Origin of the sequence: Paenibacillus sp. USDA918EY (assembly GCF_009870825.1) — a bacterium.
GTDB classification, from domain to species: Bacteria; Bacillota; Bacilli; order Paenibacillales; family Paenibacillaceae; genus Paenibacillus_AQ; species Paenibacillus_AQ albilobatus.
The window spans coordinates 1-51,968 of sequence record NZ_WTWY01000027.1; the positions used below are offsets into that span (position 1 = coordinate 1).

50 protein-coding genes, 1 tRNA gene, 1 other RNA gene and 2 riboswitches are annotated in these 51,968 nt (G+C 51.5%); of the genes, 38 read left to right on the forward strand and 14 right to left on the reverse strand.

What is annotated here, in order from left to right; genetic code table 11:
• The first annotated feature begins 535 nt into the window (after positions 1–535).
• The 10 genes from guaB (at position 536) to GQY55_RS29425 (ending at position 9,171) form a co-directional block, all read left to right on the forward strand.
• Positions 536–1,993 carry an IMP dehydrogenase gene (guaB, locus tag GQY55_RS29385; protein ID WP_160045473.1) on the forward strand — a complete coding sequence of 486 codons (1,458 nt, stop codon included), beginning with the start codon at positions 536–538 and terminating at the stop codon, positions 1,991–1,993.
• A 225-nt stretch (positions 1,994–2,218) separates the two neighbouring features.
• Positions 2,219–3,535 carry a D-alanyl-D-alanine carboxypeptidase family protein gene (locus GQY55_RS29390; protein ID WP_236575950.1) on the forward strand — a complete coding sequence of 439 codons (1,317 nt, stop codon included), beginning with the start codon at positions 2,219–2,221 and terminating at the stop codon, positions 3,533–3,535.
• Between the two features lie 60 nt (positions 3,536–3,595).
• Positions 3,596–4,477 (forward strand): pyridoxal 5'-phosphate synthase lyase subunit PdxS, encoded by an 882-nt coding sequence (gene pdxS, locus GQY55_RS29395; RefSeq protein ID WP_160045475.1) that lies wholly within the window; start codon positions 3,596–3,598, stop codon positions 4,475–4,477.
• A gap of 19 nt (positions 4,478–4,496) precedes the next feature.
• Complete coding sequence (gene pdxT / locus GQY55_RS29400; RefSeq protein WP_160045476.1) at positions 4,497–5,075, forward strand: pyridoxal 5'-phosphate synthase glutaminase subunit PdxT; 579 nt, start codon at positions 4,497–4,499, stop codon at positions 5,073–5,075.
• Between the two features lie 381 nt (positions 5,076–5,456).
• On the forward strand, positions 5,457–6,743 hold the full coding sequence (serS, locus tag GQY55_RS29405) for a serine--tRNA ligase (RefSeq protein WP_160045477.1): 1,287 nt from the start codon (positions 5,457–5,459) through the stop codon (positions 6,741–6,743).
• Between the two features lie 74 nt (positions 6,744–6,817).
• Positions 6,818–6,906, forward strand: a tRNA-Ser gene (locus GQY55_RS29410).
• A gap of 180 nt (positions 6,907–7,086) precedes the next feature.
• Positions 7,087–7,431 carry a hypothetical protein gene (locus GQY55_RS29415; RefSeq protein ID WP_160045478.1) on the forward strand — a complete coding sequence of 115 codons (345 nt, stop codon included), beginning with the start codon at positions 7,087–7,089 and terminating at the stop codon, positions 7,429–7,431.
• Between the two features lie 20 nt (positions 7,432–7,451).
• A complete protein-coding gene (locus GQY55_RS31135) occupies positions 7,452–7,628 on the forward strand; it encodes a hypothetical protein (RefSeq protein WP_201452269.1) in 177 nt (58 codons plus the stop codon).
• A 22-nt stretch (positions 7,629–7,650) separates the two neighbouring features.
• Entirely contained in the window at positions 7,651–7,806 is a 156-nt protein-coding gene (locus tag GQY55_RS29420; RefSeq protein ID WP_160045479.1) for a small acid-soluble spore protein P, read from the forward strand.
• 285 nt (positions 7,807–8,091) lie between these two features.
• Complete coding sequence (locus GQY55_RS29425; RefSeq protein WP_160045480.1) at positions 8,092–9,171, forward strand: DUF6612 family protein; 1,080 nt, start codon at positions 8,092–8,094, stop codon at positions 9,169–9,171.
• 131 nt (positions 9,172–9,302) lie between these two features.
• Here the strand turns inward: GQY55_RS29425 and tadA are convergent, their stop codons facing one another.
• On the reverse strand, positions 9,303–9,779 hold the full coding sequence (tadA, locus tag GQY55_RS29430) for a tRNA adenosine(34) deaminase TadA (RefSeq protein WP_268895086.1): 477 nt from the start codon (positions 9,777–9,779) through the stop codon (positions 9,303–9,305).
• A 452-nt stretch (positions 9,780–10,231) separates the two neighbouring features.
• Between tadA and GQY55_RS29435 the strand changes: the two genes are divergently transcribed.
• Positions 10,232–12,553, forward strand: a complete 2,322-nt coding sequence (locus tag GQY55_RS29435; protein WP_160045481.1) for a PAS domain S-box protein — start codon at positions 10,232–10,234, stop codon at positions 12,551–12,553.
• Positions 12,543–13,247 (forward strand): 23S rRNA pseudouridine(2604) synthase RluF, encoded by a 705-nt coding sequence (gene rluF, locus GQY55_RS29440; RefSeq protein ID WP_160045482.1) that lies wholly within the window; start codon positions 12,543–12,545, stop codon positions 13,245–13,247. Before GQY55_RS29435 ends, rluF begins: the two co-directional genes overlap by 11 nt.
• 81 nt (positions 13,248–13,328) lie before the next feature.
• Here the strand turns inward: rluF and motB are convergent, their stop codons facing one another.
• Entirely contained in the window at positions 13,329–14,138 is an 810-nt protein-coding gene (gene motB / locus GQY55_RS29445; protein WP_160045483.1) for a flagellar motor protein MotB, read from the reverse strand.
• Complete coding sequence (motA, locus tag GQY55_RS29450; protein ID WP_160045484.1) at positions 14,122–14,922, reverse strand: flagellar motor stator protein MotA; 801 nt, start codon at positions 14,920–14,922, stop codon at positions 14,122–14,124. Before motA ends, motB begins: the two co-directional genes overlap by 17 nt.
• Before the next feature lie 332 nt (positions 14,923–15,254).
• Between motA and GQY55_RS29455 the strand changes: the two genes are divergently transcribed.
• Complete coding sequence (locus GQY55_RS29455) at positions 15,255–15,548, forward strand: hypothetical protein (protein ID WP_160045485.1); 294 nt, start codon at positions 15,255–15,257, stop codon at positions 15,546–15,548.
• Positions 15,549–15,741: 193 nt separating this feature from the next.
• Positions 15,742–16,047, forward strand: a complete 306-nt coding sequence (locus GQY55_RS29460) for a 4a-hydroxytetrahydrobiopterin dehydratase (RefSeq protein WP_160045486.1) — start codon at positions 15,742–15,744, stop codon at positions 16,045–16,047.
• A 96-nt stretch (positions 16,048–16,143) separates the two neighbouring features.
• On the opposite strand, the gene GQY55_RS29465 is transcribed toward GQY55_RS29460, so the two are convergent.
• The 6 genes from GQY55_RS29465 to GQY55_RS29490 all read right to left on the reverse strand — a co-directional run bounded on the left by GQY55_RS29465 (position 16,144) and on the right by GQY55_RS29490 (position 22,146).
• Positions 16,144–16,503, reverse strand: coding sequence for a c-type cytochrome (locus GQY55_RS29465; RefSeq protein ID WP_160045487.1), 360 nt, complete (start codon positions 16,501–16,503; stop codon positions 16,144–16,146).
• A gap of 215 nt (positions 16,504–16,718) precedes the next feature.
• The gene (locus GQY55_RS29470) at positions 16,719–17,189 is read right to left on the reverse strand and encodes a GNAT family N-acetyltransferase (RefSeq protein WP_236575952.1); all 471 of its coding nucleotides are present in this window, start codon (positions 17,187–17,189) and stop codon (positions 16,719–16,721) included.
• Positions 17,190–17,397: 208 nt separating this feature from the next.
• Positions 17,398–17,889 carry a C40 family peptidase gene (locus GQY55_RS29475; RefSeq protein ID WP_160045488.1) on the reverse strand — a complete coding sequence of 164 codons (492 nt, stop codon included), beginning with the start codon at positions 17,887–17,889 and terminating at the stop codon, positions 17,398–17,400.
• Between the two features lie 3 nt (positions 17,890–17,892).
• Positions 17,893–18,032: riboswitch (cyclic di-AMP (ydaO/yuaA leader) on the reverse strand.
• 416 nt (positions 18,033–18,448) lie between these two features.
• Positions 18,449–18,913: a C40 family peptidase gene (locus GQY55_RS29480; protein ID WP_160045489.1), complete on the reverse strand. Its 465-nt coding sequence runs from the start codon at positions 18,911–18,913 to the stop codon at positions 18,449–18,451.
• A gap of 5 nt (positions 18,914–18,918) precedes the next feature.
• A riboswitch (cyclic di-AMP (ydaO/yuaA leader) is annotated at positions 18,919–19,058 on the reverse strand.
• A 260-nt stretch (positions 19,059–19,318) separates the two neighbouring features.
• Positions 19,319–20,152, reverse strand: a complete 834-nt coding sequence (locus GQY55_RS29485; RefSeq protein ID WP_160045490.1) for a hypothetical protein — start codon at positions 20,150–20,152, stop codon at positions 19,319–19,321.
• 11 nt (positions 20,153–20,163) lie between these two features.
• Entirely contained in the window at positions 20,164–22,146 is a 1,983-nt protein-coding gene (locus tag GQY55_RS29490) for a M1 family metallopeptidase (protein WP_160045491.1), read from the reverse strand.
• A gap of 163 nt (positions 22,147–22,309) precedes the next feature.
• Between GQY55_RS29490 and GQY55_RS29495 the strand changes: the two genes are divergently transcribed.
• Positions 22,310–22,819 carry a YwhD family protein gene (locus tag GQY55_RS29495; RefSeq protein WP_236575947.1) on the forward strand — a complete coding sequence of 170 codons (510 nt, stop codon included), beginning with the start codon at positions 22,310–22,312 and terminating at the stop codon, positions 22,817–22,819.
• A 174-nt stretch (positions 22,820–22,993) separates the two neighbouring features.
• Here GQY55_RS29495 and GQY55_RS29500 read toward each other — a convergent pair whose 3' ends face one another.
• The 3 genes from GQY55_RS29500 to GQY55_RS29510 all read right to left on the reverse strand — a co-directional run bounded on the left by GQY55_RS29500 (position 22,994) and on the right by GQY55_RS29510 (position 26,945).
• Positions 22,994–23,641, reverse strand: a complete 648-nt coding sequence (locus GQY55_RS29500) for a DNA-3-methyladenine glycosylase (protein ID WP_160045493.1) — start codon at positions 23,639–23,641, stop codon at positions 22,994–22,996.
• 22 nt (positions 23,642–23,663) lie between these two features.
• Positions 23,664–24,725, reverse strand: coding sequence for an endonuclease/exonuclease/phosphatase family protein (locus tag GQY55_RS29505; protein ID WP_160045494.1), 1,062 nt, complete (start codon positions 24,723–24,725; stop codon positions 23,664–23,666).
• 165 nt (positions 24,726–24,890) lie between these two features.
• Positions 24,891–26,945 (reverse strand): transglycosylase domain-containing protein, encoded by a 2,055-nt coding sequence (locus tag GQY55_RS29510; RefSeq protein WP_160045495.1) that lies wholly within the window; start codon positions 26,943–26,945, stop codon positions 24,891–24,893.
• 329 nt (positions 26,946–27,274) lie between these two features.
• Here GQY55_RS29510 and speE point away from each other — a divergent pair, with 329 nt between their 5' ends.
• The 3 genes from speE (at position 27,275) to GQY55_RS29525 (ending at position 30,401) form a co-directional block, all read left to right on the forward strand.
• A complete protein-coding gene (gene speE, locus GQY55_RS29515; protein WP_160045496.1) occupies positions 27,275–28,102 on the forward strand; it encodes a polyamine aminopropyltransferase in 828 nt (275 codons plus the stop codon).
• Positions 28,103–28,120: 18 nt separating this feature from the next.
• Positions 28,121–28,990 (forward strand): agmatinase, encoded by an 870-nt coding sequence (speB, locus tag GQY55_RS29520; protein ID WP_160045497.1) that lies wholly within the window; start codon positions 28,121–28,123, stop codon positions 28,988–28,990.
• A 217-nt stretch (positions 28,991–29,207) separates the two neighbouring features.
• Positions 29,208–30,401 carry a WD40/YVTN/BNR-like repeat-containing protein gene (locus GQY55_RS29525; RefSeq protein WP_160045498.1) on the forward strand — a complete coding sequence of 398 codons (1,194 nt, stop codon included), beginning with the start codon at positions 29,208–29,210 and terminating at the stop codon, positions 30,399–30,401.
• A 31-nt stretch (positions 30,402–30,432) separates the two neighbouring features.
• Here the strand turns inward: GQY55_RS29525 and GQY55_RS29530 are convergent, their stop codons facing one another.
• Entirely contained in the window at positions 30,433–30,984 is a 552-nt protein-coding gene (locus tag GQY55_RS29530; RefSeq protein WP_160045519.1) for a GNAT family N-acetyltransferase, read from the reverse strand.
• A 320-nt stretch (positions 30,985–31,304) separates the two neighbouring features.
• Here GQY55_RS29530 and GQY55_RS29535 point away from each other — a divergent pair, with 320 nt between their 5' ends.
• From GQY55_RS29535 to GQY55_RS29555, 5 genes are all read left to right on the forward strand, one after another.
• Positions 31,305–31,730 (forward strand): DUF1934 domain-containing protein, encoded by a 426-nt coding sequence (locus GQY55_RS29535; protein ID WP_160045499.1) that lies wholly within the window; start codon positions 31,305–31,307, stop codon positions 31,728–31,730.
• On the forward strand, positions 31,727–33,406 hold the full coding sequence (gene argS, locus GQY55_RS29540) for an arginine--tRNA ligase (RefSeq protein WP_160045500.1): 1,680 nt from the start codon (positions 31,727–31,729) through the stop codon (positions 33,404–33,406). The genes GQY55_RS29535 and argS overlap by 4 nt, the downstream gene beginning before the upstream one ends.
• Positions 33,407–33,645: 239 nt before the next feature.
• On the forward strand, positions 33,646–34,311 hold the full coding sequence (locus tag GQY55_RS29545; protein ID WP_160045501.1) for a response regulator transcription factor: 666 nt from the start codon (positions 33,646–33,648) through the stop codon (positions 34,309–34,311).
• The gene (locus GQY55_RS29550; protein WP_160045502.1) at positions 34,308–35,708 is read left to right on the forward strand and encodes a sensor histidine kinase; all 1,401 of its coding nucleotides are present in this window, start codon (positions 34,308–34,310) and stop codon (positions 35,706–35,708) included. The genes GQY55_RS29545 and GQY55_RS29550 overlap by 4 nt, the downstream gene beginning before the upstream one ends.
• 256 nt (positions 35,709–35,964) lie before the next feature.
• A complete protein-coding gene (locus GQY55_RS29555) occupies positions 35,965–36,873 on the forward strand; it encodes a replication initiator protein A (RefSeq protein WP_236575948.1) in 909 nt (302 codons plus the stop codon).
• A gap of 154 nt (positions 36,874–37,027) precedes the next feature.
• On the opposite strand, the gene GQY55_RS29560 is transcribed toward GQY55_RS29555, so the two are convergent.
• Positions 37,028–38,188 (reverse strand): S8 family peptidase, encoded by a 1,161-nt coding sequence (locus GQY55_RS29560; RefSeq protein ID WP_160045504.1) that lies wholly within the window; start codon positions 38,186–38,188, stop codon positions 37,028–37,030.
• A gap of 518 nt (positions 38,189–38,706) precedes the next feature.
• On the opposite strand from GQY55_RS29560, the gene rpoE reads away from it, so the two are divergent.
• The 15 genes from rpoE (at position 38,707) to GQY55_RS29630 (ending at position 51,743) form a co-directional block, all read left to right on the forward strand.
• Positions 38,707–39,267, forward strand: coding sequence for a DNA-directed RNA polymerase subunit delta (gene rpoE, locus GQY55_RS29565; RefSeq protein WP_160045505.1), 561 nt, complete (start codon positions 38,707–38,709; stop codon positions 39,265–39,267).
• A gap of 211 nt (positions 39,268–39,478) precedes the next feature.
• Positions 39,479–39,655, forward strand: a complete 177-nt coding sequence (locus GQY55_RS31690) for a hypothetical protein (protein WP_236575949.1) — start codon at positions 39,479–39,481, stop codon at positions 39,653–39,655.
• Positions 39,655–41,259: a CTP synthase gene (locus GQY55_RS29570; RefSeq protein ID WP_160045506.1), complete on the forward strand. Its 1,605-nt coding sequence runs from the start codon at positions 39,655–39,657 to the stop codon at positions 41,257–41,259. The genes GQY55_RS31690 and GQY55_RS29570 overlap by 1 nt, the downstream gene beginning before the upstream one ends.
• A 174-nt stretch (positions 41,260–41,433) precedes the next feature.
• Complete coding sequence (locus GQY55_RS29575; protein ID WP_268895087.1) at positions 41,434–41,817, forward strand: response regulator; 384 nt, start codon at positions 41,434–41,436, stop codon at positions 41,815–41,817.
• A gap of 174 nt (positions 41,818–41,991) precedes the next feature.
• Positions 41,992–42,846, forward strand: coding sequence for a class II fructose-1,6-bisphosphate aldolase (gene fba / locus GQY55_RS29580; protein WP_160045508.1), 855 nt, complete (start codon positions 41,992–41,994; stop codon positions 42,844–42,846).
• A gap of 210 nt (positions 42,847–43,056) precedes the next feature.
• Positions 43,057–44,310, forward strand: a complete 1,254-nt coding sequence (locus GQY55_RS29585; protein WP_160045509.1) for a UDP-N-acetylglucosamine 1-carboxyvinyltransferase — start codon at positions 43,057–43,059, stop codon at positions 44,308–44,310.
• A gap of 178 nt (positions 44,311–44,488) precedes the next feature.
• The gene (gene rho / locus GQY55_RS29590; protein WP_160045510.1) at positions 44,489–45,826 is read left to right on the forward strand and encodes a transcription termination factor Rho; all 1,338 of its coding nucleotides are present in this window, start codon (positions 44,489–44,491) and stop codon (positions 45,824–45,826) included.
• A gap of 29 nt (positions 45,827–45,855) precedes the next feature.
• Positions 45,856–47,136 carry a radical SAM protein gene (locus GQY55_RS29595; protein ID WP_160045511.1) on the forward strand — a complete coding sequence of 427 codons (1,281 nt, stop codon included), beginning with the start codon at positions 45,856–45,858 and terminating at the stop codon, positions 47,134–47,136.
• 110 nt (positions 47,137–47,246) lie between these two features.
• A complete protein-coding gene (gene rpmE, locus GQY55_RS29600) occupies positions 47,247–47,444 on the forward strand; it encodes a 50S ribosomal protein L31 (protein ID WP_036714885.1) in 198 nt (65 codons plus the stop codon).
• Positions 47,445–47,649: 205 nt separating this feature from the next.
• Positions 47,650–47,917, forward strand: an RNA gene (ffs, locus tag GQY55_RS29605) — signal recognition particle sRNA large type.
• Between the two features lie 321 nt (positions 47,918–48,238).
• On the forward strand, positions 48,239–49,984 hold the full coding sequence (gene dnaX, locus GQY55_RS29610; protein WP_160045512.1) for a DNA polymerase III subunit gamma/tau: 1,746 nt from the start codon (positions 48,239–48,241) through the stop codon (positions 49,982–49,984).
• A 51-nt stretch (positions 49,985–50,035) separates the two neighbouring features.
• On the forward strand, positions 50,036–50,347 hold the full coding sequence (locus tag GQY55_RS29615; protein WP_160045513.1) for a YbaB/EbfC family nucleoid-associated protein: 312 nt from the start codon (positions 50,036–50,038) through the stop codon (positions 50,345–50,347).
• Positions 50,348–50,375: 28 nt separating this feature from the next.
• Positions 50,376–50,972 (forward strand): recombination mediator RecR, encoded by a 597-nt coding sequence (gene recR / locus GQY55_RS29620; RefSeq protein ID WP_160045514.1) that lies wholly within the window; start codon positions 50,376–50,378, stop codon positions 50,970–50,972.
• A 165-nt stretch (positions 50,973–51,137) separates the two neighbouring features.
• The gene (locus GQY55_RS29625; RefSeq protein WP_160045515.1) at positions 51,138–51,416 is read left to right on the forward strand and encodes a DUF2508 family protein; all 279 of its coding nucleotides are present in this window, start codon (positions 51,138–51,140) and stop codon (positions 51,414–51,416) included.
• A 60-nt stretch (positions 51,417–51,476) separates the two neighbouring features.
• Positions 51,477–51,743 (forward strand): pro-sigmaK processing inhibitor BofA family protein, encoded by a 267-nt coding sequence (locus tag GQY55_RS29630; RefSeq protein WP_160045516.1) that lies wholly within the window; start codon positions 51,477–51,479, stop codon positions 51,741–51,743.
• The last annotated feature ends 225 nt before the right edge of the window (positions 51,744–51,968 follow it).

The following is a 51,968-nucleotide window of genomic DNA, read 5'->3' on the forward strand; positions in this document are numbered from 1 at the left end:
TCCTGGGAGAGTAGGACGTTGCCAAGCGAAGGACCACTGTTGATGTATAATCGACAGTGGTTTTTGTTTTATTCAGGTGTTGTAACCATGCTTCATGGATAACGAAGGAATGAATCGCGCCATAATAAGAATCCATGGATACTTGTCCGTTGGGTGCTTCTCATTTGAAGCCAATATTTATAATCCCGCTGGGCATGGGGGGGCGCACAGGCATTGCTCGTAAGTGTGATGGAAGCCAGCAGCGGAATAGCTAAACAAAATAACATCTGAAGTAACGCTGACGAATTTTGGACATCCAGCCAAGAGATGTCTTTTTATAAGCCGTTGTCTTTTACCAGTGGACATATATGTTCAGACATTAGACAAGTGCATTTTCTGTTTGTTTTACCATGTTCAATTCCTTGACAGCTTTGCGGCGCCTTTGCTAAGATGGCAATAATATATTTTCAGAAAACGATTTTCAAGCGATTTTAAAGCCTTGTAGTATAAGGGTTTTGACGAAAACAATACATGACAATGAGGGGGAAGTTCCAAGGTGTGGGAAGACAAATTCAGTAAAGAAGGATTTACTTTTGACGATGTGTTGCTGGTGCCGCGTAAGTCTGAGGTGCTGCCGAAGGAAGTGGACGTGTCCACGAGATTAAGCAAACATGTGAAGCTCAACATTCCGCTGATCAGCGCCGGCATGGATACCGTAACCGAATCCGCAATGGCCATCGCGATCGCAAGAGAAGGCGGGATCGGGGTCATCCACAAAAACATGCCCGTTGAGCAGCAAGCTGAAGAAGTAGACCGCGTAAAACGCTCCGAAAGCGGCGTCATTACAAATCCATTTTCCTTGACTCCCGACCACCTTGTTTCCGATGCCGAGCAAGTGATGGCCAAGTTCCGGATCTCCGGCGTTCCGATTGTGGACGAGCAGCACAAGCTTGTGGGGATTTTGACAAACCGCGACCTGCGTTTTGTACACGACTATAGCATCCAAATCAAAGAAGTGATGACGAGAGAAAACCTCGTAACGGCTCCGGTCGGCACGACGCTGCAAGAAGCCGAAATCATTTTGCAAAAGCATAAAATCGAAAAGCTTCCTTTGGTTGACGATAACAACGTCCTGAAAGGGCTTATTACGATCAAGGACATCGAAAAAGCGATCCAGTTCCCGAATGCGGCGAAGGATGCGCAAGGACGCCTTTTGGTCGGCGCAGCGATCGGTATTTCCAAGGACGGCCTTGACCGCGCCGAAGCGCTGGTAAAAGCGGGCGTCGACATGATTGTGGTCGATTCCGCGCACGGACATCATATTAACATTCTTGATTTTGTCCGCAAGCTTCGCGGCTTGTATCCGGAACTTACCATCGTAGCCGGCAACGTTGCAACCGGTGAAGCAACACGCGACCTGATTGAAGCCGGCGCTTCCGTCGTTAAAGTCGGCATCGGACCTGGTTCCATCTGTACGACGCGTGTCATTGCCGGTATCGGCGTACCGCAAATCACGGCGATTTACGACTGCGCGCAGGTCGCCCGCGAATACGGCATTCCGTTGATCGCCGACGGCGGCATCAAATACTCCGGTGAAATTACGAAGGCATTGGCCGCAGGCGGACACGCGGTCATGCTCGGAAGCATGTTTGCCGGCACGGAAGAAAGCCCCGGCGAATCGGAAATTTACCAAGGACGCCGCTACAAGGTATACCGCGGCATGGGCTCCATGGCTGCAATGAAACAGGGCAGCAAGGACCGTTACTTCCAGGACGACGACAAGAAGCTCGTACCGGAAGGCATCGAAGGACGAGTGGCCTATAAAGGCCCGCTGAAGGACACGATCCATCAACTGATCGGCGGTCTGCGCTCCGGCATGGGATATTGCGGCACGAAAAACCTGGAGGAGCTCCGCGAGGATACCCAATTCGTCCGCATCACGGGCGCAGGCCTTCGCGAAAGCCATCCGCATGACGTACAAATCACGAAGGAAGCTCCAAACTACTCCGTATAAATTCGAAGATGGTTTGCACTTAACCAACATCTTCTTGTACAGACAGGCCGAATTTAGGCCTGTCTGTCTTTTTTTGCTTAATTCCCTGTGATAGAATAGAACAAGCGAGATTTTATGGGCAAGAGGGGAGTTAACAATTCATTGAGTAAGAAATGGAAATTATCCGGCCGTCATGGCCACAAAAAGAACAAACGTCACTTCGTTAAAAAGAGCGTAGCTTCGGTTATGCTTTTGAATATGCTTTGCTTAACCGCTTTACCTGCCACGATGGTGTTTGCGGAAAAGGCGCAGACGACTACGAATGCGCAAGCGAACAGTTCGACTTCGGTGGCAGGCAGCATTCAGAAACCGGATTTGAACTTGAAGTCCGCAGTTTTGATTGAACCTACAACCGGTCAGGTGCTTTTGTCGATGAATGCCGATGAGCCGCTTCCGCCGGCCAGCATGACCAAAATGATGACCGAGTATATCGTCGCTGAGCAGGTCAAGCAGGGGAAACTGAAATGGACGGATAAGGTCACGGTTGGGGAAAATGCGGCCAAAACGATCGGTTCGCGTATTTTTTTGGCCCAGGGAGACGTGCATACGGTTAAGGAGCTGTATATTGCCATGGCTGTAGGCTCGGCGAATGACGCAACGGTAGCCCTTGCCGAACGCGTAGCCGGCTCCGAACAGGAATTCGTGAAGCTGATGAACGAAACGGCCAAGCAAATGGGCATGAAGACCGCGTATTTCATTAATGCGACCGGCCTTGATAAAAAGGACATGCCTGCCAAATTCCAGCCGGACACCGACAAGGAAGACGTCATGTCGGCAATGGACGCTGCCATTCTCGGCTTGCATATCGTGAAGGACCATCCGGACTACGCCCAATTCACGGCGATTCAATCGTACAAATTCCGGGAGCGCGATAAAGCACCCATCGTGAACTACAACTGGATGCTGGAAGCGAATAAGAACATCCCGAACTTCAAAGCTTATGCATATCCGGGTCTGGACGGCCTGAAAACCGGGCACACCCAAAATGCGGGCAACTGCTTTACGGGCACGGCCGTACGCAACGGCATGCGCTTGATCAGCGTCGTCATGGGGGCTGATTCCGAAGCTCACCGTTTTACGGAAACGAAAAAGGTTTTGGACTTCGGTTTCGACAATTTCGAAGTTAAACAGGTCGTACCCGGCAAGTCCAAAGTTCAAGGCTTGGACAGCGTGCCCGTGAAGAAAGGCGTAGAAACGAGCGTTGGCGTCGTAACCGACGGAGACGTCAGCTTCGTCGTGCCGAAGGGCAGCGACGTCAAAGGCGTTCAGTTCAAAACGCAACTCGAGCCGGCCGATAAGCTGGTAGCGCCGATCGAGAAGGGAACGAAGGTCGGGACTATAACCTATACGTACAAAGCTGCGGGAATGGACCAAGCCCAAACCAAGACGGTGAATCTGGTAACTTCCGAAGAAGTCGAAAAAGGCAGCTGGATTCGTTTATTCTTCCGGGCTATCGGAGAAATGTTTTCCGATTTGTTTGACGGAATAAAAAATCTTTTTTAAGATATTCAAAAAGCATTCGCTTATAGAATAAGAAGACACACATTTTCGGGAGGCGTGGACATGGAAACAGGGACTTCGAGAGTAAAAAGAGGCATGGCGGAAATGCAAAAAGGCGGCGTCATCATGGACGTCATGAATGCTGAGCAGGCAAAAATCGCCGAGGCGGCAGGCGCAACGGCCGTCATGGCATTGGAGCGTGTGCCATCCGATATTCGCGCAGCCGGAGGGGTAGCCCGTATGGCGGACCCGACGATTGTCGAGGAAGTAATGAAAGTGGTATCCATTCCGGTTATGGCGAAAGCCCGTATCGGCCATTACGTGGAAGCTAAAGTGCTGGAATCCCTGGGCGTCGATTATCTCGACGAGAGTGAAGTGTTGACTCCTGCCGATGAAGTGTTCCATATCGATAAATGGGACTTTACCGTTCCTTTCGTATGCGGCGCAAAGGATCTTGGTGAGGCGCTCCGCCGGATCGGCGAAGGCGCGTCGATGATCCGTACGAAAGGCGAGCCGGGAACAGGCAATATCGTGGAAGCCGTCCGTCATATGCGCCTCATTAACAGCCAAATTCGCAAGGTGCAAAGCATGTCGAAGGACGAGCTGTATGCGGAAGCGAAAAACCTGGGCGTGCCTTACGACCTTCTTCTTGGCGTACATGAGAACGGCAAACTTCCGGTCGTCAACTTTGCTGCAGGCGGTGTGGCAACACCGGCCGACGCCGCGCTGATGATGCATTTGGGCGCCGATGGGGTGTTCGTTGGTTCCGGCATTTTCAAATCGGACAACCCCGAGAAATTCGCGCGCGCGATCGTGGAAGCAACCACCCATTACAAAGATTACAAGCTGATCGCCGAAGTTTCGAAGAACCTCGGGGCTCCTATGAAAGGCATCGAGATTTCGAAGCTTAGTCCGGCTGAACGGATGTCGGATCGAGGCTGGTAAGAGAGAAGGCTGGACATAGATGAAAATCGGGGTGTTGGCACTTCAAGGTGCCGTAGCAGAACATATTCGCAGCATTGAGCTTGCAGGGGCGGAGGGCGTCGCCATCAAGAAAACGGAAGAGCTTCAGGATATACAAGGCCTGATCATTCCCGGCGGCGAAAGCACGACGATCGGTAAATTGATGCGAAAATACGATTTTATCGATGCGATACGCGAATTTTCCGCGGCAGGCAAGCCGATTTTTGGCACCTGCGCAGGCCTTATTGTGCTTGCCAAAACGATTGAGGGTCAGGAAGAAGCCCATCTGGGGCTGATGGACATAACCGTGGCCCGCAATGCGTTCGGACGCCAAAGGGAAAGCTTTGAGACCGATCTGGACGTCAAAGGCATTGACGAGCCGATTCGGGCCGTGTTTATTCGCGCGCCGCTCATCCGCAGCGTAGGGGACCAGGTGGACGTATTATCCTCTTACAACGAAGAAATCGTAGCGGCGAGACAAGGGCATTTGCTGGCCTCTTCGTTCCATCCGGAGCTGACGGACGACTACCGGCTCCATCAATATTTCGTGGATATGGTCAAAGCCGTACAAGCGTCATAAAACCCTGCGTTTGTGCCGATATATAACATGACAGACACCTTGACTCTTTTTATGATATCTAAAGCCCCCAAATAGGGTAAGCTTTGGATAAGCGGATTGTCAGCTTGCCGTTTGTTCCGGTATTCCCGGGGCCGGCCGGCTGGCCCATCTGCTACAAGGGTCGGGGTTCTTTTTTTGAAGATGCAAGAAGGATAAGAAGGATTCGTTGTTCAAAAATGAGCATCCTTATATCTCAAGAAAAACTTCGGTTGGACGTGGTCTGCTTCCTTTAAAAAGTATGTTGGTGGAAGTTTTTCTTCAGATGTACGAATGAAGGATTTAAATGAAAAAGATTAAGGAATTCGGCCGGATCTATGTAACCATTTTGGGAGGAATTTTGGAATGCTGGATGTAAAAATATTGCGGACCGATTTTGGGAAAGTCGAACAGGCGCTGAAAAACCGCAACAAATCGCTGGATTTGATCGCAGGTTTTCCGGAGCTTGACACACGCCGCAGAGAACTGCTGCAGGAAAGCGAAGCGTTGAAAAACCGCCGCAACGTCGTGTCGGGCGAAGTGGCAAAACGCAAGAAGAACAAAGAGGACGCGGAAGAGCTGATCCTGGAGATGCGCGAAGTATCGGACCGGATCAAAGCTTTGGACGAGGAAGTGCGCGAGCTTGAGGCTTCCATTTCCGAGCTGATGATGGCGATTCCGAATATTCCGCACGAGTCCGTTCCTGTAGGCGCTTCCGAAGAGGACAACATCGAAATCCGCCGCTGGTCCGAGCCAAGAAAGTTCGATTTCGAACCGAAGGCTCACTGGGACATCGCGCAGGGGCTTGATATTCTGGATTTTGAGGCGGCGGCTAAAGTAACGGGCTCGCGCTTTACTTTCTACAAAGGGCTTGGGGCCCGATTGGAGCGCGCTTTGATCAACTTCATGATGGACCTTCACAGCGGAGAGCATGGTTATGAGGAAATGCTGCCGCCGTACATCGTGAACGGGGACAGTTTGCGCGGAACGGGACAGCTGCCGAAGTTCGAGGAAGATTTGTTTAAAATACGCGATACCGACTATTATTTGATTCCTACGGCCGAGGTGCCTGTCACGAACTATTACCGCGACGAAATTTTGACGTCCGAGGACCTGCCGAAACATTTCGTGGCTTATAGCTCCTGCTTCCGTTCAGAAGCCGGTTCCGCGGGACGGGATACGCGCGGTCTTATTCGCCAGCACCAATTTAACAAAGTCGAGCTGGTGAAAATCGTGGATCCGGAAAAGTCGTACGAAGAGCTGGAAAAAATGACGGCCGACGCCGAGCATGTGCTGCAGCTGCTGAAGCTGCCATACCGCGTCATGACGCTGAGTACGGGCGATATGGGCTTTTCCGCGGCCAAAACGTATGACCTTGAAGTATGGCTGCCTGAAAGCGGTATGTACCGCGAAATTTCGTCGTGCTCGAATACGGAGGATTTTCAGGCTCGCCGTGCCAATATCCGGTATCGTCCGGAGCCGAAGGCGAAACCCGAGTTCGTGCATACGCTTAATGGTTCCGCGCTCGCCGTGGGACGTACGGTTGCGGCCATCTTGGAAAATTACCAGCAGGAAGACGGCAGCGTGATCGTGCCTGACGTTCTGCAGCCTTATATGGGGAACGTAAAGGTCATTGCTCCAAAACAGAAATAAGCTTGATCAATAAAATAAATTATGGTATAATATTTTTGTTACGCCTAACGTGACATTTGATATTTATACCATACGGAGAGGTACCGAAGCGGTCATAACGGGGCGGTCTTGAAAACCGTTAGGGTGCAAGCCCACATGGGTTCGAATCCCATCCTCTCCGCCAGAATAGCAAACGACAGAAGTCATCCGAACGCGGATTGGCTTCTTTTTTGTTTTATAGGATTTCTTCTCCATTAACTCTACAGAAAACCCGCAATCATAAGGAATGGTGAATACGCCGAGCCAAGAGCGAATAAATCCACCGTCTTCTCCACACATTAAAGTGCAGGGGAGGTGTGATGAAATGAACCGAGAATTTCAACTCGATCAGGATCAGCTTGTTCAAGCTTGGCAGTCGCAGTTGCCGCAAAACCTTGAGCCCTCGGATACCGCTCAAGTGTTCGCGGACGAGGCCAATCCGAATGCGCTCCGAATTCACATCGATTCCGCCGGACGCACGATGTACTCTTTTGATTTTCAGTGCTCCTACCTGGATACTCGGGAGGTCAAGGTGGATCTGGTCGACGTGGAACGCGACGGGCAAACGGTGGATGAGCGCACCGAGGTCATCCAGGATATGACCCAAGGATACACCCGCCAGATTCATGAATGCGCCCAGGCGCTTCACGATGTGACTCATCACGTTTAACAGGGAAAAGAGGGAAAGAGATGACGAAAGCGAAAAACGGTCTGGACAAGAACTTAAGCAACGTTGTGGATGATTTGAACCAAATGGCGGTCAACAGCCATCATGCCCAGCAAATCCAGCAGGATACGAACGACCGCAGGCATCAGGATGCGCTGAACCATGACAAGACGACCGACATGACCCATCAGCACTCTTAATCCGACATTGGGGTGAATTCAGATGAGCAAACCGAAAGCCATTCCCGTACCCGAAGCCCAGCGTCGGGAGCAGCGGCAGCATCGCCGGGAGGACGAAAATACGATGCAGGAACCTCTTTCCGGGTCGAAAAAGGTAAAAAACCGTAATCATGTGGATCATTTGAATAAAGAAGGATAACCTCAAACAACATAACTGGAAAAGGAAAAAGCATTTTGGCGGAGCCGAAGTGCTTTTTTGCCGTTTTCTATAGGTATAACAATACTCCAAATCAGCTGCCCGCCATTTTTGAAACCAAGGAATATATTTTCCGTATTATGCAATGTGAGCTCACAATGCAGGTAAAAAAGGAAATTTATTATTTTCCAATCATAAAATTTCCAAAAATCTGTTCCAGTTATCCTAAAAATGGTTTATGATGAAAAGGTGTGTTATTTGCCCTAGAGAAAGAGAGGAGAGAAGGTAATGAACAAGAAGTTTGCAATCCTGATTCTGACACTGATCTTATCCATGACAGTGGTACTTGCAGGATGCACGAGCAAGCAGGATCCGAAAGACGCCATGAAGAGCGCCACGGGGAATGCGATGAAAATGACTTCATACGAAATGAAGAGCAAGGTGGTTATCAAAGACCTGCAGGTATCCAGCAAGGAAACCGCGGACAACGAAGCTGCCAGCCAAGTCATGAGCATGCTCAAAAACGCTGAATTGACAATTGATGGGGTATATCAAAACGATCCGATGCAAACGGAGCTTACCATGGGAATTAACCTGAAGGGCGACATGTCCATGAGCTTCAACATCCCGATGGTCATGACGAAAGAGAAACTATACGTTAAAATTCCAAGCATCCCGATGCTGCCGCTTCCGGAAGATGTAGTCAACAAGTACCTGGTTCTGGACATGAAGGAACTTGCCGAACAAGGCGGTACGACGTTTAAACCGGATTCCTTAGATCAGAAAAAAGCGCAGCAGCTGTCGAACGAAGTCATGAATACGTTATTCGAAGAATACGACGGCAAAAAATATTTCAAAGACATCAACACCAAAGACGCAAACCTGCCGGAAGGCGTGGATGCCAAGCAAGTCGTGCAGTTTAACGTAACGAATGAAAACGTGAAAGAAGCAGCGGAAATTTTCGTCAACCAAGCACTGCCTAAAATTCTCGACATTCTTGCAAAAGACGAATATCGCGAAATGGTTGGCCTGACGAAGGAAGAAATCGATAACGCCAAAAAAGACCTGAGCTCCGCGAATAAAGACGAAGTGAGCAAAGGCCTGAACGAATTGAAGAACTACCTGAAAATCAACCAGTTCAGCATTAACACGGCCATCGACAAGAAGGACTTCCCATCTTACCAAAGCGCTGTGATCAACGTCGAAATGAACGATCCTGAAACGAAGGACAACATGAAGCTGGCGATGGAAGTAAACAACCAATACAGCAAGATCAACGAAAAACAAGAGTTCAAGATCGGTATTCCAAAAGAAGGCGACGTTATTACCATGGAGCAATTGCAGCAGAAAATGGGCGGAGCTTACTAAGTTTTACAAACAAAACCACCCGGTCGGGGTTTTCCCGAGCCGGGTGGTTTTGCTTTCTGTTTTAATGAAGGCTGCGCCTCATGGGGCGAGAAAGACTGATGCACAAAAGAAATTTTTTTTACAAACGTTTTTCACACCTTGCCGCGGAGCTTGCGGAAAAATTGAGTCAGCATGGACGCGCATTCTTCCTGCAAGATGCCGCTCACGACCTCCGTCCGGTGATTAAACCGCGGCTCCTGCAAAAGGTTCATCAGCGTGCCGGCGCAGCCTGCCTTAGGGTCCCCCGTCCCGAAAATCACCTGCGGAATCCGGGATTGGACGATCGCCCCGGCGCACATCGGACAAGGCTCCAGCGTGACATAAAGCCGGCAGTCCAGCAGACGCCATGCGCCGATCGCCTGGCTGGCCTCGCGGATGGCGACGATTTCCGCGTGCGCGGTGGCATCCTGGGACGTTTCGCGAAGATTGTACCCGCGGCCGATAATTTCGTCACCCCGGACGATCACGGCGCCGATCGGCACTTCTCCGATGGCTTCGGCCCGCTTCGCTTCAGCAATCGCTTCTTTCATCCACCGTTCATGCACAGCCTTATCCACAGATTCATCCACAGAAAGAGGATGAATTGGTTTCTCTTCCAAAATAAAAATCCCCCTTTTATAACGCTTGAGGTTTATTCAGCGAACAGGCATTCGAATGTTAACATGCTGTGCATATATTTGTGGATAACTTTTTACTTGCACACAGAATTGTCCACAATTTACTCCTAACAAAATGTGAATATGTGCATAACGTGCATAAGTTATTCCGGCCATGTGCATGTCCTTGTTCAAATGATGCGGTTCGCAAATATCCGTTTTTTTCAACTAAGTGTACAGCGGTGATACATTTTATCTATTGTAGAGAAGGATGACTCAAATATCAACGCAAGACAAGACGAAAAACCTGAGTGCAATAAAAAAATGCATATTTTATCTGTCTTTTCAAATATGTAGTTTTGGGGTTATGATGATAGAGTATTGTCATTTTTCGCCAAAGTTCTTTTTTGCCACGAGGTGATCCTTTGTCCATAAAGTATAAATTAACCTTGGTCATGTCTGGCTCCCTGCTGTTAATTTTGCTTTTATATATTCTTCTCAGTTTTTACACGACGCAAGCCAATCTGAAAAGGGATAGCGAAAGCAAAATGCTGGTTGCCGCCAGGCAGATTGCCGCCTCCATCGAGCAGAGCCAGTACAGCTCGAAATACGTGGAGGAGGAAGCGGGGGAGCTGCTTCGGATGGCTGCAATCCTTGCCGCCAAGGAGCTGCCTGCGGATTACCAAGATATTGATAATGAACAGCTTCGGAAATTAAGCAAGGAGGTCGGCGTTACCCACATCTCTTTGCTGGTAAGAACTGCGGACGACATTATCGTCGTCAGGTCCTCCGACCCAAGCGAGCTCGGGTTGTCCACGCGCGACTGGGGATTCTGGTTTACCGCATTCCAGCAGCTGTTCAACATGCAGAAAGTAACCGTTTCCCAGGGAATGTCCCTGGATCATTTCTGGACGGGCCCTTTCGAATATTCGACGTCAAATCCCGACTTTATCGACAAATGGGGCTACTATTATGACGGAAAACGCAACTACATGATCGATCCCTTCATTAGAAGCGACATCGTCAACAATTACGCGAAATTGGTCAGCCCTGAAGCGATTCTCGAAAAAACGAAGCTGGTTAACCAAAATATTCTCGAAATCACATGTATCAATCCCCGGACTTTTGGCAACAAGAATATGACAGCCACCGGTTTCGACGGGTATAATATAAAATTGCGCAACCGTCCCATTCAGTACGGGACCTATCGTTATGGAGATTTGGAAAAAGACAAAGAAGCGGTGTCCCGGGCCATCGGCACCGGTTCCAACGTTATTTTCGAACAAAAGATTAACGGCAAAAAGGTGCTCAAGAGCTTTATCCCGGTATTTAATCCGGACCAATCCGTTTACATTATCAGCATCGTGACGGACTACCAAACGATCTCGAAGGTGCTGAACGAGCAGCTGATCAATTATATCGCCATTTCGGCATCCCTGCTTGTTATTGTGCTGCTCGGAAGTTACGTGCTGGCAGGATATATTATCCGCCCGATGGAATCGATTCTAGCCAAGGTTAAGGACGTCACGGAGGGTCGGTTCGACACGCCGCTTACGATCGACAGCAAGGACGAGCTCGGGTTGTTGTCTTCCCGGATCAATGCCATGACGACCAGCCTTCATGATTATACCGATCAGCTGAAGCAGGCGGCCGAGGAAAACAAATCGGTGAAAGATCATTTGGAATCGATTATTCAGCAAATTGCGGATGCGATTCATACGGTGGACTGGTCGGGCCGGGTCATCCAGGTTAATAAAGCCTTTGAGGATCTGTACGGCTGGAGAAGCCATGAAGTCGTCGGGAAAAAGCTGCAGATCGTTCCCGATTTTTTGGAGGAAGAAGAGCGTAAGAACATCGAGTCCCTCAGAAAAGGGGAACAGCTGCCTCCTACCGAAACGCTGCGCGTTCGGAAGGACGGTTCCCTGGTCGAGGTCAGCATCAGCACTGCCCCCGTCAAAGACGAGGACGGGCAGATCACGTCCTTTATCAGCGTCTCCCGCGACATGACCGAACGGAACAAGATGGAGGAGCTGCTGCGGCGTTCGGAAAAGCTGACGACCGTCGGACAGCTTGCCGCGGGCGTGGCGCATGAAATACGGAACCCGCTGACGACGCTGCGCGGATTTCTGCAGCTTCAGCGCGAAACCAATCATGTGTCGCCGCAGCATAACGAGATCATGCTGTCGGAGCTTGACCGCATCAATTTGATCGTGAGCGAGTTTTTGATTTTGGCCAAGCCGCAGGCGACCCAGTTTCAGGTGAAAAGCATTCGGAGCATTCTGAGCGACGTCGTGAATCTTCTCGACAGCCAGGCGCATTTGTACGACATCGAGTTCCAATTCGAGTTTGAGCCTGAAGACTACAAAGTCCATTGCGAAGAAAACCAGATGAAGCAGGTGTTTATCAACATCATCAAAAATGCGATTGAAGCGATGGAAAACGGCGGCGTGATCCGGATCGAGCTCTTCAGGTTAAGCCGGGAGGAAATCGGAATCACGATTACGGACCAAGGGATCGGGATTCCGAGCCATATCCTGCCGAAACTCGGCGAGCCGTTTTTTACGAGCAAAGAGAACGGAACCGGTCTTGGCTTGATGATCAGCCAGGGTATTATTGAAGGCCATAAGGGCATGATGGAGATATTCAGCAAGCCGGGCAAAGGCACGAGGGTGGATATCGTTCTGCCTATTGCATGGGAGATGGAATCAGACAACAATCTTGAGGGGGAAGGACCCATTGCGAATTAATAAATTTATCAGCGAGACGGGGTTTTGCTCCCGGCGTGAGGCCGACAAGCTGGTAGAGAGCGGCAAAGTGACGATTAACGGCGTCGTTGCGGTGCTCGGAAGCCAGGCGGAGGAAGGGGACGATGTGCTGATCGACGGACAACCGCTGCAGGCCAAAAAGAAACATCATGTGTACATCGCCCTGCATAAACCCGTGGGCATCACAAGCACGACGGAGCAGCATATCAAAGGCAATATCGTCGATTTTGTCGGACACCCGGAGCGGATTTTTCCGATCGGAAGGTTGGACAAGGATTCGGAAGGGCTTATTCTGCTGACCAGCGACGGGGACGTCGTCAACAAAATATTGCGTTCCGAAGGCAAACATGAAAAAGAATACATCGTGACGGTGGACAAGCCGGTGACGACCTCGTTTCTCACGGGGATGGCCGGCGGGGTCAAAATTTTGGGGGAAATGACGCTTCCCTGCAAAGTAACGCGGATCTCCGACCGGGTATTCAAAATCGTTTTGACGGAGGGGAAAAACCGGCAAATCCGCCGGATGTGCAGCAGCTTCGGTTATTCCGTGCGCAAGCTTCAGCGTATCCGGATCATGAACATCCATCTCGGTTCGCTTCCGAAGGGCAAATGGCGCGATCTGACCGAAGCCGAAAAAAAAGAACTGGGCCGCTTGCTCCACTACGAGCTTCAATAGAATGCAGGCCTGCCGCAGAATACACAAAAAAGCTGTATGATCGTTTGTAAACGACAATACAGCTTTTATTATTATCCGGGATTAGGGATTTTGTACCTGCATTTGCTGCGCCGCGTCCGTATATTTGCGGATGATCGAAACTTCGACCCGGCGGTTCATCGCCCGGCCCTGGGTTGTATCGTTGGAAGCAACCGGATGGTATTCGCCGAACGCTTTCGACGTGAACATGGCCGGATTCAGCTTCGGATTCGCCAGCAGAATTTTCATGAAGTGAAGGGCCCGGTCGGAGCTCAAATCCCAGTTCGAAGCATATTCGCTGTTGGAGATCGGCATATTATCGGTATGTCCCGAGACGACGACGTTATAATCCGGGAACTTCTGCAGCATGTTGCTGATCGCTAAGGCCAACTGGCGCGATTCGGGTTTTACGGACGCGCTCCCCGAGGCGAATAGCGCATTGTCGCTGATCGTGATGGTCAGCTCGGATTGGTTCAGCTTCGTATTGAGCAGATTGGTCAACCCGTTGTTTTTAATATATTGATCCAGCTGCTTTTTCAGCTTTTCCAAATCTTCTTGTTCCTGCTTCGCAAGCTGGGCTTTTTGCCTTTTCCGTTCTTCGCTGTTCACCACGTCGTTTTGGCTGTCTTTCTTGCCTTTGTCGAGGTTCTTGTCCGAAGGCAGGGCGGAGCTGAAATTGAGCACCCCGGTGCCCGTGCTGAGCGCGGTATTAAACGCTTTGCTCATTTCCTCGAACTTTTTATTGTCCGTCGCGCTCATGGCGTACATTACGATAAACAGGGCGAGAAGCAGGGTCAGCAGGTCGGAATACGGAAGGAGCCACGATTCGTCCGCATGCTCCTCGTGAGATTCATGTTTAGTCTTTTTGCTCACCTGTTGAATCCTCCTTCTCATTCATTTGAGCACGCTCGGAAGGGGTCAGGAAGACGGAAAGCTTTTGGCTGATCGCAATCGTGGATACGCCGGATTGAATGGACAGAAGCCCTTCGATCATCATGAGTTTCAGCTCGATTTCCTTCTTGGACAAACGTTTCAGCTTATTGGAGATCGGGTGCCACAGCACGTAACCCGTGAAAATCCCCAGGAGCGTCGCAATAAAGGCTGCGCCGATGGCATGCGCGAGCTCGCCCATATTCTCCATTTTGGTCAGGGCCGCAATCAGGCCGACGACGGCGCCGAGAACCCCGAGAGACGGGGCGTACATACCGGCTTGGGAAAAAAGCAAAGCGCCTGCGCGATGCCGTTCTTCCGTCGCCGCAATATCTTCCATCAAAACGTCACGCACAAAATCCTGGTCGTTGCCGTCGATAATCATCCGCATGCCGTTGCGAAGGAAAGCATCGTCGATTTCCTCGACTTTGGTTTCGAGGGCAAGCAGCCCTTCGCGGCGGGTGATGGAGGCCCATTCCATGAACATCGCGATGAGCTCCCGGCGTTCCACCAGCTTTTGTTTGACGAAAACCATCTTCAGCAGCTTAGGAAACTTTTTAAGCTCTGACATCGGAAAACCAATAAATAACGTAGCAGCCGTACCCCCGATGATAATGACATAAGCGGCGGGGGTGAGGAGGGATACCAAAGGCGCACCTTTGAGTATCATGCCGACCAGGACTGCGACCAAGCCGAGTATTAGGCCGATAAGTGTTGAAATTTCCATTGCGCACCTCATCCATGAGAAATAGAATTGAATCCTTTCGTGCACCAAGCTTGCATCCTTGCAGCATGGTGTCTGCACCAAGAAACCTGATTATAATATTTATCGTCAGCAATGGCTTTTTTTTTAAGGGGGTTTTTCCGGTATAATGAAACATAGGGGTTCGTCGGCCCTATTAGCCGCATGGGAGAATCGTACAGCTTGAGCCGCCGTCCCTACATAAAATGAACCAGGAATAAGAAAAAAAAAGCGCTCCGTCATGCCTGCAAAGGGATGGAAATAGAGCTCGGCGTAAATTTCGTTCAGACGATATGTGACCAGATGGAGGTAAAGCCATGGGAGTAAAACATGGGCGTGAATATGACGAAATATTGAAGGATTTAACGGAAGCGGTGGGAGGGATTCCCGACAGCTACCTGTTTTTCGAAATGGACGGGGGCGAATGGGTGGGACTGAGTCCTGAAGAGCAACGGGAGGTACATGAGGCTCTTGCGGAGGATCTTTTTTATGCCTTGGGAACCGAACCGGTGATCGAAGTAGGCAGCGGCGTAGTCATGTACGACAAGGACAACCACCGGATCAACCTGCTGATCGGGGACGAGGGACTGACTGTAGTCCCACTCATCTAGTCCAAGGGCCGAATGGATTTTTGAATATCCGTCATGGTAAGATAAAACAAGTGCTTGGCCACGGAGGACGGCCATATTCATATTTATTCATCGATCGGAATACAATGGGAGAAGTTAACAAGGAGCCGGGCTAAGCGACATTCTTGTTAATTTCGATACTAGGGCGTTTTTGTTTCAGGGAGGAAATGAGAATATGGTTTACACGCAAGAAGAAGTGGAAGCGCATTTGGCGAAGCTGGAAGGCTGGCAGTTGGAGGAAGGGCGCTGGATCGTGCGCAAATTCATTTTTTCCAACTTCATGAAAGGGATTTCGTTCGTCGACGAGGTGGCGACGATTTCCGAAGCCTTCGATCACCATCCTTTCATTACGATTGATCATAAGAACGTAACGCTGCGGTTGACCTCCTGGGATGACGGAGGCATTACCGCCCTCGACATCAAAGAAGCGCATCAGTTTAACGAATTGTTCGAAAAAATGCGCTCAGGCGAGAAACGCTAGACGAACATGGCATAGCAAAGCAAAAAACACGCTCCGTACAGACCTTTCGGTCGCTGCGCGAAGCGTGTTTTTTTATTCCCTCGAAAGAAACGGCCATTATTTTTTGGCTGCAAGCCACTCGGCAACGTTGGCGATTTCCTCTTTTTTCAGTTTGTCCTTGAAAGAAGGCATGCCGCCTCTGCCCTTAGTAATGATCGTATAAAGTTCTTCAGCAGACATTTGGGCTCCGATCTTTTGCAGGTTCGGTCCCACGCCGCCCTGCAGCTGGTCTCCGTGGCAGCTGATGCAGCCTTGGGCTTTAATGGTTGCTTCAGCCGCTGCAGCGTCCATGGTCACTTCAGGCATGGTTGGTTTTTCTTCTTCGGCTACCTGCTCTTTACCTGGCAGCGTAAACATGAGCACAACGGCAAATACGCATGCGATCGTTATCAAACCGCTCATGATCCATTTTTGCATCCGTTTTCGTCCTTTCTATGTAAACTGCAGTCTTCTCATTTCTTCATTATAACGGAACAAGCCGGTACATCAAATACTTTGTGACAAAAAAGCAAACAAAAGCAAGCACAAATCCACTAAAAATACACAAATTCGTACCATTTTTCAAATGGACGGATGAAATGAAATTTTGCGAAACCGTCCGTTCGATGGTCCCCCAAAAAACTGACGCTAAATCAGGCCGTCGGCGCCTTCGTGCCCTCGTAAACCATGCAGTAGAAACGTTCGGTCCCCTCCGGCGCCGGTTTTTCATAGATGTCCGCAATTTCGAAGCCTGCTTTCAGGTAAGCCCGAATCGCCCGCAAGTTCCAGTCCTGTACCTCCAAGTCGATTTCCTGGCCGGGAAAGCGGGATTTGGCGGCTTCTACGACGGCCTGGATAAAGCTTGCCCCCAGCCCTTGGCCGCATAAATCGGGCCGCATGCCGATGCCGAGGCGAACGACGTTGACCATCGGAAAAAGCTGTGCGAAGCCGCACAGGCTGCCCTGCCCGTCCAGAACCGACACATACTGCTGCCTCCGCAAATCGGGATCGCCGAGCTCAATGCCAAGCGCTTCCATTTGCTCCCAAGGCAGCCAGGCATAGATCCGGTCGTAAGGCGGTTCATACGTCCAGCCGCAGCAGGCTTCGGCCTGCTCACGCGTCATTGGAGCTACGGTAAATGCCTCCTTCGAAACGTTCACCCAGAAAGCCTCCTTTCTTAAGAGACGTCCGCTACTATGTAGCATTTGACTATTCAAGAAAATCTATTCCTGACGGATGCCGCGGCAGGCGCAAAAAAATCCCGTACTGAGATTTCGGCAAAAATCTCAAAGTACGGGCTGGTCGTACATACCGTTCCAGTGCTGCGGAATGTTATTGAACGTCATCGTTATCTTCGGAATCAACGGCGGATGCCTGGTAGGTATCCGAGCTCATGACACGTTTCGCGCCAACGTAGCGGTTGACGTAATAGCTTTCGCTAAGCGAACTGACGACAACGCCGCGGGAAGTCGAAGCATGTGCGAATTTGCCGTCTCCGACGTAAATGCCGACATGAGATACACCGGAGCCGGATGTATTGAAGAATACGAGGTCTCCTGCTCTCAAGTCGCTGCGGGATACGGAAGTGCCCATGCTGAACTGCGATCCGGATTGATGGGGCAAGTTAATGCCGAGATGCTTGAATACGTACATCGTAAACCCGGAGCAGTCGAAACCGCTTGTCGTCGTACCTCCGGATCTGTATTTCGTACCGAGAACATCGTCGATGACTTTGTCCATTTTAGAATCGGCGAAAGCGCTTCCGGCGCCGACGGTAAATACGATGGCAAAACTCATGACTGCTGCTGCTAGCTTCTTTTTCAAGCCCAATACTCCTTCCGAGTGCCTGCGAGGTTAGCTTAAGGATTCGGTAGAAGGTCCCCTATGATCCCTCTGTTGCAAGATCAATTCACCCGTAAATGGTTCCCCCGCTTTCCTAGTGTGAGGAAATTCGGCATCTGACTTTTTACACTATATCCATCGGAAAAACATCTTCTAAATGCTGTCATACAGCAAAGATTACAAAGTTGTTACTAACACTGGACCTATTGTAACAAAGGAATGACGTTTTGGCAATTGTTTCTATCGTAAATATACGAAAAATTCAACAGCATTTCGGGATTTTTGCAAAATGATTGCCGATCTAGGGGCATTATAGAGCATTTTATAGGAAAAAAGGTTTATTTGTTGGACAAGAGGTTTATATTCATAGTAAACGGACGGAGAAATAGAATGAAGAAAGATCGAATAAAATTTTTTTTTGAAAGTTGTTACCTTTTAACGGTTTGGAGCGTCTAATTAGTAACAAGAAACCCGCGAGGGATTTCGGCAAAAATCTCCGCGCGGGCACCGTAAGCTTTTCGTATGTTTATGGGTAAGTTTCTTAGTTGTAGACGGCCGCTTTGTATTTAGCGGTACTCATGACACGTTTGGCGCCAATGTAGCGGTTGGCGAAATAGCTGTTGCTGAGCTTGCTGATGGTAACGCCCTTCGAAGAAGAGGAATGCGCAAAGCTTCCGTTTCCGATGTAAACGCCGACATGGGAAACGCCCGCGCCGGTCGTATTGAAGAATACCAGATCTCCGGCACGCAAATTGCTTTTGGAGACGGCGGTGCCGATTTTAAATTGGGCACTGGATTGGCGCGGGATGGAAACACCCAACTTTTGGTATACGTAACGCGTGAAACCGGAGCAATCAAATCCTTTGGTCGTCGTTCCGCCGGTTTTGTAGGAAACGCCGATCGTGCTGTTCACGACATGATTCAGAGAAGATTGCGCGAATACGCTGGTTCCCATGGAGAACATCAGCGTCAAACCAAGCACAGCAGCTGTCAACTTCTTTTTCAAAACATAATCCCCTTCCATGTTGCCTGCGAGGTTAGCTTAAGGATTCGGTTGAAGGTCGTCCCCTATGATCCCTTTACTGCGAGATCAATTCACCCAAAGTGGTTCCCCCGCTTCCCGGTGCCAAGGAATTCGGCCTTGATCGGGCACCCGAAAGTGACTGATGTCTATCATCGAACGGTATCTGACATTAAAAATTATCGTTACAGCACAAATTAAATAGTTACAGTAAAAATGACAAAGTTGTTACTAACTTCTTACTCGGATTATTTTAACAGACGATTGCGCCTTTGGCAAATCGTTCTAATACCTAAAAACGACAAAACCCCACCCTTTTTGGTTAAAAAGGGTGGGGTTTTTCTTATATCAGAGGGTTGAAGTGATGACAAAAATTTTACCTTTCGCAAATTATTTTTCGTCGTTCCGATGCGCTTGGGCGTACCACAGGTCAAACTTGGCCGAAATGCTCCATAATCTCATGATGCAGCTGACCAGATGGTAACCCTGCTGAAGGATCAGTGCGATGATGCCGGCCCAAATCAGGGAAACTCCCGTGCTGAGGCTGAACAGAAGCAGGCTGGTCGAGCCGAGGACAAGCGAAACGCCGATCAGCGGCAGCGCCCCGCGCAGGCAATGCCACAGGGGCATTAGGAAGCCGGCGCCTCCGGTCTTGCCGAACTGCATGAAGAGGATGAATTGATGCACGATATATCCGTACAGAAGCCATCCGAGAATCCAAGGAAGGAGAGACAGGCCGGACGTTTGCAGCTGCATGCCTGCCAGAAGCGCGGCATATGCTTTAGGTAACACCCAGTAGGCCGGGGCCGCGATTAGGAGCCACTCGATCAAATGGAACAAAAAGACGGTTTTGCCGTGACATTTCATGCCTTGAAAGAAAAACAGCCCGACTTCGCCTTCGCGTTCGCGGTGCAGCCCGTAAAATATCCCCGCATGGATAAAAGGGGTCAGCAGCATGCGCAATGCGAACATCGCAAGCAAAATCCACATGTACATATGCACGGTGCCGCTCGTCGAAAGGCTCATCTTGCCCTCGATGTAATAAAGCAGCTGGCCCAGCTCGTTGGGCTGCGGGTCGGGATAACGCATCAGCAGCGGGGTGACGGCCGAATGGACCAGCCTGTACAGGAAGTAGCCCCAGATCAGCTGGTATAAAAAGAGAATGATGACGATATAAAATTGATTCTTAAGACTTTTCCAGCCATGAGCAATATGGGATTTCACCGATTCTCACCTCACCAGGACAGACTTCCAAGCAGAGTCTCAATCAGCTTGGTGATGCTTACGTTCCAGCGGATCAGAACCTTCCTGTCCATATCCGCCTTCAAATAGTTGTTGATATGCCTGTTTTCGATCACGATCGAATAATTCGGATCGACCATGGCCCAGGCGAGGGGCGCTTTGTACTCCAGCTTGAACTCGACGCTCTCCCCCGAACCGTTCCATACCTTGTTCAGCGTATGCCCGTCCGTAAAGACGAATTGAACCGGGACCTGCGCATAGTCGCCGCCTTTTTTCGATACCTTGACGGTCGATTCGTAAACCGTGCCGGAAGCGGCGTCCTTTTTGCGGACGGAGATGGAGTCGACCGCGAAGTCGGCCATCTGGCTGCCGTACACGTACTGGTCGAAAAAGGTTTGCCAGGACCGCTTGGTCACCTGCTCGACCACCTTTTGAAAATCGGCGGTTGTCGGGTGCTTGAACCGGTACTTTTTAGCGTAGGTGCCCATAATTTTGCTCATCGTCTGCGTACCGACCTGCTGCTCCATCGCCTTAAGCAAAAGCTTGCCGCGATAATAAACGTTCAGGGCATATTGATCCTGCGAGCCGTATTTCCACGCTTCCTGCGTCAGCGGCATCGGAGAGGCGATCAGGGATGCCTGTACAGGCAGATTCGGAATGACGCCGTATTCCTGCTCCATCAGTTTATCTTCGGCATAGGAAGTAAATCCTTCATCCAGCCAGGCTTCCTCGAACTCGTTGCTCGCCAGCATGCCGTAAAAATACTGGTGCCCGATCTCATGAATGACGGTCCGCTCCAGATCGTAGCCCGGCGAATCGTCCTTGGCCCCGAAGGCGGTGATCAGCGTCGGGTACTCCATACCTCCCGCGCCGTTACCCGATTCCGGCGGCACGACAATGGAGAGGGTAGAGTAAGGATAGCGGCCGTACCATTTGCTGAAATATTTGAGCGCGGCTTTGGCGGCAAAGAAATATCTTTCCTTCAAGTCTTTATGGGCCGGGTCTAAATAAAGCTTGATCCGCACGCCCGGAACCTCGGGAGAAGAAAACGGCTCTTCGGCGACGACAAAGTTCGGCGATGCCGACCAGGCAAAATCATGAACGTCGTCGGCGTAAAACTGATAAATTTTCTCTTTGCCCCGAACCTGGGCCGACTGTACGGGGAAGCCGGTGGCGGCAACGATATAGTCGCTCGGCACGTGAATGCGGACGCTGTAGATGCCGAAATCGGCGTAGAACTCGGAATTGCCGTGATACTGATGCAGGTTCCATCCTTCCGTTTGGCGTCCTCTGGTACCGGCAGGCTCGTAGACGCTGATTTTCGGGAACCATTGGCCGGCCATGACAAAATCGTCGCCTGCGATGCCCATCCGGGCGAATATTTTCGGAAGCTTGACCTCAAAGCGGATGCTGAGCGTAATGCTTTCGCCGCCCTTGACCGGCTTCGGAAGCCGCACCTTGACGAGGGTCTTGTCCTTGACGTTGCCGTCATCGGGCTGGACATATTGCATGCGATGCATCAGGGAAAGGCCTTCGGCGGTTTTCATCTCGGTGATTTCCATCGATCCGAAGCCGTCCGGAGGCATGGCATCATTCCGGAGCTTTCCACCGGATTCTTTCATAAACGTGGAGTCCATCGAAGAGAAGGCGTTGGGATACAGGTGAAAGTACAGCTCGTTGACCGTTTTATTGCCGGGATGGGTCCAGGTCAGCGTCTCGGTTCCTTTGATGATGCGATTTTCGGTATCGAGCGTCGTGTCGATATGGTATTCCACCACCCGCTTGCTGAGAATTTCGGCGGTCGGCTTTTGTACGCTCTCCTGCTGGACGATCGGAGTGGGAGGCTTGGCCTGATCCGGAGCATAGGAAGGCTGCGATTCCGGCGTATCCCGAAGTAGGAGCGCCCCTGTTCCCGCAAGCAAAAGACAGAGGGCAATGATAGACGAAACAACGATTTTGGCGCGTGCTGGAGCCATATACGAATACCTCCCGTTGACAAGCATCTACAGCATGTATATGTTGGCTTTCCAGCGATTATTAGTTAAAATAAAATTATGTTGCATGAAACTAGGCATAGAAAGCAGGACGCCTGTTTGGAAAATCCGGACAGCGCGTTTTCCAATAGGAGGCACGCGAAACGTGGAAAACAAGGAGCAAGTAGGCAAGAAACAGATTGCACTGAATATCGTCAGCGGCAAGAGCAAGCATAAAATCGGTTTTGGCGCGGGCTCCATCGACTTGAACAACATTTCTCCGGTTGTCATTGACCGCGGCGTGGCCACGATCGATATCGGCGCCATGCATGCCAAGAGCAAGCCGGAACGCCGCATCCGCTTTTCGACCAATCGTGAGGATGTGCCGAACGGCCGCCAGGTGTGGATTGTTTGGGTGGCGGTCGACCGCGACGAGATAGGGCAATATTACGCCGGCGCAACCGCAAGCGAAATGTGGATCGATGAAGAAGCCCGCAAAGGCTGGAAAATTCTCGCCGATCACGTCAACCGGATGGATGCCGCTTTGAAACGAAAGTTTATGCTCAGTGAACTGAGTACGGAGGATAAAAAGCTGCTGAAGGATTTGCTGGTATCCCATAACGAGGAATGGTGGGAGAGATCGCCGGAGGAACTTAAGCAAGCGCTTGATGTTTAAACGCATATTTCTTTCGATCAAACGAAATAAAGGGTCTGCCCGCCGCTTGTTGGGTTAACGAGCGCCGGAGCGGACCCTTTCGTTTTTTTGCCGGATAGTCTGGCCATCTCCGGCAGGTCGCCCTCCATTATAAAAGAAGGTGTGCACTTTTTTCGATGGATGCCTCAAGGCAAGCTATGCCTGCTTCCAGGGGGTCGGCTGCTTGTCCTTAACGGAAACGTAAGGATTCCCTTCGATATAATAACGCCAAGGTTTTAGAGCATATTCGCCGGCGTAATCGATGTTGATTCTTGGACATTGCACGATCGGCAGCTCGTCCACCGGGTCCCCGGCTTCCAGGCGAAGCATGCCGTCGCCCCTGTTTAACGGATAGCCGTTCAGGCTTCTGTCGATGCGCAGCGCGCGGCACAGCTTGCCGGGACCGTTGCACAGGTTGGCCTTTTTTCCTGAAAACTCGCCGCGGTAAGCAAGCATCAGCTCTGCATCCTTGTCGCTTAGCGGTTCCACGGCGCGAATCAGCACCGCCTGCGGATCATCGGGATCGCCGACGACCACGTTGAGACAGGAATACATGCCGTAGATCAAATAGACGTAAGCGACGCCGCCTGCGGCAAACATGACCTCCGTCCTGGCGGTGCGCCGGTTGCCGAAAGCGTGGCTGCCCCGGTCTTCCGCCCCGCCGTAACTTTCCGTTTCAACGATGCGGCAGCGGACTTCACCGTCCTCCGTCACGCGCACGAGCGTTTGGCCAAGCAGGAGCGGGGCGGCTTCAAGCGCCGTCCGCCCCAGCAGCGAAGGAGAGATTAGTCTAGAGTTATGCATGCCTTCAAAGGCCTCCTTGTGCTTATTTTAATACAAACTCGGCCGTCACCGGATTGTGGTCGCTATGTTCATGCTTCAGGTCATGGCCCTCCACCTTAAGGATGTCGACATTCGGCGAAACCAAAAATCCGTCAATGACCGCGCGGAAATTGATCCCTTCCTTAAAAGGAACGTCGACCGTCCGGACCGACGGGACGGTTTTGTCCACGGCCCAATGAAAGCCCTCCGGCAGAACGTTTTCCGGAAAAGGCTGCAGCCACTCCGGCCAGGATTGGGTCGTTTTGAACGCTTTGGGGTCGGTTCCGGGCAGCGAGTGGTTCCAGTCGCCTCCGAGGATGACGTAATTTCCTTTCTCCGCTTCCTTTTTCATATATTCCTTCATGAACTGAAGCTGCTGCTTTCGGATGCTTCCGCCCTGATCGAACGCCGACAAATGAAGATTCGCCAGAATCAGTTCCTTGCCATTGTTCACGGGGATCCGGCTTTCGATGAATGCCCGGTCGAGGTCGAACTGCTGCTTTGGCCATTTTTCCTTGCCGGGAAGATCATACCGCGTCGCGCCGCTGCTTTTGTATTTGGCAAGCGTCAACAGCCCGCCGCGCGCATGGCCCATCGGATGGAAGACAGGCACGGGAACCCAGGGCACCTTGTAATTGTCCGCATAGGAGAAGCTGTAGTTCGGGAGGTACTCCTTCAGCGCCTCGGCCTCATTAAGGCGATAACTGCGCGTTGAATTGACGTCTACTTCCTGGATAAAAATGAAGTCGGAGCGGTTGCCGCTCAAAAACGTCCCCATGCCCCTCAAATTCAGCTCCGTTTGCTTTTTGCTTCTCGAACCCGATCCGGTCCCGCCGTCCATAAAGAAGTCCTGATCACGGTCAAGGCCGGCGTACCCGATATTAAAGGTCGTGACGGTAAAGGCATTCCCCGTTTCCAGAACCCTGTCCGGATTGTTTGCGACGGTGATCGGTTCGGTTTTGCCCGGCCTATAGTCGGTCACGGTCACATACAACAAAAACCCGCCGGCGAGCAATAAAGCGGCCAGCACGACACCGCCGACAATCCACAGCATTTTTTTAACCATTCAAAATCTCCTCTATGTACGGTTATGATTCAACGTGTTATGAAATTTTTTCCATTGGGCGTTGCTTCTACTGTATCATGCAGAAGCTTGCGCAATCCAGAAGAAAAAAGGCCCGCAAGTCCGGGAGGTCGCCGACCGGAAAAGGGGCCATTTTCTCGCATCTCGTTAATCGGTAAACCAGCGTTTAATGGTTTTCCACCATGAGCGTTTTCCAGGAGCGCTTCGCTCGGACGCAGATTGCTGCTCCGTGTCTCCGCCGTGATCGGCGCAATATTCGGTCGGCTCCGTGCCGGCGATAAACACTTCCAGTTTTTTGTCCGTGCAACCGGCAGTGGCCAGCTTGCCCGTTTCCCGATCGACATAGACGGCAGCGACGCCGCTCGGAATGTTGAAAATTTTCGGCGGCACGTTTTCCAGCGCTTTTTCCGTGAACCGGGCAAAAATCGGCGCTGCGCGGTGACCGTCCAGCGTGGTAATATTCCGTCCTTTGTCGTAGCCCACCCAGACGGCGGTGGCCAGCTCCGGCGTATAACCGACCATCCAGGCGTCGGTATCGGTCGTGCCGGTTTTGCCGGCGACGGGCCGTTTGATAAGGGAAGAGATACGGCTGCCGGTACCCCCGGATTCGAATACGCTCTCCATCAAATGCGTAAGAACGTATGCCGCTGCCGGGTCGACCACCTGCTCGCCGCCGTTTTCCGGAGCTTGGTAAAGCACCTCGCCGGCCGCGTCCGTAATTTTCAGCACCGCGACGGGCGGCATCCGTTTGCCTCCGTTGCCGATGACGGCGAAAGCGGAAGCCATCTCGAACGGACTGACGGGCGAGGTGCCAAGCGCAAGGGAAGGAACCGGCCTCAGCGGGCTGACGATCCCGAGCTTTTTGGCCATCGCGATGACGTTGTCCGCCCCGACCTTCAGGAGCGTATTGACCGCATAGATGTTATCCGAAGCGGCGATCGCTTCCTGCATGTTGATTTCTCCCAAATATTTGCCGCCGAAATTGCTTGGCTGATACGTTTTCCGGTTATGGTCATAATGGAACAGGGTAGGTTCGCTGTTAAACGTGCTGAGACCGGTCATCGTTTTCGAGGACAACGCCGTCAAATACATGATCGGTTTAAAGGCGGAACCGGGCTGACGCGTTTTGGCGAGCGCGTGATTAAACTGGCTCGTCTTATAGTTTTTCCCTCCGACCATCGCCTTGACGTAACCGGTGCGCGGATCGATCGCCACAAGGCCCGTCTCCAGCTCGCTTTGCGGGTCCATGCCTTGGGCCACGGCCTCTTCGGCCGCCGCCTGCGCATGGGGATCCAGCGTCGTGTAGATGTTTAATCCGCCGTGATCCAGCTGCTCTTCGCTGATGCCAAGCTGGCTGGTTACGAGGTTTCGGATATAATCGCGGAAAAAGGGAGCGGTCACGCGGGCTTGCTGCTGGCCGATAGGCTTCAAGCGAATCCTTTCCGCGGCGGCTTCTTCCGCCTCCTGCTGCGATATTTGCCCGGTTTCGACCATCGTGCCGAGCACGACTTGCTGGCGTTTCTTCGCATGGTCCAAATGGTTATAAGGCGAATAATAGGTTGGACCCTTCGGGATCCCGGCCAGCATTGCGCTTTCGGCCAAGTCCAGTTCGGAGGCGGATTTGCCGAAATACAATTGCGAAGCGGCTTCGATGCCGTACGCCCCATGTCCGTAATAAATTTCGTTCAAGTACATTTGCAGAATCTCGTTTTTGCTGTATTTCATCTCCAGCTGGGCGGTATACATCGCTTCCCTGATTTTCCGGGTCCAGGTTTTGGCATGATTGAGATACAGGTTGCGGGCAAGCTGCTGTGTCAGCGTACTGGCTCCCTGAGCCCGGTCCATTTCCTTGAGATTGACGAGGATGGCCCGGCCCATGCCTTTGATGTCAAACCCGATATGCTCGTAAAATTTCCGATCCTCGACGGCGAGCGTCGCCTTGACGAGCAATGGGGAGATCCGCTCCAGCGGGACGGGTTCATAGCTCCGGCCGCTTGCCGAAAAGGTGGACATAATGTTGCCCTGGCTGTCCAGAAGGCGGGAGTTGCGGTCGGTGTCGGCGACGGGAAGGCTTTTTTGGTACAAAAACCCAAGCAGGATGGCTACGCTAAGGAGAATGGCCGCGACGGCGGCCAGCATCAGCTTGATCAACGCGGCAAACCGGCTTTTGCGTCTGGGCTTGGAGTGATGTTGCTGCGGCATGGCGTTTTCTTCCCTTCCATTTTTATACACTCATTATGGGAAAGGAGGGGCGGGGATATTCATCATGCGTTCATAATCAGGCCGGAAACAGGCAAAGAATAGACGGGGATGAAAGGTTCTTTTTCCGGGGCCGGTACCGCTCCGAAAATGAAGAATAACTGTGTCTTTACAGCCATTTCGCCAATCACGTATAATTCAAAGGATGTGTTAAAGAATCCATAGTTTGGTACAATGAACGAAGCGGGGATTCAGCTGGACCGAAAAGCTCCGGGCGAAGGAATAAACGGAAGCGAAATCCCCTCTATTCTAGAGGAAAGAAGGTAATGTCGATGGAATTGTGGTTTACGGAAAAGCAGACCCCCGCTTTCGGGATTACAGCTAAAATCAAACAAACGTATGTAAACGAAAAAACCGATTTTCAGGATCTGGCCATGGTGGAGACTGAAGAGTTTGGAAATATGCTTTTGCTGGACGGCATGGTCATGACAACCGAAAAGGATGAGTTCGTGTACCATGAAATGGTGGCCCATCCTGTGCTGAACACCCACCCGAATCCGAAACACGTGCTGGTCGTCGGCGGCGGCGACGGCGGCGTCATCCGCGAAATCATCAAACATCCGGAAGTGGAAAAAGCGGTGCTCGTGGACATCGACGGCAAGGTCATCGAATATTCGAAAAAATACCTCCCTTCCATCGCCGGCAAGCTGGACGATCCACGGGTGGAAGTGCACGTGAACGACGGCTTCATGCACATCCATGAGCACAAAAACGAATACGACGTCATCATGGTCGACTCCACGGAACCTGTAGGTCCGGCTGCGCCGCTGTTCGAGCGCGGATTCTACCAAGGCATCTACGAAGCGTTGAAAGACGACGGCATTTTCGTGGCCCAAACGGACAACCCTTGGTTCAAAGCCGACCTGATCCAAAAAGTAAACCGCGACGTGAAAGAGATTTTCCCGATCGTGCGCGTGTACGGCGCAAACATCCCTACGTATCCGAGCGGCCTGTGGACGTTTACGATGGGCAGCAAAAAATACGACCCGCTTGAAGTCGACGAAGCGGACATTCCGGAAATGGACACCAAATATTACACACCTCGTCTTCATAAGGCGGCATTCGTGCTGCCCAAATTCGTGGAAGACTTGACGAAATAAGGAGGCACCAAAAGAACGATGAAACTTGATCAAGCATATTCCGGCAACGTGTTTATCCTCAGCTCCGAGGATTATGAAAATTCCAAGGCTGTCATTTACGGCATGCCGATGGATTATACGGTGAGCTTCCGCCCGGGTTCGAGGTTCGGTCCCGCCCATATCCGCCAGGCATCGGTTGGCCTTGAAGAATACAGTCCGTATTTGGACAAAAGCATCGAAGACATCACCTATTTTGACGCGGGCGACCTGCTGCTGCCTTTCGGCAATGCATCGCGCAGCCTCGACATCATCCGCGAATACGTAGGCAAGCTGCTTGACGACGGCAAATTCCCGATCGGTCTCGGCGGCGAGCATCTCGTCACCTGGCCGGTCATCGAGCAAATGTACAAAAAGTATCCGGACCTGATCCTGATCCATATCGACGCGCATGCCGACCTGCGCGAACAATACGAAGGCGAGCCGCTTTCGCATTCCACGCCGGTCCGCAAGGCCGCTGCCCTGATGGGCGGGAAAAACATTTACCAATTCGGCATCCGCTCCGGATCGCGCGAGGAATTCAAATTCGGACGCGAGAACATCAATTTCCACCCGTTTGACGTAGCCGCTCCGCTGAAAGAAGCGCTGCCGAAGATGGGCAAGCGCCCGGTATACGTAACGATCGACATCGACGTGCTTGATCCGTCGGCGGCTCCGGGCACCGGTACCGCTGAAGCGGGGGGCATCACCTCCAAAGAGCTTCTGGAGGCGGTGCACCTCATCGCCCGTTCCGACGTGAACGTGGTCGGCTGCGACCTGGTGGAAGTGGCGCCTATATACGATCATTCCGAACAAACGCAAATCGTGGCCGCCAAGCTCATCCGCGAAATGCTGCTCGGATTCGTAAAATAAGGATTCAAACCTAAATCAAAGCATCTTCCGTAAGGTGCCGGGAAAGATTCATTCCGGACTTACCCAGGGAAGATGCTTTTTTGTACCCTCAGGCAAGGAAACTTGCGAACTTCGGCCACAAGCGGTCTGCAGGTGTTCGCGCGAGAGTGTATATATTGGGATGAACCGTGTAATTCGGGGAATGAACGGGTAAGTTCAATATACGGAGGTGTTGTTCATGAGATTGCACAAATGGATCAAGCCTGTTTCGGCTGCCGCAGCGGCATTTTTGTTGGTGTTGCCGATGGGCTGGGGGCCATCCCCGAAAGCGGCGGCAGCGGCCCAGCAAACGCCGGCTCCCTGCGGCAGCGGCGATCATGGCCTGTTGCAGGATTTGCAGCTGCAGGACACGGGAGCGGGACGGGAACCGCTTCGTTTTACGGATATCCAATTTCTGAGCCAGAGCACGGGACGGGCGGCCGGGACGGGCTTCATCATCGGCACGTCGGACGCCGGATGCCACTGGCAGGAAATTTACAAAGGGTCGTGGCAATTCGAACAGATTGATTTTACGGACAACGTCCGCGGCTGGGCTTTAGCTGTGCTGCCGGCGAAGCAAACGCCCGTTTTGCTTGCATCGGCGGATGGCGGCGCCCATTGGAAAGGCGTTTATACCGGCAATCTTCATTTTGAACGGATTCAATTGATGGGAGCCAAGTCGGGTTACGGTTATACGGCCGCCGGCGCGTATCGAACGAACGACGGCGGAAACAGCTGGGCGAAGGTGCCGACCCCGGCAAATACGCGGTATGCTATCTTTAATGATGCCAAAACCGGCTATGCGCTGACGTTAGCCCCTGGAGGAGGATACCGTGTTTGGCAGACCCGGAACGGCGGCCACAGTTGGGGCGAGAAGCTGAAGGTCGGCGCCTCATCCACGGCCGGCGGCCAACTCTACAGCCGGGATAACCAAGTATGGGCGGTTCTTTACGGGGATTCGGGCATGTCCCAGGTATCGTATGCTTTATACGGAAGCACGGACCAGGGGGCTCACTGGAAGCGGGTGATCGCGCAAAACACGGCCGGCGGCGGGCCGGCTCCGGGAACCGGTAAAGCGGTGGTTTCAAGCGGTCCGGCTCAGCCTGGCGGGCATCCGGGCAACATGCAGCTTTACGGCAAAGAAACCGCCATTTTGGCGGGAGGTTCCCCGGCCGGAGGCATGGTATCGGTCGGCGTTACCTATAACGGCGGAAAGACGTGGAAAAACCTGAAGCCGTCAATCAACGGATACGACGCGCGCATCTCCTTTGCAAACGGTAAAGACGGGTGGCTGGCCGTCACCAGCGCCACCAAATCCTCCATTTATTCCACGCATGACGGCGGGGCAACTTGGAACCGCAAATTTGCTTTTCAAGAGGCGCTTCAACCGTAAAACATGGTCAAAAGGATAGACCGCAAGCGGCCTATCCTTTTCGTTTGCTTTTTACTTCTTCCCATTCCTCGCGGAGCATCCCCATCCGGATCGAATCGTAAAAGACCCCGTTATACAGCCTGCATTTCCGCAGCCTCGCTTCCATCGTAAAACCCAGCTTTTCGCCGACCCGGATCATCCGGTGGTTGCCCGACCAGGTAGTAAACCCCACGCGGACCAAGGGGAGCGTTTCGAACAGCCTGTCGATCCACAGCGTAAGGGCACGGGTCCCGTAACCTCCGCTCCAGTAGGATGGGTGATAAATGACGATGCCCATTTCCAGCCAGTAGGAAGGTTTGTGCTCCCAATAGTAGCTGACCGTTCCGATCAGTTCCCCGTCCGCCTCGATAGCCCAAAAACTGTCCTGGTCTACCAGGTTTTCCTTATTGGCCGCATATGTTTCAAAGGGGACGGCCTTATGCTCGTAATATGGGGCATCCCATTTTTTCCACTCCGGCGCTTCTTCTTTTACGGATAGCTCCCATAGACGGGGCAGATCCTTCTCTGCAACAGGCCGAATCCGCAAGTTGCCGTCTTGATACATCGCCAAAAAAATCCTCCTTATGGCCGAGGTTTTGTTTGCCAAAACCGTAGATATCATGCATAAACAAGTTCTATTTCGCTATCGCCAAAGCCGAATCCTTTTATGAATCATCTTTCATCTGTGTCGGGGGTTTGCCGAATCCTGAAAGAATGGAAAGAATGGCAAGCGCGAAAGATGTATAATAGCTGAATGGGGAGGCGCGCGCAGCGTACGGATTCGGGCGCAGCGGCTTCTTCCTGTTGAATTGAACCCTTGAACTGGATATAGTATTACAATAGGAAGAAACACAATAGGAAGAAACAGAATGGAGCCGTAACGAAATGCAAGAAGCCAAAAAAGCGCGCATCCGTCTGCAAAGCAAGCAGGGCGAGGACGTCGTGCTGCAAGAGATGGCGGCCGAAGTATTTGAACGCGGCGGAGCGCTTTATCTCAAATATGAGGAGCCGGAGGCGGACCTGAACGGGAAAAAAACGCGGACGCTCCTGAAAATCACCCAGGACAGCTTGAAAATGATCCGGCACGGCGCGGTGGAATCGGAGCAAACGTTTCAGGAAGGCGCCATGCTGCCTGGATATTACCGGTCCCCGTATACCTCGTTTAATCTTTCGACCCGGACAAGCTCGCTTAAAATGACATGGACCCGCGGATTGTCCGGAACGGTTTCCTGGACGTACGATTTGTACGTGCATGAGGAATGTACAGGACATTTCGACATTAGTTTGCATATACAGGAGGATACGCAATGACAACCAACCCATTAGAACAGATCAACCAGCTGGTGGCCGAGGCGCTTGCCGACGCGGTGGTGGCCGCAGGCATCGCCAGCCGCGAGGAGCTGCCTTTGTTTGCGCTTGAAGTGCCGAAGGACAAGTCGCACGGAGACTTGGCTACGAATGCCGCCATGCAGCTGACCCGGATCGCGAAAAAGAACCCGCGCCAGATCGCCGAAGCGATTTTGGAGCATTTCGACATGAACAAAGCTTCTATTGAAAAAGCGGATATCGCCGGACCCGGATTCATCAACTTCACGCTGAACAAAAGCTATTTGTACCCGGTCATCCGGCAGGTTTACGAGCAAGGCGAAAACTACGGCCGCATTGACGCCGGACAAGGACAAAAAATCCAGGTGGAGTTCGTCAGCGCCAACCCGACGGGCAGCCTGCATTTGGGCCATGCGCGGGGCGCGGCCGTAGGGGATGCGCTGTGCAATGTACTTGATTTTGCCGGTTACGAAGTGACTCGCGAATATTACATCAATGATGCAGGCAACCAGGTGGAAAACCTGTCCAAATCGATTGAAGCCCGTTACCTCCAGGAGCTTGGCCAGGATGCCGAAATGCCGGAGGACGGATACCATGGCGAAGACATCAAAGGTTTTGCCAAGGAGCTGGTCGCCGAAAAAGGCGATTCCTTGCTGTCCATGGAACCCGGAGAACGTGCGGCGTATTTCCGGACCTACGGGCTCGAAAAGGAACTGGATAAAATCAAACGCGACCTGAACCGGTTCAGAGTCCATTTCGACGAATGGTTCAGCGAAACGTCGCTGTATCAAAGAGGTTTGGTCGAGGAGTCCTTGAACGAACTGAAAGCGAAAGGACAAGTATACGAACAGGACGGGGCGACTTGGCTCCGCACGACGGATTACGGCGACGACAAAGACCGCGTGCTGGTGAAAAACGACGGCACCTATACGTATTTGACGCCGGACATCGCCTATCACCGCAACAAATTCGAGCGCGGCTACGACCGTCTGATCAACATCTGGGGCGCCGACCACCACGGGTACATTCCGCGGATGAAAGCGGCCATGGAAGCAATCGGTTACGATCCGGAGAAGCTGACGGTATTGATCGCCCAAATGGTCAGCCTGTTCCAGAACGGGGAAAAGGTAAAAATGTCCAAACGTACCGGCAAAGCGGTGACGATGGAGGATCTGATGGACGAAGTCGGCGTCGACGCGATCCGCTATTTCTTTACGATGCGCAGCATGGACTCGCATCTGGATTTTGACATGGATTTGGCGATTTCGACCTCCAACGAAAATCCGGTATTCTACGTGCAGTATGCGCATGCCCGCATATGCAGCATCTACCGCCAGGCGGAGGAGCAGGGGATTACGCTGCTGCCGCTTGCCGAGGTGGATCTCAGCCTGCTGAATGCCGAGCATGAATATGACCTGCTCCGCAAGATCGGCGAGCTCCCCGAGGAGATTGCCGTCGCTGCGGCCAACTACGCTCCGCACCGCATGATCCGCTATGTGTATGATCTTGCGTCCTTGTTCCACAGCTATTACAGAGCGCAGCGCGTCATTACCGAAGACCCCGCCCAAACGCAAGCGCGGTTTGCCCTGCTTGGAGCCGTCCGCACGGTGATTGCCAACGTGCTGAGACTGGTCGGCGTTAGCGCGCCGGAACAAATGTAAGCACTTCGAAGCGGATCGACTGAACTTTCGGTAAGGAAGCTATAAATATACAAAAGCCCCTGTCCCGGCCGCCGGAATTATTTGTGAAATCCAGTGCCTGCGGACAGGGCTTTTTGTTTGGCGGACAATGGGGGCCGCTTGTTGAATTATAGAGGAAAATACCATTTATTGTAGAATACGACCAAATACGCTCGTTTGAATGCGTTTTGAATGATACAGGGGGAAGGGAGGATTTAAACGTGGCGACTATATTGGTAGTGGAAGATGAAAAACCGATCAATGACCTGATAACGATGAATTTGAGGCTGGTTGGGCATCAGTTTTTTAAGGCTTTCGGCGGAATGGAAGTGCCGCCTATTTTAGAGCGGGAGAAAATTGATCTCATTTTATTGGATGTGATGTTGCCTGAATTGGACGGCTTCGAACTGATGAGGCGAATTCGAAGCCTGAATATTCCGGTTATATTCATAACGGCCAAAGACTCTTTAGCTGACCGTATTACCGGTTTTGAACTGGGCGCGGATGATTATATTATTAAACCTTTTGAAATTTTGGAGATGCTGGCCCGAATCAATGTGGTGCTGCGCCGGAGTACCAAGGAGCAATCCACATTGATTATCGATGATGTCGAGATTCGTACGTTGGAGCGGCAGGTATATAAACTTGGTTGCGCCGTGGAGTTGACGGCAAGGGAATTCGAATTGCTCGACGTTTTGATCCAAAACCGAAATATTGCGTTATCGAGGGAAAAGCTGCTGGAGCTGGCCTGGGGGTATGATTATGAAGGGGAAACCCGCACGGTCGATGTCCATATCCGGCAGCTGCGCAAAAAATTGGGATGGGAAGAGCGGATAAAAACCGTCTTCAAGCTTGGATACCGTCTGGAAGTGCCGGGTGAGCCATGAGATTTTGGCAGAAAACATTGTTGGTCGTGCTGATTTTGTTTATTGTGGCCCTCGATGTCAGCGTCATTATGATTATGCATAAAAGCTGGCGGCTTAATATGGAAAGGGAGATGCAGAGATCTTCCAATGAGCAGGCATTAATCGCCAACAACATCTATGAGAATTTAAACTCGATCAAATCGCGGGGCATGACCATGAGCGGCGATGTATTGTTCGATGTAGCGCGCTCTTATGCAGATTATTATCTGAAGCAAAACATTTCCCTGCAATTGTGGGATCGGGAACAGCTTGTGTATGACGGGGCTTTAACGGCCGGGAAGCGGCAAGGCTTAGGTCAAACGAATACGGAGGAACAACATGCTCATGAAATTGTAACCTCGGGCGAGCTGCCTGCTCCGTATCAAGAATTGAAGCTGGTGTATAAACGGAATATTGAAGAACTGTACACCAGTCAAAAGGAATTGAACCGTTATTTTGTTTACGTTAATGCCATTGCCGGTCCGATTCTTGCTTTCTTGTTATATATTTTGATCCGTCAATTAACCAAACCTCTACGGCAGCTGTCCAGGACGACCCAAACGATCGCCGGCGGGAATTACAACGAGCGCGTAGCATTAAAAAAGAATGACGAGTTCGGGGAACTTGCGCAAAATTTCAACCAGATGGCGGAGGCCGTCGGAAGGCACGTCACCGAGCTTTCTGCGATGGCGGAGGAAAAACAGCGTATCGTTGATAATCTGGCCCATGAATTGCGCACCCCTCTGACAAGCATGCAAGGTTTTGCGCAGTATTTGAATTCAGCCCATATCAGCGAGGAGGAACGGATCACGGCGAGCGGGCACATCTGGAGCGAGACGCTCCGTTTGAAAAATTTAGCCTTCAAGCTGCTGGACTTGTCCGTTTTACGCCACCAGTCGGTAGAACGTATCCGTTTATCGGTGGATGAGCTGTTTCAATCTGTCCGGCAGATGGAACAGGGGAATCTAGAGCAAGCCGGCGTAAAGCTTGTCCTGCATAAGGCCATAGAGAGCGTATGGGGGGATCCAGACCTGCTTTCGTCGTTTCTGGTCAATTGTATCGACAATGCCATTCATGCTTCGGCGGAAGGCTCCGAAATCCGTTTGTCGGCTTATAAACAAGATTCAGCGGCGGTGCTGGAAGTTCGGGATTTTGGCAAGGGAATGAGCGAAAGTCAGGCTCAGCGGGCATTTGAGCCGTTTTACCGGGCAGACAAGGCCCGCACGAGGGAACATGGCGGGGCCGGTTTGGGATTATCCATCTGCAAACAAATAGCCGAGGCGCATCAGGCGCCATTATCCCTCGAATCCCGGGAAAATGAGGGGACCTGTATCCGCATCTTTTTACAACTCCATAACAACGAAGGCCTTACTCGATAACATCCTTGGTTTAAAGTATGGATTGGCCGGGCCTGGCCCATAAATGGAGGTTATGCAGATGAAAAACAAAACAAAAAATATTGTGTCGGCGCTTGCCTTTTGCGTCGTTTCCGGCGGTTTGCTTGCATTCAACGCGTATGCGGTCCCGAATATTGCAACGTTAACGCAAACCAAACCCGTTGTTCAACAGTCGTTTGCAGCGTCGGCAACGCAAGAGAAGCCGGTTGCAATTACGCTGGCAAGCAGCAAAGTTCCGGTGTTAAATGTAGAAGGGAAAGCCCCTGTCTCGACTGTGAACGATGAGCTGGAACGCACGATGACGGCTGAAGAGATGCAGCAAATATACAATTACATCGACAACAGCAAAGAGGTAGCGGAGAGTCGGAAAATGAGCGATCAAGAGATCAATCGGAGAAAAGCGTTGGAAGATCGATATGTCTATGACGGCGTCCGCCCCCAAAACAAGCTGCCTCTGAAACCAGGCGTTTCGAGCTTCTACTTTGACATAAGGAAAGATATTTGGATTTACCCTGACCGAGAGCTGACTGACGAAGAGCTGCTGCAGGCTATTGACTGGTCCTACCGAGTTGTCTTTGCTCAGTCCAAGAGGCTTCAAAGGCAGGAGCCAGGTGCGAAAGATATAGTAAAAGCAGAGGCATTGGCGATGGCCCGCGAAAGCGTGAGCAAGCTGTTTGATGCCGATATATCCAAAATGGAAGCGAGCGCCGCATTTAATAAATTTGGCCCGGAGCAAAAGGGAGAGTGGCTCGTCCATTTTCAGCCTTATAAAGTCCGCACACTGGAAGCAAACGGAAGTGCTTTTATGATGTATGATGTCATGATTGATGCATTGAGCGGGACAGTGATCGATACCACGATTATTAATTCGGCTTATAAAAGAACGCCGATTACATCCGTCATGAATAAGCAGATCAGACAAGATCCAAGCTGGATTGAAGCGGCCAAAGCCATTGTCGTCAAAAAACAGGGAGACACGCGCCCCATTCAAAAATCAACAATTATACAAGATCAAGTATATGATCAGCGCGGCGTTGTAGCCGTATCCATCGAAATGAAAGGCGGAAGCTCCTATACCGTGGAATTGCGTTATCCGGAAAAAACGTTGCGATGCCTGATTTACGAACCGGCGGCAAGCGGCAAATAAACTGAACGGCATGAAGCAAGGAAGGCTGTCCTCAGCCCGGTTTACGGGACGGGAAGACAGCCTTCTTTTTTAGGATGCAAGACATCCATGCCTCACTTGCATCGATAGAGCCTCTTTTGGCTTTCAGCCAAAACGAACGGTGTGGCATTTCGTATTATGGTTTGGGCTTTTTTTTCTTCATGCCTTCCTTCAGCAGCTTCAGCGCATTGACCTCCAGCCCTTCGACGGGGCGGCGTTGACCTTTACGGCTTTTGATAGGGGTGGCCGTTTGCTGCAGCAGCGCTTTGATCTCGTCTGGCATTAAATCCGGGTTTTGGGCAAGCAAAAGCGCAATCGCCCCGCTTACATGGGATGTGGCCATGGACGTGCCGCTCATCTCATGGTATTTCCCTTGAGTCCAGGAGGAGATGATTTTGTCTCCAGGCGCATAAATGTCAATGAACTCGCCCCTGTTGCTGAAGCTGGCGATCCGCCGGTGGCGGTCGGTTGCCCCAACGGAGATGGTTTGCGGATATTTGGCCGGATAGTCGATATTGCGCCGCTTCGAGTCATTGCCGGAAGAAGCGATGATCGATATGCCGGATACGTAGGCTTTGTTGACAATTTCGAGCAATGCCTTGCTGCGTGTTTTCATGCCGAAGCTCATGTTGATAATGTGCATTCGGTTTCGTATGCACCAGTCGATGCCCTGGATGATGTCGGACACGTAAGCCGAACCGTTATGGTCAAAGGCTTTGACCGGATAAATGGTTGCCCTCGGCGCGACGCCGATCATGCCTTCCGTGCTGTTGGCGGCAGCGATGGTGCCGGCGATATGGGTTCCATGCCCGTTGTCATCGAATGGCAGCATATGTCTGTTCAGCAGATTGATGCCTTTGGCGAGCGACCCTCGCAGGTCCGGATGATAATAATCCGCGCCGGTGTCGATGACGCCGATTTTGATCCGGTATCCGGTGGAGGTGGACCAGGCTTTGGGGGCCTGGATCTGCTTGACGCCATAAGGAATGCCCGGGCCTTGGCTGGTTTTGTTCGCCAGCGTATGGACTTGGACCAGGCTGTCCTCTTCGATCAGAATGTCGTTTTTATAAGGATCCAGATGTTTTGCGCTGCCGGACAGGGGTGTCAGAACCGCTTTAAGCGCACGGGATGTCGGCAGGTCTGGCCAATCGGGATGAAGGGCTTTTAACTCCTGCAATGTTAGTTCAAATGCATCATAATGCCGGGGATCGGCGAAGGTAATGATCCGTTTCGCTCCGGACGGTGCGGGACTCTCCATGTCTTCAAGCAGCATCTGTATCAATCCGGTGTAGTCCATATTGGGCAGTCCCCCTCATAATGAACCCTGCTTTTGCATTGTATGTGGGAGGGCGCCGCTTCGAGTGGGAACTTGCCCTTGTTTGCTCATAAGAATCGATAATTTTTTGCGAAAATCGTCCGAAGCTTGTCGGTGGAAGGGGAGACCCAAGTCGGTGCGGAGCGATCTTTTGGAAAAGGAACGAGTGTAAACGTTTTTTGCGTAAATAGGCCCCGCCCTCAATGGCAAAACAAACCTCTGGACATAAAATAAATGGAAGAGACTTCAGGGCTCTTTCAAAATTCCCGGCAGGGAAAGCCATGTCCGGGCGGATACAGTCAAAGGGCAGGGGTGACCCTGCCTTTTTCCATTCACGCAAAGCCCCGAAATTCCCGGATAAAAACTTGCAATTTGTTTATAAATAGGTTTTACTTAGTTTTGATAATGGATATGTTGTTATAAAGCAGGATGTTATACGGGCTGAACAACTTCAAGATTTCCGTATAAGTTGAACATTGCGTGAGAGGAAGTGTCCGTTAGTGAGTAACTCACTCCAATTAAAGCTGGACCCTGAAAAAATCAGGGAAATGCCATTGGTGGATTTGGCCTTTGCCGTTTTGAAGGCAGCGAATACGCCATTTTATTACCTCGACTTGATGAAAGAGGTTGCCAAGCTTCGCGGCTTGACGGAAGAAGAAATCAAAGAAACCGTTGCGCAGCTATATACAGAAATTAACATCGACGGCCGATTTGCATGCGTTGGCACCAACCTTTGGGGGCTGAAACGCTGGTATCCGATCGACCGTTCGGAGGATCCGATCTCGAGCTCGAAACGTCCGCGCATCATTAACGATGACGACGACGAGGATGAGGACGACGAATTCGTCGATGAGGACGACAGCTTCAGTCCGGACGACAGCGACGAAGATTTCGACCGCATTGACGAAGATCATGACGATATTTACTCCGACGACGATTCCGACGACGACCTTGAGGACGAAGGCATCATCGAAGACGAAGAGCTGGAAGATGAAGACGAAGACCTCGAAGAAGAGGATGAGGATCTGGGCGACGAGTCGGAAGACGACGATAAATATTAATCCGTTTGCCATTCTCTCTTGACAGGGGACAAGGCAACGAGTAAACTATTGCATGGGCTTATGATTGAGATTCAAATATGCGTAAAATAATAAAAAGTGCCCCGTCCTACGGGTGTCACTTTTTTTGTTTTTAAGAGGCAAAACGGGCCGCGTTTTAAGCTGTTTTGCTTCCATAGAATGGACTCGCTCGTTAAAAGTTCACTCTATATAGATGCCGGATTACCTCACTGTGCCATTTGATTTCAAATGGCGCATTGTTGTTCAAGCGGACGGTAAAGGCAATATTCCCGGCGCGGCCGTTTTTCGGGTGGAAATCATGAAAAAGGGTTACGCTAAACATCATATGTCGCCTGAATTTACTGGAACTTTAATAGGAGGGTTTTTATAGTGACAAAGTACATTTTTGTGACGGGCGGGGTTGTGTCATCCCTGGGTAAAGGGATTACTGCGGCTTCTCTGGGCAGACTGCTGAAAAACAGAGGATTAAAGGTTACGATCCAGAAATTCGATCCTTATTTGAACGTGGATCCGGGAACCATGAGTCCGTACCAGCACGGTGAAGTGTTCGTCACCGACGACGGAGCCGAGACGGACCTCGATTTGGGGCACTATGAGCGTTTTATCGACATCAACCTGTCCAAGAACAGCAACGTCACGACAGGCAAAGTATATTCTTCCGTTATCAGCAAGGAACGCCGCGGCGAATACTTGGGCGGTACCGTGCAGGTTATTCCTCATATTACGAATGAAATCAAAGAACGCGTATTCCGCGCCGGCCGCGAAGCGGGATCGGACGTCGTTATTACGGAAATCGGCGGTACGGTAGGCGACATTGAAAGCTTGCCGTTCCTGGAAGCCATCCGTCAAATCAAAAGCGAAATCGGACGCGAAAACGTCATGTACATCCATGTGACGCTGATTCCTTACATTAAAGCTGCCGGCGAAGTGAAAACGAAGCCGACCCAGCACAGCGTGAAGGAGCTCCGCAGCATCGGGATCCAGCCGAACGTCATCGTTTGCCGCACCGAGCATGAATTGTCCGCCGACATGAAGGCCAAAATCGCCCTCTTCTGCGATATCGACGAAAGCGCGGTCGTGGAGTGCCGCGATGCGTCCACGTTGTACGAAGTTCCGCTGAATTTGCGCGACGAAGGTTTGGACGAAATCGTGGTCAACTACTTGAAGCTGACGACGCCGAAACCGGACATGACCGAATGGGAAAGCCTCGTCGACCGGATCAACAAGCTGGAAAAAACGGTGGAAATCGCAATCGTCGGCAAATACGTCGCTCTTCACGACGCTTATTTGAGCGTGGTCGAATCGCTCTCCCATGCCGGTTTTGAAGCAAACTCCGACGTCAAAATCCGTTGGGTCAACGCGGAAGAAGTCACCGACCAGAACGTGGAAGAACTGTTGGGCGGAATAGGCGGCATTCTCGTTCCGGGCGGATTCGGAGACCGCGGCATCGAAGGGAAAGTTTCCGCCATTCGTTATGCGCGCGAGAAGCAAATTCCGTTCTTCGGCATCTGCCTCGGCATGCAGGTATCGGTTATCGAATATGCGCGCTCCGTGCTGGGCATGGATGACGCCAACAGCTCGGAAATCAACCCGGCTACGCCGTATCCGGTCATCGACCTTTTGCCGGAGCAAAAGGATATCGAGGATCTGGGCGGCACGATGCGCCTTGGCCTGTATCCGTGCAAGCTCGCCGAGGGTTCCCTGGCGATGAACTGCTACAATGACGAGCTCGTGTACGAAAGACACCGTCACCGTTACGAATTCAACAACCAATACCGCGAAGCGATCGAAAAAGCAGGCCTGCGCATTTCCGGCACCTCCCCGGACGGCCGCTTGGTCGAAATCGTGGAACTTCCGGACCATCCGTGGTTTTTGGCCGTGCAATTCCATCCGGAATTCACTTCCCGCCCGAACCGTCCGCAGCCGTTGTTCCGCGAATTCGTCAAAGCATCGATTGCGCATAAAACGATATAATCCGCCATTTGAAAAAACGGACCTTTACAGGTCCTTTTTTCATTTTTGCGCAGAGGCAGGAATTCGTAACCAGAGGGCGAATAACATAAACTGGATATATGGCGTGCTAATTTAGGAAATCGATGGGAATTGTAGATAGGCAGGGTCAGGCTGATGTTGGGAGGTTTGCCAAAAGTGGACAAGAAGAAAGTGTTGATTGTCGATGACCAGAACGGAATACGCATTTTATTAATGGAAGTGTTCAACAGCGAAGGTTATACGACGTATCAGGCGGCGAACGGCAAGATCGCGCTGGAGATCGTAGAAAACGATGCGCCCGATCTGGTGTTGCTCGACATGAAAATCCCGGGGATGGACGGACTGGAAATTTTGAAGCATATCAAGGAAATGAACCCCGCCATCAAAGTGATCATGATGACCGCCTACGGCGAGCTCGACATGATCAAGGAAGCGACCGAGCTGGGAGCTTTGATGCATTTTACCAAGCCGTTCGACATCGATGAAATGCGGGTTGCGGTAAACATGCAGCTGAAACACAATCCTGTTCAATCCGGGTAACGGGAGAGGATTCTGCTTAGGCAGAATTCTTTTTTTGCCTTCGTCTATCAAGGGGTACGGGTTATTTTCAAATGCTTGTTTAGCATTTGTAACATGATGTGGTATAATAATCCCGAATAAGAGAAGTCGGCTTTAAACCATAGACAAAACGATGACTTTAGGAGGATTGAAACCATGCCATTGGTATCGATGACAGACATGTTAAACAAGGCGCTGGAAGGGAAATACGCGGTAGGTCAATTCAACATCAACAACCTCGAATGGACTCAGGCGATCCTTCTCGCTGCTGAAGAGGAGAAATCTCCCGTGATTCTCGGCGTATCGGAAGGCGCTGCCCGTCACATGAGCGGTTTCTATACGGTAGTGAAGATGGTCGAAGGCCTTATCCATGACCTGAAAATTACGGTACCTGTAGCGATTCACCTGGACCATGGCTCCAGCTTTGAAAAATGTAAGGAAGCGATCGATGCCGGATTTACGTCCGTCATGATCGACGATTCCCACAGCCCGATCGACCACAACATCGAAACGACGAAAAAAGTGGTTGAATATGCGCATGCCAAAGGCGTTTCCGTCGAAGCTGAAGTAGGTACGGTCGGCGGACAAGAAGACGATGTTGTCGGCGGCATCATGTATGCCAAGCTGGAAGAATGCGTCCGCATCGTCAAAGAAACAGGCATCGATACGCTTGCTCCTGCGCTTGGTTCCGTCCACGGGCCTTACCATGGCGAACCGAACCTTGGATTCAAGGAAATGGAAGAAATCAAAAACGCGACGCAAATCCCGCTCGTCCTTCATGGCGGCACGGGCATTCCGACGCATGACATCCAAAAAGCCATCTCTTTGGGCACATCCAAGATTAACGTCAACACCGAAAACCAAATTGAATTTACAAAAGCCGTCCGTGAAGTGCTTGCCGCAAAACCGGACGTTTATGATCCTCGTAAATACATCGTGCCTGGACGCGATGCGATCAAAGCAACCGTCATCGGCAAGATCCGCGAATTCGGCTCCAACAACAAAGCGTAAAAACGGCGTTTCGTTGTTTCTGTGCTTTGCCGCACAAGAGAGCTTACGTGTTGTTTGATAAGAACATGGGCAGCCCCTGCGCAGGGGTTGTCCAATTGAATAGGTTGGAATGGAGAGCACACCGCTTAGCCGGTGTTTTTCCATTTCATCCGCCAAAATTAACACCAACGATTTTGCTGCTGCGAAGTAAGTGGGGGGAACCTGAAACGTATGGAAAAATTGATGATAAGTGGTGGACGCCCACTTCATGGCGCCGTGTCGATCAGCGGGGCCAAAAACAGCGCCATTGCCCTGATTCCTGCCGCGATTTTGGCCGAGTCCGAGGTCGTGCTCGACAATTTGCCGCTTCTTAGCGACGTGGCTGTATATGCCGAGATATTGGAGGAGCTGGGTGCGAAAGTGTCGTGGAAGGAAAGCCAGATGAAGATCGACCCTTCCGATATCAAATCGATTCCAATGCCAAACGGCCCCGTCAAAAAATTAAGAGCTTCTTATTACATGATGGGAGCTATGCTTGGCCGTTTCAAAGAAGCGGTCATCGGTCTTCCCGGGGGCTGCAACTTCGAACCTCGCCCGATCGATCAGCACATCAAAGGATTTGAAGCATTGGGCGCAACCGTGACCAATGAACATGGCGCGATACACCTTCATGCCAAAGAGCTGAAGGGCGCCAAAATTTATTTGGACGTATCCAGCGTGGGTGCGACGATTAACATTATGCTGGCGGCTGCCAAAGCCAAAGGCTCCACAATTATCGAAAATGCGGCCAAAGAGCCTGAGATTATAGATGTAGCAACGCTTCTTAATTCCATGGGCGCCGTCATCAAAGGAGCGGGAACGGAAACCATTCGCATCGAGGGCGTTTCCGAGCTTCGCGGCTGCCGCCATTCCATTATCCCGGACCGGATTCAAGCGGGCACGTACATGATTGCCGCAGCCGCCACCCGCGGGGATGTACTTATCGACAATATTATTCCCAAGCATCTTGAAGCGCTGACGGCCAAGCTGATCGAGATGGGCGTACAAATCGAGGAGCTGGATGAAAGCATCCGCGTCATCGGCCGTCCGAACTATGGGCATGTGGATGTGAAAGCACTGATTTATCCAGGATTTGCTACGGATTTACAATCCCCGATGACCAGCTTGCTGACGCAGGCCGAAGGCGTTAGCGTGCTGAGCGATTTTGTCTACAGCAACCGGTTCAAGCATGTGCCGGAGCTCGTTCGCATGGGCGCGAAAATCCGGGTGGAGGGCCGTTCGGCGATCATCGAGCGAAGCCGCCTGAACGCGGCCAAAGTAAAGGCGACGGACCTTCGGGCCGGAGCCGCGCTGGTCATCGCCGGCCTGACGGTCGAAGAAGGCGTTACGGAAGTCACCGGGGTTGAATTCATCGACCGGGGCTACGATCATTTGGTAACGAATCTTCGGCTGCTGGGCGCCGACGTATGGCGCGAAAAGGAATAATCATTTTGCGGAAGGGGATTACGCGGATCTTCACGAATCATTAAGGAAAACGATTTTTGAAGCAAACTGCATATCTCCTTCCCATTTGGGTAATGCTATCCTAATAAGGATTTTCATAGACTGCTAGAAACAGCATTCGGACCCACAGGACTTATAAAATTGAATAGGTGGTTATTACATGGATTTGCAAATTGCCGATTTGGAAGAAATGAAGCTGACCGATCTGTATAAGCTTGCCAAAAAGTATCAGATCCCGTATTACGGCCAGCTGAAGAAAAAAGAGCTGATTTTTGCCATTTTGAGGGCACAGGCAGAGCATAGCGGACTCATGTTCATGGAGGGGGTTTTGGAAATCCTCCCGGAAGGGTACGGCTTCCTCAGACCGATCAACTATTTGCCGAGCACCGAGGATATTTACATTTCGGCCTCGCAAATCCGCAAATTTGATCTCAGAACGGGAGACCTGGTTTCAGGGAAATGCCGTGCGCCTAAAGAAAACGAACGATACTTCGGTTTGCTGCAGGTTAATGCAGTCAATGGAGAGAATCCGGAAACGGCCGCGGAACGGCTTCACTTCCCTGCGCTTACACCTCTTTATCCGCAAAAAAAGCTCGCGCTTGAAACATCCCCTAACCATTTGTCTACACGGATTATGGACTTGCTCGCTCCCGTCGGTTTGGGACAGCGCGGGTTGATCGTCGCACCTCCGAAAGCAGGTAAAACGCTCCTCTTAAAGGAAATTGCCAACAGCATCTCTACCAACAATCCCGAAATCGAACTGTTTGTACTGCTCATCGACGAACGTCCCGAAGAAGTGACGGACATGCAGCGTTCCGTTAAAGGAGAAGTGGTTGCTTCCACGTTTGACGAACTGCCGGAGAATCACATCAAGGTGGCGGAGCTTGTGCTTGAGCGTGCCCTTCGGCTGGTGGAGCATAAGAAGGATGTCGTTATTTTGATGGACAGCATCACCCGTTTGGCGCGCGCCTACAACCTGGTCATTCCGCCATCGGGACGCACGCTGAGCGGCGGTATCGATCCGGCGGCATTCCATCGTCCCAAGCGCTTTTTCGGCTCGGCCCGGAATGTCGAGGAAGGCGGCAGCCTGACCATTTTGGCGACGGCGCTGATCGACACCGGTTCGCGGATGGACGACATCATCTACGAGGAATTTAAAGGAACGGGGAACATGGAGTTGCATTTGGACCGCAAATTGGCGGAGCGCCGCATTTTCCCTGCGATCGATATTCGCCGTTCAGGCACGCGTCGTGAAGAAGTGCTGTTGACGAAGGAAGAACTGGATACGATCTGGGCGATCCGCAAAAATATGAATGAATCGGCCGATTTCGTGGAAGGTTTCTTGAAAAAGCTGCGGGACTGCAAAACGAATGCGGAATTTTTGGCGTCTTTTGACGTCAGCGGCGTAGGAAACGGCAAAAGCTCCGGCAGCGGCCACGGCGGCAGCGGGAACCGGAGAACCTCAAGGCCGGCAGCCGCTTCGGTTCCGCTGACATAAATACTTTTACAAACAAAGAGGAGAACACCATGTACCTGGTATATGCAGATGAGAAAGGCAATGTATACGACCATCCTTCGATTTACGGGCTTGCCCGCAGCGGCGACATGATCGTGGAAATTTTGGAGGATGAGCTGATTCCGCTGCCGGAAGGGGCCACGCTGGTGGGTCTGCCGAATACGCGGGCGATCGGGATGGACCCGGAAACCGGGGAAATGATGCCGCTGCCCGGCGAGGCGCAAGCCGTTGGGGCGCTTCTTCCTCAAGGCTATACCCGACTGTGTCTGCCCGGCTACGTGAAGACGGATAAAGAATATAAGCTGCCGCTGTTCGGCTATTCCGCCGTCGTGTGGAAGGATGGCCGGTTTTACACGACCGCCCGACTTTCCGACGATCCGGAAAAATGGAATCCGCTCAATTGCGACCTTGATGAACTTAAATTGGGCGTCAAGAACCTCAGACAGAAATATCCGGACAACCGGCTGTATGAGCATTTGTCCAATTGCGCGCTTGGTTACGAATGCCTGACGGCCTCCAATACGTTCCTTAACCGCTGGGAGGGCGCTGTTCCGGTATCTTATTCGTGCAATGCGGGCTGTTTTGGTTGCATTTCCGAGCAGCCGGACGATAGCGGTTTTGTGGCGCCGCAGACGCGCATGAACTTTAAGCCGACGGTGGAGGAGCTCGTTCAGATCATGCTCGAGCATCTCAAGACGCCGGAGTCCATTATCAGCTTCGGGCAAGGTTGCGAAGGCGAGCCGTCGACGCAAGCCAAAATCATTATCGAGGCGATCCGGGAAGTTCGCTCCATCACCGATATGGGATACATTAACATCAATACGAACGCGGGATTGACGGATTTTATCCGCGGCATCGTGGATGCCGGGCTCGACCTGATGCGGGTGAGCACGATCAGCGCGCTGGACGATCATTATAACGCGTATTACAAACCGCGCAAATATACGCTTGCGAATGTCGAGAAATCGCTGAAGTATGCGGCCGAACAAGGGGTTTACACCTCGATCAACTACCTTATTTTCCCCGGCGTGACCGACCGTGAAGAAGAAATCGAAGCGATGATCGAATTCATCCGCCGTACGGGACTAAAGCTGATTCAAATGCGCAATCTGAACATCGATCCGGAAAGTTACCTGGAACTGATTCCGCCTGCCAAAGGGGAAATTCTAGGCATGAAGCAGATGATCGAAATTTTCCAGGCGGAGCTGCCGGACGTCGTTATCGGTTCCTATACCCATGTGCCGCCCGAGGGCATGAGAAGGCCGAAGAAGCCTGTTTTGGCACGGGACTAACAGATTCTAACATTTCGTTGATTATTGTGTTTGTCCCTGTTATAATATGATTATTGTGTCATTATAACTCTGTGTACGCATGAGACCCAGGGCAAAAAGAGGTGAAAGACATGAAACAAGAGGTTCAACCAAAATACCACGTAACAACCGTAACATGTGCTTGCGGCAATACGTTCGAAACAGGTTCCGTTAAAGAGGATCTGCGCGTGGAGATTTGCTCCAACTGCCATCCGTTCTTTACAGGCAAACAGAAATTCGTGGATGCCGGCGGCCGTGTTGATAGATTTAAAAAGAAATACGGTATCTAATACGCATACAACCAATCCCTTGTCCGCTTTTGCGGGCAGGGGATTTTTTCTGTTCCATGGCGGTGGCGCCCAGGTCTCTTTAACGTAAGTTACATTGTGTGAGGAGCGGTAAAGGTTGTGAATGGCCGAGCTCTAAAGCATGGTTCGGCAGCCAACTTTTGCTGCGGGTTGCACTTTGTCCTGAAATGAACTATACTATTCCTTGCCGTGCTAGACGGGGAGGTAGCGGTGCCCTGTAACTCGCAATCCGCTGTAGCGAGGTTGAATTCCTGTTAGAGGTTTTGTTGATGTGAGGTTTGGTCCCTGCGTGCGTCGTTGACGGTTGGGTCCTCCGCAATGAGCACTTGTGAACCTGGTCAGGTCCGGAAGGAAGCAGCCATAAGCAAGCCCGCTCTTGTGCCGGAGGGTGGCCTAGCCCGAGGCGTTACGCAGGGGTGCCGCTTGGATCACAATTATCAATAACAGGTGCACGGTATTACATATCGTGAATCGGTAAGCATCTTTGCTTTTGCAAGGATGCTTTTTTGTTTTAAGCTGCAGGACAAAGCCTAAAGTTTTATGAATCGTTCCCTTGCGTGTTCAATAAAAGTTTCCCTTCTCTGGGGTTTGAATTTGTGTGTCGTCGCGCCGATAAACGTCTTTATTAAAAGCGCCTTCTTATGCCCTTTTTGGGCCGGTTGCCAAAAAAAGCGAATTCACCAATGTCGGCTGGACGTTTTGTATAAAGCCGGATTATAGTATAATGATGAAGCGACGAACATGAACGCAAGGGAAGTTGAAAGAGGGTATAGCAAGTGAAACATATAGCGCTCTACCGTGCCTGGCGGCCGCAGTCGTTCGGGGACATGGTTGGACAACAGCATATTATTCAGACGCTGCAAAATGCCATTCGCGAGCAGCGGGTTTCCCATGCTTACCTGTTCAGCGGTCCGCGCGGAACCGGTAAGACGACGACCGCGAAGGTGCTCGCCAAGGCGGTTAACTGCGAACGGGGTCCGGCACCGGAGCCGTGCAACGAATGCGAATCCTGCCGTAGAATAACGGCCGGGGCGGTCATGGATGTGCAGGAGATTGACGCCGCCTCCAACCGGGGCGTGGAGGAAATCCGCGACCTGCGCGAGAAAGTAAAATATGCACCGACCGAAGTTCGGCAAAAGGTGTATATTATTGACGAAGTGCATATGCTGACGACAGAAGCGTTTAACGCGCTGTTAAAGACATTGGAGGAACCTCCTCCACACGTCATGTTTATATTGGCGACGACGGAGCCTCATAAGCTTCCGGCAACCATCATTTCGCGCTGCCAGCGTTTCGATTTCCGCAGGGTATCCCTGGAGGAGCAGACGCAGCGGCTTGCGCAAATCGCCCAAGAAGAGGGGATGGAAGCCGAAAACGAGGCCCTTCAGTATATAGCCCGCTTATCCGACGGGGGCATGCGGGATGCGCTCAGCATTTTGGATCAGATTGCATCCTTTACGGGCGGTCATGTATCCTATGAACAAGTGCTGAGCATGACCGGCGGCATCGCTTCCGAACAGTTCGGCAGACTTGCCGGCGCCATTCAAAAGGGTGATGCAGGCCATGTGCTGCAAATCGTGGAAGGTTTCATGCAGGAGGGCAAAAGCGCCGACAAGTGCATGGAGAACCTGCTGTATTACTTCCGCGACCTGCTCATGATCCAAATGATTCCGAACGTCACCCAGTTGACGGACCGGGTGCTTCATCCGGAGGAATATAAGGAAATTGCGGCTTCTTTTTCGAGGCAACAACTGTTTCATATGATTGAAACCTTGAACCACTATCAAAGCGAGATGAAGTATTCTTCCCAGCCGCAGACATTGTTTGAGGTAGCCCTGTTGAAGCTTTGCGGCATTCCGCAAGGAGCTGCTGCCGGATACGAACAGCAGCAGGCCCAGCAGCCGTCCGCGGCGCCTGCAGACTCCGCCGAAGTGAACCAGTTGAAGCGCCAGGTGGCGGCGTTGGAGAAGAAGCTGGAGAAGCTCATTCAAAGCGGTTCAGCGCCTTCTTCCGGCACTTCCTCGGGAGCCGCTGCCCGATCGTCCCAGCCGGCTCCGCGGATGTCTTCCGCAGCCAAAATACCGGCGAACCTTGATCAGTTCCTGGCCGGCAAGAACAGCCCGGAATTCGTAGAAGTTCAGCGGCAATGGGGACAGGTCCTTCAGGGCGTCAAGGATGAGAAGGTAACCGTTCACGCCTGGTTTATGGACGGGGACCCGGTATCGGTGTTGGAGGATGCGGTGTTGGTAGCTTTTAAAAATAACATCCACCGCGAGACGACGGAAAAGCCCGCCAACAAGCAGGTCATCGAAGGCGTGCTGCATGACAAGCTCGGCAAGCCTTACCACCTGGTCACGATGATGCAGAGGGACTGGGCGGCGGCCATTGAGGGCGCAGGCACCCAGCAGAAAGAGGAGCTGCAGCTGGAGCATGAGCACGAGGGCAAGGACCCGGACGAAAAGCCATGGATTGATGAGGCGCTCCAAATGTTTGGAGAAGATCTCGTGATCATAAAAGATTAACCCGCGCATGTTGCGCGCCAATATTCCATGAACAAAGAGGAGACGATACTTATGAATAATATGAACCAAATGATGAAACAGGTTAAAAAAATGCAAGAGCAAATGCTGAAGGCCCAGGAAGCCCTCGCAGACAAAAAAGTCGAAGGCAGTTCCGGCGGCGGCGTGGTTACGGTTGAGGTAAACGGACATAAGAAAGTGCTGTCCATCACGATCAAGCCGGAAGCGGTCGATCCGGACGACGTTGAAATGTTGCAGGACCTCGTGCTTACGGCCGTTAACGACGCATTGACTAAAGCCGACGACATCGCCAACGCCGACATGAGCAAGTTCACGGGCGGCATGAAAATTCCGGGCTTGTTCTAATTGAAGGCAGAAGGAGAGGCCTAACGATTTGTATTATCCCGAACCGATCGCCAAGCTGATCGACGCATTTACGCGACTGCCGGGGATTGGGCCGAAAACGGCGGCCCGCCTGGCTTTTCACGTGCTTAATATGAAAGAAGACGACGTCATTGATTTTGCCAAGGCGCTTGTCAGTGTGAAGCGCAATCTCCACTATTGCTCTGTTTGCTGCAACATTACGGACACCGACCCCTGCCGCATCTGCCAGGATAAAACCAGGGATCCGTCCGTCATATGCGTGGTGCAGGATCCGAAGGATCTGGTAGCCATGGAGCGAACGAAGGAGTTTAACGGCTATTACCACGTTCTTCAAGGCGCCATTTCGCCGATGGAGGGGGTGGGCCCGGATGATATCCGGCTGAAGGAGCTGTTGACGCGCCTCAGCGATGAACGCGTGAAGGAGCTTATTTTGGCGACGAATCCGAATATTGAAGGCGAAGCGACCGCGATGTACATTTCGCGACTCGTCCGTCCTTTTGACCTCATCGTTACGCGGATTGCCCATGGCCTGCCGGTAGGCGGCGATTTGGAATACGCCGATGAAGTCACGTTGTCGAAGGCGCTGGAGGGCCGGCGCCAATTGTAATCATGGATTTTTTTGTATGGAACAATGAACGAAAAAATGAGGGGGAGTCCCATTTGGGGCTTCCTTTTTTGGTTCTAAGTTTGTCCTCCGGCTCGTATGAATGAAAGTGGAGAGCGGGCGAAGCCGGCTTTGCCATTTCAATTTTACGGATAGGGGGCTTGCTTCATGGGATGGTTTCGAAACAATAACCCGAAAGCGCCGGCATGGCAGCTAAAGCAGAAGCAGGATGAGGAAATGGCGGTGTTTATGGATGTGCGGAGGGCTCAAGCGGAATGGGAGCAGGCAAGGCATTTTTTCGAGCAAGCAGTGGGAGAGGAACAAATCGATTATGCCATTTACATGCTGGAAGCGGCGGAGCTTAAATACCAGATGCATTTAAGGGCTGCCAAGCGGATGGGGCTGAATCGCATTCAGCTTCCGGTCCAACAAAGGGCAGAGGCTTAACGGTCGTCCATTTGTTTATATTGGAAGCGACGTTCCGCTAATACGAAGGAGGGGAAAAGAATGAAGCTGGTCGTCATGGGAATAATGACGGTATCCTTGCTGCTGCTTTTGTTGATCGTGTTCAGGAAAAAAATCGGCTTCGGTTGGTTAACGATGTTCGGTACGCATTTGGTGCTTGCGGCGCTGGGGTTATACCTGGTGAATTTCTCGGGTTTGATCCCGGAGGTGTATATTCCTCTGAATCCGACTACGGTGGGGACGGTCATGGTTTTAGGTCTTCCGGGAGTGGCGCTTTTGTTCGGTTTAAAAATAACTTTAATGGGGTAGTTGACGGACGTCCGCATTCTGTGGTAAATTAAATCTCGCCCCTTTCAAAAAGGTACAAGCTTGCCGGATCGGTAAGCAAAGAAAAAAGTTTTTTAAAAAAAGTGCTTGACGAAATGATGGGCGACATGATATATTATAAGAGTTGCTGCTGCGATAAAAAACAGCGGTGAAAACGAAAGAATTTGATCTTTGAAAACTGAACAACGAGTGAGATTAGACCTTGCT

What these genes read in the sequence shown, in the direction of transcription:
- GQY55_RS29390 (WP_236575950.1), top strand. Translation starts at nt 2,219, where the DNA reads ATGCTTTTGAATATGCTTTGCTTAACCGCTTTACCTGCCACGATGGTG.
- pdxS (WP_160045475.1), top strand. Translation starts at nt 3,596, where the DNA reads ATGGAAACAGGGACTTCGAGAGTAAAAAGAGGCATGGCGGAAATGCAA.
- pdxT (WP_160045476.1), top strand. Translation starts at nt 4,497, where the DNA reads ATGAAAATCGGGGTGTTGGCACTTCAAGGTGCCGTAGCAGAACATATT.
- serS (WP_160045477.1), top strand. Translation starts at nt 5,457, where the DNA reads ATGCTGGATGTAAAAATATTGCGGACCGATTTTGGGAAAGTCGAACAG.
- GQY55_RS29415 (WP_160045478.1), top strand. Translation starts at nt 7,087, where the DNA reads ATGAACCGAGAATTTCAACTCGATCAGGATCAGCTTGTTCAAGCTTGG.
- GQY55_RS31135 (WP_201452269.1), top strand. Translation starts at nt 7,452, where the DNA reads ATGACGAAAGCGAAAAACGGTCTGGACAAGAACTTAAGCAACGTTGTG.
- GQY55_RS29420 (WP_160045479.1), top strand. Translation starts at nt 7,651, where the DNA reads ATGAGCAAACCGAAAGCCATTCCCGTACCCGAAGCCCAGCGTCGGGAG.
- GQY55_RS29425 (WP_160045480.1), top strand. Translation starts at nt 8,092, where the DNA reads ATGAACAAGAAGTTTGCAATCCTGATTCTGACACTGATCTTATCCATG.
- motA (WP_160045484.1), bottom strand. Translation starts at nt 14,922, where the DNA reads ATGGAAATTTCAACACTTATCGGCCTAATACTCGGCTTGGTCGCAGTC.
- GQY55_RS29455 (WP_160045485.1), top strand. Translation starts at nt 15,255, where the DNA reads ATGGGAGTAAAACATGGGCGTGAATATGACGAAATATTGAAGGATTTA.
- GQY55_RS29460 (WP_160045486.1), top strand. Translation starts at nt 15,742, where the DNA reads ATGGTTTACACGCAAGAAGAAGTGGAAGCGCATTTGGCGAAGCTGGAA.
- GQY55_RS29465 (WP_160045487.1), bottom strand. Translation starts at nt 16,503, where the DNA reads ATGCAAAAATGGATCATGAGCGGTTTGATAACGATCGCATGCGTATTT.
- GQY55_RS29470 (WP_236575952.1), bottom strand. Translation starts at nt 17,189, where the DNA reads ATGACGCGTGAGCAGGCCGAAGCCTGCTGCGGCTGGACGTATGAACCG.
- GQY55_RS29490 (WP_160045491.1), bottom strand. Translation starts at nt 22,146, where the DNA reads ATGGCTCCAGCACGCGCCAAAATCGTTGTTTCGTCTATCATTGCCCTC.
- GQY55_RS29500 (WP_160045493.1), bottom strand. Translation starts at nt 23,641, where the DNA reads ATGCATAACTCTAGACTAATCTCTCCTTCGCTGCTGGGGCGGACGGCG.
- GQY55_RS29505 (WP_160045494.1), bottom strand. Translation starts at nt 24,725, where the DNA reads ATGGTTAAAAAAATGCTGTGGATTGTCGGCGGTGTCGTGCTGGCCGCT.
- GQY55_RS29510 (WP_160045495.1), bottom strand. Translation starts at nt 26,945, where the DNA reads ATGCCGCAGCAACATCACTCCAAGCCCAGACGCAAAAGCCGGTTTGCC.
- speE (WP_160045496.1), top strand. Translation starts at nt 27,275, where the DNA reads ATGGAATTGTGGTTTACGGAAAAGCAGACCCCCGCTTTCGGGATTACA.
- speB (WP_160045497.1), top strand. Translation starts at nt 28,121, where the DNA reads ATGAAACTTGATCAAGCATATTCCGGCAACGTGTTTATCCTCAGCTCC.
- GQY55_RS29525 (WP_160045498.1), top strand. Translation starts at nt 29,208, where the DNA reads ATGAGATTGCACAAATGGATCAAGCCTGTTTCGGCTGCCGCAGCGGCA.
- GQY55_RS29530 (WP_160045519.1), bottom strand. Translation starts at nt 30,984, where the DNA reads ATGTATCAAGACGGCAACTTGCGGATTCGGCCTGTTGCAGAGAAGGAT.
- GQY55_RS29535 (WP_160045499.1), top strand. Translation starts at nt 31,305, where the DNA reads ATGCAAGAAGCCAAAAAAGCGCGCATCCGTCTGCAAAGCAAGCAGGGC.
- argS (WP_160045500.1), top strand. Translation starts at nt 31,727, where the DNA reads ATGACAACCAACCCATTAGAACAGATCAACCAGCTGGTGGCCGAGGCG.
- GQY55_RS29550 (WP_160045502.1), top strand. Translation starts at nt 34,308, where the DNA reads ATGAGATTTTGGCAGAAAACATTGTTGGTCGTGCTGATTTTGTTTATT.
- GQY55_RS29560 (WP_160045504.1), bottom strand. Translation starts at nt 38,188, where the DNA reads ATGGACTACACCGGATTGATACAGATGCTGCTTGAAGACATGGAGAGT.
- GQY55_RS31690 (WP_236575949.1), top strand. Translation starts at nt 39,479, where the DNA reads ATGCCGGATTACCTCACTGTGCCATTTGATTTCAAATGGCGCATTGTT.
- fba (WP_160045508.1), top strand. Translation starts at nt 41,992, where the DNA reads ATGCCATTGGTATCGATGACAGACATGTTAAACAAGGCGCTGGAAGGG.
- GQY55_RS29585 (WP_160045509.1), top strand. Translation starts at nt 43,057, where the DNA reads ATGGAAAAATTGATGATAAGTGGTGGACGCCCACTTCATGGCGCCGTG.
- rho (WP_160045510.1), top strand. Translation starts at nt 44,489, where the DNA reads ATGGATTTGCAAATTGCCGATTTGGAAGAAATGAAGCTGACCGATCTG.
- GQY55_RS29595 (WP_160045511.1), top strand. Translation starts at nt 45,856, where the DNA reads ATGTACCTGGTATATGCAGATGAGAAAGGCAATGTATACGACCATCCT.
- rpmE (WP_036714885.1), top strand. Translation starts at nt 47,247, where the DNA reads ATGAAACAAGAGGTTCAACCAAAATACCACGTAACAACCGTAACATGT.
- GQY55_RS29615 (WP_160045513.1), top strand. Translation starts at nt 50,036, where the DNA reads ATGAATAATATGAACCAAATGATGAAACAGGTTAAAAAAATGCAAGAG.
- GQY55_RS29625 (WP_160045515.1), top strand. Translation starts at nt 51,138, where the DNA reads ATGGGATGGTTTCGAAACAATAACCCGAAAGCGCCGGCATGGCAGCTA.
- GQY55_RS29630 (WP_160045516.1), top strand. Translation starts at nt 51,477, where the DNA reads ATGAAGCTGGTCGTCATGGGAATAATGACGGTATCCTTGCTGCTGCTT.